The 57,019-nt window shown below is 70.6% G+C and carries 50 protein-coding genes, 2 tRNA genes and 2 pseudogenes (2 of these 54 running past the window's edge); 37 read left to right on the forward strand and 17 right to left on the reverse strand.

Annotated features, from left to right (window positions below):
- From ACIRP2_RS01775 to ACIRP2_RS01805, 7 genes are all read left to right on the forward strand, one after another.
- Positions 1–85, forward strand: partial view of a deoxyribose-phosphate aldolase gene (locus ACIRP2_RS01775; protein ID WP_404245500.1) — the 3' portion only. 851 nt of this gene lie to the left of the window's left edge; the window shows 85 of its 936 coding nt (coding positions 852–936); its start codon lies beyond the left edge, outside the window; its stop codon occupies positions 83–85.
- Positions 82–981 (forward strand): 5-deoxy-glucuronate isomerase, encoded by a 900-nt coding sequence (gene iolB / locus ACIRP2_RS01780; protein ID WP_404245502.1) that lies wholly within the window; start codon positions 82–84, stop codon positions 979–981. Before ACIRP2_RS01775 ends, iolB begins: the two co-directional genes overlap by 4 nt.
- A complete protein-coding gene (gene iolD, locus ACIRP2_RS01785; protein ID WP_404245504.1) occupies positions 978–2,867 on the forward strand; it encodes a 3D-(3,5/4)-trihydroxycyclohexane-1,2-dione acylhydrolase (decyclizing) in 1,890 nt (629 codons plus the stop codon). The genes iolB and iolD overlap by 4 nt, the downstream gene beginning before the upstream one ends.
- Positions 2,868–2,891: 24 nt before the next feature.
- The gene (locus ACIRP2_RS01790; protein WP_404245507.1) at positions 2,892–4,391 is read left to right on the forward strand and encodes a CoA-acylating methylmalonate-semialdehyde dehydrogenase; all 1,500 of its coding nucleotides are present in this window, start codon (positions 2,892–2,894) and stop codon (positions 4,389–4,391) included.
- Between the two features lie 232 nt (positions 4,392–4,623).
- Entirely contained in the window at positions 4,624–5,109 is a 486-nt protein-coding gene (locus tag ACIRP2_RS01795; protein WP_404245509.1) for an acyl carrier protein, read from the forward strand.
- 5 nt (positions 5,110–5,114) lie between these two features.
- Positions 5,115–8,303, forward strand: coding sequence for a type I polyketide synthase (locus tag ACIRP2_RS01800; protein WP_404245511.1), 3,189 nt, complete (start codon positions 5,115–5,117; stop codon positions 8,301–8,303).
- Between the two features lie 64 nt (positions 8,304–8,367).
- Positions 8,368–9,936 carry a long-chain-fatty-acid--CoA ligase gene (locus ACIRP2_RS01805; protein WP_404245513.1) on the forward strand — a complete coding sequence of 523 codons (1,569 nt, stop codon included), beginning with the start codon at positions 8,368–8,370 and terminating at the stop codon, positions 9,934–9,936.
- Positions 9,937–10,052: 116 nt separating this feature from the next.
- Here the strand turns inward: ACIRP2_RS01805 and ACIRP2_RS01810 are convergent, their stop codons facing one another.
- On the reverse strand, positions 10,053–10,835 hold the full coding sequence (locus tag ACIRP2_RS01810) for a thioesterase II family protein (protein ID WP_404245515.1): 783 nt from the start codon (positions 10,833–10,835) through the stop codon (positions 10,053–10,055).
- Positions 10,836–11,021: 186 nt separating this feature from the next.
- Between ACIRP2_RS01810 and ACIRP2_RS01815 the strand changes: the two genes are divergently transcribed.
- Positions 11,022–12,497, forward strand: a complete 1,476-nt coding sequence (locus ACIRP2_RS01815) for a DHA2 family efflux MFS transporter permease subunit (protein ID WP_404245517.1) — start codon at positions 11,022–11,024, stop codon at positions 12,495–12,497.
- A gap of 180 nt (positions 12,498–12,677) precedes the next feature.
- On the opposite strand, the gene ACIRP2_RS01820 is transcribed toward ACIRP2_RS01815, so the two are convergent.
- Complete coding sequence (locus ACIRP2_RS01820) at positions 12,678–13,565, reverse strand: helix-turn-helix domain-containing protein (RefSeq protein WP_404245519.1); 888 nt, start codon at positions 13,563–13,565, stop codon at positions 12,678–12,680.
- A 478-nt stretch (positions 13,566–14,043) separates the two neighbouring features.
- On the opposite strand from ACIRP2_RS01820, the gene ACIRP2_RS01825 reads away from it, so the two are divergent.
- The 13 genes from ACIRP2_RS01825 (at position 14,044) to ACIRP2_RS01885 (ending at position 26,634) form a co-directional block, all read left to right on the forward strand.
- Positions 14,044–15,645: an aldehyde dehydrogenase family protein gene (locus tag ACIRP2_RS01825; protein ID WP_404245521.1), complete on the forward strand. Its 1,602-nt coding sequence runs from the start codon at positions 14,044–14,046 to the stop codon at positions 15,643–15,645.
- Complete coding sequence (locus ACIRP2_RS01830; RefSeq protein WP_404245523.1) at positions 15,645–16,784, forward strand: acyl-CoA dehydrogenase; 1,140 nt, start codon at positions 15,645–15,647, stop codon at positions 16,782–16,784. The genes ACIRP2_RS01825 and ACIRP2_RS01830 overlap by 1 nt, the downstream gene beginning before the upstream one ends.
- A gap of 17 nt (positions 16,785–16,801) precedes the next feature.
- Positions 16,802–18,070 (forward strand): aspartate aminotransferase family protein, encoded by a 1,269-nt coding sequence (locus tag ACIRP2_RS01835; protein ID WP_404245525.1) that lies wholly within the window; start codon positions 16,802–16,804, stop codon positions 18,068–18,070.
- Positions 18,071–18,124: 54 nt separating this feature from the next.
- Positions 18,125–18,649 carry an SRPBCC family protein gene (locus ACIRP2_RS01840; RefSeq protein WP_404245527.1) on the forward strand — a complete coding sequence of 175 codons (525 nt, stop codon included), beginning with the start codon at positions 18,125–18,127 and terminating at the stop codon, positions 18,647–18,649.
- A complete protein-coding gene (locus ACIRP2_RS01845) occupies positions 18,649–19,152 on the forward strand; it encodes a hypothetical protein (protein WP_391740939.1) in 504 nt (167 codons plus the stop codon). The genes ACIRP2_RS01840 and ACIRP2_RS01845 overlap by 1 nt, the downstream gene beginning before the upstream one ends.
- Positions 19,149–19,685, forward strand: coding sequence for a flavin reductase family protein (locus ACIRP2_RS01850; protein ID WP_404245529.1), 537 nt, complete (start codon positions 19,149–19,151; stop codon positions 19,683–19,685). The genes ACIRP2_RS01845 and ACIRP2_RS01850 overlap by 4 nt, the downstream gene beginning before the upstream one ends.
- A complete protein-coding gene (locus ACIRP2_RS01855) occupies positions 19,682–20,638 on the forward strand; it encodes a VlmB-like protein (RefSeq protein WP_404245531.1) in 957 nt (318 codons plus the stop codon). Before ACIRP2_RS01850 ends, ACIRP2_RS01855 begins: the two co-directional genes overlap by 4 nt.
- Positions 20,635–21,666 (forward strand): beta-ketoacyl-ACP synthase III, encoded by a 1,032-nt coding sequence (locus tag ACIRP2_RS01860; protein ID WP_404245533.1) that lies wholly within the window; start codon positions 20,635–20,637, stop codon positions 21,664–21,666. Before ACIRP2_RS01855 ends, ACIRP2_RS01860 begins: the two co-directional genes overlap by 4 nt.
- Positions 21,667–21,735: 69 nt before the next feature.
- Positions 21,736–21,975 carry an acyl carrier protein gene (locus tag ACIRP2_RS01865; RefSeq protein ID WP_351080480.1) on the forward strand — a complete coding sequence of 80 codons (240 nt, stop codon included), beginning with the start codon at positions 21,736–21,738 and terminating at the stop codon, positions 21,973–21,975.
- Positions 21,972–23,216 (forward strand): beta-ketoacyl-[acyl-carrier-protein] synthase family protein, encoded by a 1,245-nt coding sequence (locus ACIRP2_RS01870; RefSeq protein WP_404245535.1) that lies wholly within the window; start codon positions 21,972–21,974, stop codon positions 23,214–23,216. The genes ACIRP2_RS01865 and ACIRP2_RS01870 overlap by 4 nt, the downstream gene beginning before the upstream one ends.
- 38 nt (positions 23,217–23,254) lie before the next feature.
- The gene (locus tag ACIRP2_RS01875) at positions 23,255–24,304 is read left to right on the forward strand and encodes a fatty acid desaturase family protein (RefSeq protein ID WP_376209627.1); all 1,050 of its coding nucleotides are present in this window, start codon (positions 23,255–23,257) and stop codon (positions 24,302–24,304) included.
- Between the two features lie 316 nt (positions 24,305–24,620).
- Positions 24,621–25,439, forward strand: coding sequence for a BTAD domain-containing putative transcriptional regulator (locus ACIRP2_RS01880; protein WP_404245537.1), 819 nt, complete (start codon positions 24,621–24,623; stop codon positions 25,437–25,439).
- A gap of 73 nt (positions 25,440–25,512) precedes the next feature.
- The gene (locus ACIRP2_RS01885) at positions 25,513–26,634 is read left to right on the forward strand and encodes an FkbM family methyltransferase (protein ID WP_404245539.1); all 1,122 of its coding nucleotides are present in this window, start codon (positions 25,513–25,515) and stop codon (positions 26,632–26,634) included.
- A 271-nt stretch (positions 26,635–26,905) separates the two neighbouring features.
- Here the strand turns inward: ACIRP2_RS01885 and ACIRP2_RS01890 are convergent, their stop codons facing one another.
- The 6 genes from ACIRP2_RS01890 to ACIRP2_RS01915 all read right to left on the reverse strand — a co-directional run bounded on the left by ACIRP2_RS01890 (position 26,906) and on the right by ACIRP2_RS01915 (position 30,344).
- Positions 26,906–27,073, reverse strand: a complete 168-nt coding sequence (locus ACIRP2_RS01890) for an ABC transporter ATP-binding protein (RefSeq protein WP_404245541.1) — start codon at positions 27,071–27,073, stop codon at positions 26,906–26,908.
- A gap of 47 nt (positions 27,074–27,120) precedes the next feature.
- Positions 27,121–28,122 carry a bifunctional lysylphosphatidylglycerol flippase/synthetase MprF gene (locus tag ACIRP2_RS01895; protein ID WP_404245543.1) on the reverse strand — a complete coding sequence of 334 codons (1,002 nt, stop codon included), beginning with the start codon at positions 28,120–28,122 and terminating at the stop codon, positions 27,121–27,123.
- Positions 28,123–28,239: 117 nt separating this feature from the next.
- Positions 28,240–28,330, reverse strand: a tRNA-OTHER gene (locus ACIRP2_RS01900).
- 119 nt (positions 28,331–28,449) lie between these two features.
- On the reverse strand, positions 28,450–28,872 hold the full coding sequence (locus ACIRP2_RS01905; protein ID WP_351080467.1) for a hypothetical protein: 423 nt from the start codon (positions 28,870–28,872) through the stop codon (positions 28,450–28,452).
- Positions 28,869–29,795: a helix-turn-helix domain-containing protein gene (locus ACIRP2_RS01910; RefSeq protein ID WP_404245545.1), complete on the reverse strand. Its 927-nt coding sequence runs from the start codon at positions 29,793–29,795 to the stop codon at positions 28,869–28,871. The genes ACIRP2_RS01905 and ACIRP2_RS01910 overlap by 4 nt, the downstream gene beginning before the upstream one ends.
- A 384-nt stretch (positions 29,796–30,179) precedes the next feature.
- Entirely contained in the window at positions 30,180–30,344 is a 165-nt protein-coding gene (locus ACIRP2_RS01915; protein WP_404245547.1) for a hypothetical protein, read from the reverse strand.
- Between the two features lie 545 nt (positions 30,345–30,889).
- Between ACIRP2_RS01915 and ACIRP2_RS01920 the strand changes: the two genes are divergently transcribed.
- The gene (locus tag ACIRP2_RS01920; RefSeq protein ID WP_404245549.1) at positions 30,890–32,644 is read left to right on the forward strand and encodes an ABC transporter permease; all 1,755 of its coding nucleotides are present in this window, start codon (positions 30,890–30,892) and stop codon (positions 32,642–32,644) included.
- Positions 32,645–32,683: 39 nt separating this feature from the next.
- A complete protein-coding gene (locus ACIRP2_RS01925; RefSeq protein WP_404245551.1) occupies positions 32,684–34,066 on the forward strand; it encodes a nitrate/sulfonate/bicarbonate ABC transporter ATP-binding protein in 1,383 nt (460 codons plus the stop codon).
- A gap of 48 nt (positions 34,067–34,114) precedes the next feature.
- Here the strand turns inward: ACIRP2_RS01925 and ACIRP2_RS01930 are convergent, their stop codons facing one another.
- Positions 34,115–34,531 (reverse strand): ArsR/SmtB family transcription factor, encoded by a 417-nt coding sequence (locus tag ACIRP2_RS01930; RefSeq protein WP_404245553.1) that lies wholly within the window; start codon positions 34,529–34,531, stop codon positions 34,115–34,117.
- A 188-nt stretch (positions 34,532–34,719) separates the two neighbouring features.
- Between ACIRP2_RS01930 and ACIRP2_RS01935 the strand changes: the two are divergent.
- The 4 genes and pseudogenes from ACIRP2_RS01935 to ACIRP2_RS01950 form a co-directional block, all read left to right on the forward strand.
- A pseudogene (locus ACIRP2_RS01935) lies at positions 34,720–34,875 on the forward strand (DUF4291 family protein); the annotation flags it as partial.
- Positions 34,876–35,090: 215 nt separating this feature from the next.
- Positions 35,091–36,308 (forward strand): PP2C family protein-serine/threonine phosphatase, encoded by a 1,218-nt coding sequence (locus ACIRP2_RS01940; protein ID WP_404247127.1) that lies wholly within the window; start codon positions 35,091–35,093, stop codon positions 36,306–36,308.
- A gap of 78 nt (positions 36,309–36,386) precedes the next feature.
- A pseudogene (locus ACIRP2_RS01945) lies at positions 36,387–36,842 on the forward strand (DUF4291 domain-containing protein); the annotation flags it as partial.
- Between the two features lie 68 nt (positions 36,843–36,910).
- Positions 36,911–37,633: a DUF981 domain-containing protein gene (locus ACIRP2_RS01950; protein WP_404245555.1), complete on the forward strand. Its 723-nt coding sequence runs from the start codon at positions 36,911–36,913 to the stop codon at positions 37,631–37,633.
- Between the two features lie 66 nt (positions 37,634–37,699).
- Here the strand turns inward: ACIRP2_RS01950 and ACIRP2_RS01955 are convergent, their stop codons facing one another.
- Positions 37,700–38,266, reverse strand: coding sequence for an AAA family ATPase (locus ACIRP2_RS01955; protein WP_404245557.1), 567 nt, complete (start codon positions 38,264–38,266; stop codon positions 37,700–37,702).
- A gap of 205 nt (positions 38,267–38,471) precedes the next feature.
- Between ACIRP2_RS01955 and ACIRP2_RS01960 the strand changes: the two genes are divergently transcribed.
- From ACIRP2_RS01960 to ACIRP2_RS01975, 4 genes are all read left to right on the forward strand, one after another.
- Positions 38,472–41,171, forward strand: a complete 2,700-nt coding sequence (locus ACIRP2_RS01960) for an alpha/beta fold hydrolase (RefSeq protein ID WP_404245559.1) — start codon at positions 38,472–38,474, stop codon at positions 41,169–41,171.
- Positions 41,168–42,043, forward strand: coding sequence for an ABC transporter permease (locus tag ACIRP2_RS01965; RefSeq protein WP_404245561.1), 876 nt, complete (start codon positions 41,168–41,170; stop codon positions 42,041–42,043). Before ACIRP2_RS01960 ends, ACIRP2_RS01965 begins: the two co-directional genes overlap by 4 nt.
- A gap of 133 nt (positions 42,044–42,176) precedes the next feature.
- Positions 42,177–43,763 carry a von Willebrand factor type A domain-containing protein gene (locus tag ACIRP2_RS01970; protein ID WP_404245563.1) on the forward strand — a complete coding sequence of 529 codons (1,587 nt, stop codon included), beginning with the start codon at positions 42,177–42,179 and terminating at the stop codon, positions 43,761–43,763.
- A 136-nt stretch (positions 43,764–43,899) separates the two neighbouring features.
- Entirely contained in the window at positions 43,900–44,349 is a 450-nt protein-coding gene (locus ACIRP2_RS01975) for a DUF1772 domain-containing protein (RefSeq protein WP_404245565.1), read from the forward strand.
- 64 nt (positions 44,350–44,413) lie between these two features.
- On the opposite strand, the gene ACIRP2_RS01980 is transcribed toward ACIRP2_RS01975, so the two are convergent.
- From ACIRP2_RS01980 to ACIRP2_RS02005, 6 genes are all read right to left on the reverse strand, one after another.
- Positions 44,414–44,728, reverse strand: coding sequence for an L-rhamnose mutarotase (locus tag ACIRP2_RS01980; protein ID WP_404245567.1), 315 nt, complete (start codon positions 44,726–44,728; stop codon positions 44,414–44,416).
- 21 nt (positions 44,729–44,749) lie between these two features.
- Positions 44,750–45,835, reverse strand: a complete 1,086-nt coding sequence (rhaS, locus tag ACIRP2_RS01985; RefSeq protein ID WP_404245569.1) for a rhamnose ABC transporter substrate-binding protein — start codon at positions 45,833–45,835, stop codon at positions 44,750–44,752.
- Between the two features lie 67 nt (positions 45,836–45,902).
- The gene (locus ACIRP2_RS01990) at positions 45,903–46,964 is read right to left on the reverse strand and encodes an ABC transporter permease (protein ID WP_404245571.1); all 1,062 of its coding nucleotides are present in this window, start codon (positions 46,962–46,964) and stop codon (positions 45,903–45,905) included.
- Entirely contained in the window at positions 46,948–48,003 is a 1,056-nt protein-coding gene (locus ACIRP2_RS01995; protein ID WP_404245573.1) for an ABC transporter permease, read from the reverse strand. The genes ACIRP2_RS01990 and ACIRP2_RS01995 overlap by 17 nt, the downstream gene beginning before the upstream one ends.
- Positions 48,000–49,544 carry a sugar ABC transporter ATP-binding protein gene (locus tag ACIRP2_RS02000; protein ID WP_404245575.1) on the reverse strand — a complete coding sequence of 515 codons (1,545 nt, stop codon included), beginning with the start codon at positions 49,542–49,544 and terminating at the stop codon, positions 48,000–48,002. The genes ACIRP2_RS01995 and ACIRP2_RS02000 overlap by 4 nt, the downstream gene beginning before the upstream one ends.
- A 219-nt stretch (positions 49,545–49,763) precedes the next feature.
- Complete coding sequence (locus ACIRP2_RS02005) at positions 49,764–50,522, reverse strand: nucleotidyltransferase (protein ID WP_404245577.1); 759 nt, start codon at positions 50,520–50,522, stop codon at positions 49,764–49,766.
- Positions 50,523–50,846: 324 nt separating this feature from the next.
- Here ACIRP2_RS02005 and ACIRP2_RS02010 point away from each other — a divergent pair, with 324 nt between their 5' ends.
- From ACIRP2_RS02010 to ACIRP2_RS02025, 4 genes are all read left to right on the forward strand, one after another.
- Positions 50,847–52,352, forward strand: a complete 1,506-nt coding sequence (locus tag ACIRP2_RS02010) for an FG-GAP and VCBS repeat-containing protein (protein WP_404245579.1) — start codon at positions 50,847–50,849, stop codon at positions 52,350–52,352.
- Positions 52,353–52,647: 295 nt separating this feature from the next.
- Positions 52,648–53,397 carry a hypothetical protein gene (locus tag ACIRP2_RS02015; RefSeq protein WP_404245581.1) on the forward strand — a complete coding sequence of 250 codons (750 nt, stop codon included), beginning with the start codon at positions 52,648–52,650 and terminating at the stop codon, positions 53,395–53,397.
- 256 nt (positions 53,398–53,653) lie between these two features.
- Positions 53,654–53,779 (forward strand): hypothetical protein, encoded by a 126-nt coding sequence (locus tag ACIRP2_RS02020; RefSeq protein WP_404245582.1) that lies wholly within the window; start codon positions 53,654–53,656, stop codon positions 53,777–53,779.
- 24 nt (positions 53,780–53,803) lie between these two features.
- The gene (locus ACIRP2_RS02025) at positions 53,804–54,262 is read left to right on the forward strand and encodes a hypothetical protein (RefSeq protein ID WP_404245583.1); all 459 of its coding nucleotides are present in this window, start codon (positions 53,804–53,806) and stop codon (positions 54,260–54,262) included.
- Between the two features lie 315 nt (positions 54,263–54,577).
- Here the strand turns inward: ACIRP2_RS02025 and ACIRP2_RS02030 are convergent.
- Positions 54,578–54,650 (reverse strand) — tRNA-Arg (locus tag ACIRP2_RS02030).
- A gap of 328 nt (positions 54,651–54,978) precedes the next feature.
- On the opposite strand from ACIRP2_RS02030, the gene ACIRP2_RS02035 reads away from it, so the two are divergent.
- Together ACIRP2_RS02035 and ACIRP2_RS02040 are read left to right on the forward strand one after the other, a co-directional pair.
- A complete protein-coding gene (locus ACIRP2_RS02035; protein WP_404247129.1) occupies positions 54,979–56,640 on the forward strand; it encodes a dynamin family protein in 1,662 nt (553 codons plus the stop codon).
- On the forward strand, positions 56,637–57,019 hold the beginning of the coding sequence (locus tag ACIRP2_RS02040; RefSeq protein ID WP_404245585.1) for a GTPase. Its footprint extends 1,546 nt past the window's final position; the window shows 383 of its 1,929 coding nt (coding positions 1–383); the start codon lies at positions 56,637–56,639; its stop codon lies beyond the right edge, outside the window. The genes ACIRP2_RS02035 and ACIRP2_RS02040 overlap by 4 nt, the downstream gene beginning before the upstream one ends.

Below are 57,019 nucleotides of genomic sequence, written 5' to 3' on the forward strand. Positions count from 1 at the left end.
GGCGGAAGCCGTCGACACGGCCGTGTCGCTGCTGGAGCCGAGAGGGACGGGCGAGAGCCCGGAACCGGGTAGGGAGTGGGTATGAGGACGGACGACGAACCGCGGTACCACCTTCGCGCCGGGAGCACGGAGAGCGGGCCCTATGCCCTCGACATCGATCCGGAGCGGGCCGGCTGGGACCGGTCGAGCCTGCGTGTGCTGGAGCTGGGGCCGGGCGGAATTCACACGCTTGTCACCGGGGAGAGCGAGTGGATCGTTCTGCCGTTGACCGGTGGCTGTACGGTGCACACCTCAGGTGAGATCTTTGAACTGCTGGGCCGGGAAAGCGTGTTCAGCGGGGTATCCGACTTCGCGTACGTCCCGCGTGACGCCCATGCACAGATCGCCTCCGGCGCAGGAGGCCGCTTCGCCCTGGCAGGAGCGAAGTGCGAGCGACGACTCCCCGCTCGCTACGGCCCCGCGCCGGAGGTACCCGTCGAGCTGCGCGGCACCGGGAACTGCTCCCGTCAGGTCAACAACTTCGCCGCGGCCGACACCTTCGAGTGCGACCGGCTGATCGCCGTCGAGGTCCTCACCCCCGGTGGCAACTGGTCGTCCTACCCGCCGCACAAGCACGACGAGGACCGCCCCGGAGTCGAGTCCGTGCTGGAGGAGATCTACTACTTCGAGGTGGCGGACTACGGGCTCGGCTACCACCGGGTGTCGCCGTCGAAGGACGGTGGCACGGACGTCCTCGCCGAGGTCCGCAGCGGTGACGCGGTGCTCGTCCCCGACGGCTGGCACGGCCCGTCCATCGCGGCCCCCGGCCGCACGCTGTACTACCTCAATGTGATGGCGGGTCCGGGCGAGCAGCGGGAATGGCTGATCAGCGACCACCCCGACCACGGCTGGATCCGTGAGACCTGGCCCTCGCAGCCGGTGGACCCCAGACTTCCGCTGTACGGGAAGGTCCCGCCGTACGGTTCGGAGGCGAGCTCATGAGCGCACCACGCACCCGCAGGCTGACCACCGCCCAGGCCCTGGTGTCCTTCCTCTCCCGCCAGTACACCGAACGCGACGGCCGACGCCGGCGCCTGATCGGCGCCACCTGGGGCATCTTCGGTCACGGCAACGTCGCCGGGATCGGTCAGGCCCTCACCGAGTCGGGCCGCGCGATGCCCTATCTCCAGGGCCGCAACGAGCAGGCCATGGTGCACGCCGCCGTCGGCTACGCCCGTCAGTCCGGCAGGCTCTCCGCGCACGCCGTCACCACCTCCATCGGCCCCGGCGCCACCAATCTTGTCACCGGCGCCGCCCTCGCCACCATCAACCACCTGCCCGTCCTTCTCCTGCCCGGGGACACCTTCGCGACCCGGCCCGCCGACCCCGTGCTCCAGCAGCTCGAAGTCCCGTCCGCCGGCGACCTCTCGGTCAACGACTGCCTGCGCCCCGTCTCCCGCTACTTCGACCGGATCACCCGCCCCGAGGCCCTGATCCCGGCCGCCCTCCAGGCCATGAGGACCTTGAGCGACCCGGCCGAGACCGGCGCGGTCACCCTCGCGCTGCCGCAGGACGTGCAGGCCGAGGCGTACGACTGGCCGGAGGAGTTCTTCGCCGAGCGCGTCTGGTACGTACGCCGTCCCGCTCCCGATCCGTACGAGCTCGACCAAGCGGTACGGGCCGTGCGCGGCGCCCGTCGGCCACTGATCGTGGCGGGCGGCGGCATCCGTCACAGCGCGGCGGAGGAGACCCTGGCCGCGTTCGCCGCCGCCACCCGCATCCCCGTGGCCTCGACCCAGGCCGGCAAGGGTTCGCTGCGCCACGACCACCCCGCGGACGTCGGAGGCATCGGCCACACCGGCACCGCGACCGCCGACGAGCTGGCCCGCACCGCCGACCTGGTCATCGGTATCGGCACCCGCTACTCCGACTTCACCACGGCCTCCGCCACGCTCTTCTCGAACCCGGCGGTCCGCTTCGTCAACCTCAACATCACCGGCTTCGACGCCCACAAACTCGGCGCGCTCCCGCTCGTCGCCGACGCCCGCGCCGCCCTCGAAGCCCTCACGGCCGCGCTCGCCGCACGCAACCACCGCGTCGACCCGTCCTACGAGACCGAGTACACCGCAGCCAAGGAGGCATGGGAGCGACGGGTCACCGCCGCGTTCACCGCCGACGACCCGGACGCCCGCCCCACCCAGACCCAGGTCCTGGGCCTCCTCGACACCCTGGTCACCGAGGACGACATCCTGATCAACGCGGCCGGTTCGCTCCCCGGCGACCTGCACAAGCTCTGGCGGGCCCGCTCCCCGCACCAGTACCACGTCGAGTACGGCTACTCCTGCATGGGCTACGAGATCCCGGCCGCGATCGGGGTCCAGCTGGCCGCCCCCGGCCGCCCCGTCTGGGCCCTCGTCGGCGACGGCACGTACCTGATGAATCCCACCGAGATCGTCACCGCGGTGCAGCAGGAGCTCCCGGTGAAGCTGGTCGTCCTCCAGAACCACGGCTACGCGTCCATCGGCTCCCTGTCCGAGGCGGTCGGCGGCGAGCGCTTCGGCACGGCCTACCGCCACCGGGCCGCGGACGGCACCTTCACCGGCCCCCCTCTCCCCGTCGACCTCGCGGCCAACGCCGGCTCGCTGGGGATGCGGGTGCTCCGTGCCAAGACCGTGCGTGACCTGCGCGAAGCCCTTGTCGAGGCACGCGCGGCGGACCGTCCCACTTGTGTCTACGTCGAGACCGAAACGGCAGACACAGTGTCGGGCCCCCCTCCGGCGCAGGCGTGGTGGGATGTTCCCGTAGCCGAAACGGCCACCCGGCCGTCGGCCGTGAAAGCCCGCGAAGAGTACGACCGACACGTCGCCGACCGACGCCGCCACCTCTGAAGACGCCACTGAAGGAGTTCTGTCATGAAGACCGTCAACCACTGGATCGGTGGCAAGACCGTCGAGGGCGCGTCCGGCAACCACGGCCCGGTCACCGACCCGGCCACCGGCGCCGTCACCACGCAGGTCGCGCTCGCCTCCCTCGAAGAGGTCGACGCCGCGGTCGCCGCCGCCAAGGACGCCTACGCCACCTGGGGCACGTCCTCGCTGGCCACCCGCACCGCGATCCTCTTCCGCTACCGCGCGCTGCTGGACGCCCACCGCGACGAGATCGCCGCGCTGATCACCGCCGAGCACGGCAAGGTGCACTCGGACGCGCTGGGCGAGGTCGCCCGCGGTCTGGAGATCGTCGAGCTGGCCTGCGGCATCACCACCCAGCTCAAGGGCGAGCTGTCCACCCAGGTCTCCAGCCGGGTCGACGTGTCCGCGATCCGCCAGTCGCTCGGTGTCGTCGCCGGTATCACCCCGTTCAACTTCCCGGCCATGGTGCCGATGTGGATGTTCCCGCTCGCCATCGCCTGCGGAAACACCTTTGTGCTCAAGCCCAGCGAGAAGGACCCGTCGGCCGCCAACCTGCTGGCCGAGCTGGCCTCCGAGGCCGGTCTGCCGGACGGTGTGCTGAACGTCCTGCACGGTGACAAGGTCGCCGTCGACGGGCTCCTCGCCCACCCCGACGTGGCCGCGGTCTCCTTCGTGGGCTCCACCCCGATCGCCCGCTACATCCACACGACCGCCACGGCCAACGGCAAGCGCGTCCAGGCGCTCGGCGGTGCGAAGAACCACATGCTGGTGCTGCCGGACGCGGACCTCGACGCCGCGGCCGACGCCGCCGTCTCCGCCGCGTACGGCTCCGCCGGTGAGCGCTGCATGGCGATCTCCGCGGTCGTCGCGGTGGGCTCCATCGCCGACGAGCTCGTCGCCAAGATCAAGGAGCGCGCCGAGAAGATCAAGATCGGCCCCGGCAACGACCCGACGTCCGAGATGGGCCCGCTGATCACCGCCGCCCACCGCGACAAGGTCGCCTCCTACGTCACGGGCGCGGCCGCCCAGGGCGCCGACGTCGTGCTCGACGGCACGGGCTTCACGGTCGAGGGCTTCGAGGACGGACACTGGATCGGCCTCTCCCTCCTCGACAACGTCTCCACCGACTCGGACGCGTACAAGGACGAGATCTTCGGCCCGGTCCTGTGCGTCCTGCGGACCGAGACCTACGAGGAGGGCGTCGCCCTCATGAACGCCTCGCCGTTCGGCAACGGCACCGCGATCTTCACCCGCGACGGCGGTGCCGCCCGCCGCTTCCAGATGGAGATCGAGGCCGGCATGGTCGGCGTCAACGTGCCGATCCCGGTGCCGGTCGGCTACCACTCCTTCGGTGGCTGGAAGGACTCCCTCTTCGGCGACCACCACATCTACGGCAACGACGGCGTGCACTTCTACACCCGCGGCAAGGTCGTCACCACCCGCTGGCCGGACCCGGCCGACGCCCCGGCGGGCGTGGACCTGGGCTTCCCCCGCAACCACTGACCCCGTAGGGCCCCTGGCCCCACCCGACGGCCCGTACGGACGCTGTGTCCGTACGGGCCGTCGCCATGTCCGCGGCGCCCCCGCGCTGACGTGTCGCTGACGGCGCGGGCACATGGCCGTACCGCCGTTCCGACGGCGCTGGACTGCCCTCGTGCTCGTCGACTGGAATGGATCCGGCACCCACGAAACGCGGTACGGGGGGCTCTTGCGGAGGCTCGACGTGGTGGAGGCGATGGCAGTGAGTGCGGTGGACGAACGCCCTACGGGGCCCGAGACGGTGGGCGCCACCACGGTCGTGGAGGACCTGCTCGATCTCGCCCGGTCCGAGCGGCGGCAGGCCTTGGAGGATCTCGTCGTCGCCGAGTTCAAGGTCGCGCTGCTCATGGAGGACGATGACGAACTTCCCATGGACGAGAGCTACTTCGACCTGGGGCTCACCTCGCTGACGATTACCGATCTGAAGCAGGGCCTGGAGTCGATGATCGGGCACGAGCTCAGCGCGAACCTGCTGTTCAACAGCCCCACCGTGGGTCAGCTGATGGACCACATCTGCGACGAGCTGCTCCCCGGCCTGTTCCGCCCCGCGCGCGCGTCCGCGCCCGGCGACGGAACCACGTCCGGCGCCGCCCCCGGCCCCCGCGCCGCCGCCCCCGCCGACTCCTCGGCGGACGATCTGGTCGACGAAGCCCTCAAGAACCTCTACCAGGGACAGGGGTAGCAGCCATGGCAGACCTGGACGACGCGACCACCGCCGACGCCCTGGTGCAGGCCAGGGAGGATCTGCGCAGGCAGCGTGAGCTCCTGAAGGAGCTGCTGCGGGAGAAGTACGAACCGATCGCGATCGTGGGCGTCGGCCTGCGCTTTCCCGGCGGGAACAACTCCCTGGAGGAGTTCACCGAGTTCCTGCGTGAGGGACGCAGCGCCATCGGCCCGCTCCCGAAGGACCGCTGGGACGTCGAGGCATACGCCTCCGGTGAGGGCCGCGGCGTCATCCGGACCACGGGCGGCGGCTTCCTCGACGGCCTCGAACGGTTCGACCCCAAGTTCTTCAGGACGGCCCCGGCCGAGGCGCACTGCCTGGATCCGCAGCAGCGGCTGGTGCTGGAGACGGCGTGGGAGTCCCTCGAACACGCGGGGATCGATCCGACCGCGCTGCGGCACGGAAACGGCGGCATCTACGTGGGCGCCAGCTCCCTCGACTACGTGATGGAGATGGACGAGCTTCCCGACGACGAGCTGGACGGCCGGATCGCGGCCGGGGTCTCGCACTCGGGCATCTGCGGCAGACTCTCCTACTTCCTCGGCTGGCGCGGTCCCTCCATCACCGTGGACACCGCCTGCTCCGCCTCCCTCGTCGCACTCCACCTCGCCGCCCAGGGACTGCGCCGCCGCGAGTGCGACATCGCCCTGGCCGGCGGGGTCAACGCCATCCACCACCCCCGGAGCACCGCGCTCTTCTCCGATCTGACCGCACTCTCGCCCGACGGCCTCTGCAAGACCTTCGACGACGCGGCCGACGGCTACGGCCGGGCCGAGGGCTGCGGCATGATCGTGCTGAAGCGGCTCTCGGACGCCCGGCGCGACGGCGACACCGTCCTGGCGCTCGTCCGTGGCAGCGCCGTCGGGCAGGACGGGGAGAGCGCCGGGCTCACCGTGCCCAACGGCGCGGCGCAGGAGACCCTGTTGCGGCGGGCGCTCAGCAGCGCCCGGCTGGAGCCCGGCGACATCCAGTACGTGGAGGCGCACGGCACCGGAACCCCTCTCGGGGACCCGATCGAGATCGGTGCGATCAGCGAGGTCTTCGCCGACTCGCACAGCAGGAACGATCCGGTGATCGTCGGCTCGTCCAAGACCAACCTCGGACACATGGAGCCGGCCGCGGGGATCGGCGGAGTCATCAAGGCCGTCGCCCAGCTGCGCAGCGGCGAGATCTTCCCGCACCTCAACTTCGAGAAGCCGTCGTCACGCATTCCCTGGGAGGTGTCCCCGGTCGAGATCCCGACGGAGACCCGCCCCTGGACGTCCGGCACCCGTCGCGCGATGGTCAATTCCTTCGGCTTCGCCGGAACTCTGGCCTCCGCGATCCTCGAAGAGGCGCCCGCCGAGACGGATGCCCCCGCCCGGGAGCAGGTGGACCCGACCGGGGACGCGAGCCGTGAGGCGGACGGGCGGTCCGGGGACGCGAGCCGTGAGGCGGACGGGCGTCCCGCCGACGCCGGCCGGGAGAGCGGTCATGTCTTCACACTGTCCGCGAAGTCGGCCCGCTCCCTCGCCCTGCAGATCGAGCGCTACCGGCGGCTGCTGGCCGACCGGCCCGACCTGCCCGTCGACGCCGTCTGCTACACCGGCAACACCGGTCGTGCCCACTTCGACCACCGGATCGCCGGAGTCGTCCGCGACCACGCCGGTCTCTCCGCGCTGCTCGCCGACCGGGCCGCCAGGCCCACGGCCGACAGGCCGGAGGCCGTACGCAAGGCGGTCTTCCTGTTCACCGGGCAGGGCGCGCAGCACCCGGGCATGGGCCTCGCCCTGTACGGCCGCCACCCGCTGTTCCGCCGGACCGTCGACGAGCTGGACGAGCTGTTCGCCCCTCATCTGGGCCGTTCCATCAGGGAGTTGATGTTCGGCCGCACCGAGGACGCCGAGGAGCTGCATCGCACCCGGTACACCCAGCCCGCCCTGTTCGTCCTGGAGTACGCGCTGGCGCGGCTGTGGCTCTCCTGGGGCGTGCGGCCCTCCGCAGTCATAGGACACAGCATCGGCGAGGTGGTCGCGGCGACCGTCGCCGGACTCTTCTCCGTGGCCGACGCGGTCCGGCTGGTGGCGGTCCGGGCCCGGCTGATGGACTCGGTCACCGCGCCCGGCGGCATGGCGGCCGTCGGGGCCCCCGCCGACACGGTGAACGCCCTGGTGGAGCCGTACGAGGACCTCGCCGTCGCCGCGTACAACGCACCCACGCAGTGCGTCGTCTCGGGAGGCGCCGCCTCGCTCGACGCGGCGACCGCCGAGCTGACCGTCAAGGGCGTCCGGGTCAAGCGGCTGCCCGTCTCGCACGCCTTCCACTCGCCGTTGATGGACGCGGTCACCGAGGAGTTCCGGGCGGCCTTCGACGACATCGTCTTCCACGAGCCCGAGCTCACCCTGATCTCCAACCTCACGGGCCAGGTGGCGCGGTGGCGGGACATCTCCAAGCCCGACTACTGGGTCCGGCACATCGCCGAACCGGTGGACTTCGCGGCCGGGATGCGCACCGTGGCCCGGCGCGGCAGGCACGCGTACATCGAGATCGGGCCGTCCGCCACGCTGTCCTCGCTGGCCCGGGAGAACCTCGACGCCCCGGGCGACACCTGGCTGCCCAGCCTGCGCCCGGCCCAGCAGGACGACCTGGCGCTGCTGTCGTCGGTCGCCAAGCTGTACGCCGCCGGATACCCGGTGTCCTGGACCGGCTTCCACTCGGAGCGGCGGATGCGGCGGGTGGTGCTGCCGGGCTACGCCTTCGACCGCCAGGAGTACTGGCTCCGGTCGGCGAACCCGCGCCGCTTCTCGCCGGGGGCCGGAGCGGACGCCCGGCCGAGCGCCGCACCGGACGCCCCGGCGACCGGGCCCGTCGCCACCGCCCCGGCGGAGCTGGACACCGGACGGCTGCTCTCCATGGGCCAGGACGAACGGCTCGCCGCCCTCACCGGCCACATCCGCGCGCTGATGGCCGCCGAGCTCCAGTTCGACGACCCCGCGGAGATCGAGCCCGGCGCGCACTTCCTCGACCTCGGCCTGGATTCGCTGGCCGCCGCCCGGCTCAGCGGGCAGCTGGGCACGGCCCTGGGCCGCAGGACCACGGTGTCCGAGGTCATGGACCACCCCAGCGCACGCTCCCTGGCCGAGTTCGCCGAGCAACGGCTGACCTCGGACTGAACCCCGCGCCGCACCCGGCCGGGCAGCAACCTTCCGATCAGCCGGACCTGTTGATGGAGAGACCATGGACGAGGCCACGCCAGAGACACTCGCCGCCATCCCCGGACACCACGCCGCCGTCCGGCCCGATCATGTCGCCATGATCCACCTCGGCACCGAGGTGACCTACGCCGAACTCGACCGTGAGAGCAACCGTGCCGCGCACGCCCTGCTCGCCGCGGGGCTCGCCCCCGGCGACCGGGTCGCGTTCCTCGGCATGGAGTCGCAGTACTACTACGAGATCGCCTTCGCCTGCGCCAAGAGCGGCACCGTCCTGGTACCGGTCAACTGGCGGCTCACCGAGAGCGAGGTCGAGCACCAGCTGCGCGACTCCTGCGCCCGGCTGCTCTTCGTGGAGGAGGAGTACCGCGCCACCGCCGAGCAGATCGAGGCCGAACTGCCGGAGCTGAAGGCGATCGTCGGCATGGATGTCCAGGGACGGCGCGGCGCCGGCTACGCGGACTGGAAGTCCGCCTTCCCGGACACCGGCACCGGCTATCGCCCCGATCCCGCCCAGCCCGTCGCCCAGATGTACACGAGCGGCACCACCGGGCCGCCGAAGGGCGTGGTCCTGCCCCACCGGAGCTTCTTCGCGCTGGGCCGTGCCATGGACGACAACGGCCTGGACTGGGTGGACTGGAAACCCGGCGACAGGAGCCTGATCGGGCTGCCGGGACTGCACATCGCCGGGCTGTCCTGGTCCATGCAGGGCTTCACCGCCGGCGTGACGAACGTGATCATGCGGATGTTCGTCGCGCAGGAAGCGGTCGCACTGATCAGGGACGTGGGCGTCACCACCACGTTCGTCGCCCCGGCCATGCTCCAGATGATGCTGGCCGAGCCCGCCGCGTCCAAGGAGACCTTCGCGACACTGCGCAAGGCGGTCTACGGCGGATCGCCGATCGCGGAGGAATTGCTGGTCCGCTCCCTCGACGTGCTGGGGGCCGATCTGGTGCAGGCCTACGCCGCCACCGAGACGGGCAACGCGGTGGCCCTGCTGCCGATGCCCGACCACGTGCCGGGAAGCCCCCGGCTGCGTGCCGCCGGGCGTGCGTGCCCGGGGGTGGAGATACGGATCGTCGCCGACGGCAGGACCTGTGCGACGGGGGAGACCGGCGAGGTGTGGGTGCGGTCGGCCGCGGTCATGCTGGGCTACTGGAACCTGCCGGAGGCCACCGCGCGTACCCTGACGGACGGATGGCTGCGGATGGGCGACGCCGGATACCTCGACGAGGACGGCTACCTCTATCTCTGCGACCGGATCAAGGACACGATCATCGTCGCCGGGGAGAACGTCTACCCCGGCGAGGTGGAGGAGGCGCTCGGCAAGCACCCCGCGGTGGCCGAGGTGGCGGTCATCGGTGCCCCGCACCCTCGTTGGGGCGAGGCGGTGCATGCCTGCGTGGTGCTGAACGAGGGCATGCGGGCGACCCCGAGGGAACTGATGCTCTCCCTGAAGGGGCGGATCGCCGACTTCAAGATCCCCGTCCGGTACGACTTCCTGGACGGCCTGCCCCGCAACTCGACCGGCAAGGTGCTCCGCCGCGAACTGCGTGACCGGTTCTGGGCCGGGCGGGCCAGCAAGATCCACTGATGGCTGAGGCCGACGGCGGTGCCGACGCCGAAACCGGCACCGGAGCGGCATCGGCTGCCGCACCGGCCTCGGCGCCGGCACCGAGACCGGTACCGGCGCCGAGACCGGTACCGATGTCAGCCCCGGCGCGGGCCCGCCGCGCCGCGCCGCAGCCGGCGCGCCAGATCCGCGGCCACCGCCATGGCCTGCTCGTAGATGTAGAAGTGGCCGCCCGGAAGCTCGTTGAGCCCCAGGAACGCGTCCGCCCGGTCCGCCCACGCGCCCATGGCGCCCCCGCCCAGGAGCGGGTCCGACGCCCCGCCGTAGGCGACCACGGGGCAGTCGACCCGTGCACGGTCGTCCGTGTATCCGTTGACCACGGTGAAATCGGCGCGCAGCGTGGGGAGTACGAGGTCGAGCAGTTCGCGGTTCCCGGTGACCTCCGGCGGCAGGCCACCGAACTCCTCGACGCGGGAGAGGAATTCCTCGTCGGAGAGCCGGTCGACGGGCACCGGGCTCGGCCGGTGGGCGCTCCCCTCCCATCCGGAGACCGCGAGCAGAGCGGGGGCGGGTGCACCGTCCTTCTGCAGCGCGAGGGTCAACCGGTAGGCGATCAGCGCGCCCATGCTGTGCCCGAAGAACGCGAAGCGACGTCCGTCGAGGTCGTCCTCCAGGGCCTCGTAGACGGCCTCGACGAGGTCGTCCAGATCGGTGAACGCGGGGGTGGCGCGACGGTTCTGCCGACCGGGCAACTGGACCGCCGCGACCTCCACGTCGTCCGGCAGCATCTGCGCCCAGCGGGCGTACGTCGCGGCCGACCCGCCCGCGTGGTGGAACACGTACAGCCGGCACGCCGCGTCGGGCCGTGCCCGGCCGGTGTGGAACCAAGCGGCGCCGAGCCCCGCGTTCTCCTGGACCATCTGCCCCTCCCGCGCTTGTGCCGCGACGGACGGGGACCTTGCCGCCACCGCCGCCTCGCGTCCGTACCACTCGACGCTAGGCAGCGGGCCGTGGCCGGAACAATTACCTGGCAGGTAATCGACACCCTCTCCGCCGCGCGCGGAAGGTGGGGGACTCGTACTGGTTCGAGCGTGGGGAAGAGCGCTGTGAACGACGCCAACACCGCACCACCGAAAGCGGACCGCGCCACCGCCGGCGGCGCCGGCTCCCTGGCACTGCCGGTGATCCTGGCCGGAACCTTCATGGTCGTGCTCGACTTCTTCATCGTGAATGTCGCGATCCCGGCGGTGCAGGGCGAGCTCGGCGCGAGTACGGCCCAGGTCCAGCTGATCGTGGCCGGATACGGGCTGGCGTACGCCTGCGGCCTGATCACGGCGGGACGGCTGGGTGACATCTTCGGCCGACGCCGTCTGTACGTCATCGGGCTGCTGCTGTTCACGGTGGCCTCGCTGGTGTGCGGGATCGCCCCCGACGCCCCGGTGCTGGTGCTCGCCAGGGTCGCCCAGGGCATCGGGGCCGCGGTGCTCTCGCCGCAGGTGCTGACCATTCTCGGGGTCACGTACACCGGAGCCTCCCGCGCTCGGGCGTTCACGGCGTACGGCCTGGTCCTGGCCTCGGCCTCGGTCGGCGGCCAGCTGATAGGCGGGGCGCTGATCGAGGCCGATGTCGCCGGGCTGGGCTGGCGCAGCTGCTTCCTGATCAACGTGCCGATCGGGGTCGCCGCCCTGCTGCTGACCCCGAAGCAGATCTCGGAGTCACGCGCGGAGGGGGCCAGCCGGCTCGACATCCCCGGGATGGTGCTGGTCACCCTGGGGCTTGCGGCCGTGGTGCTGCCGCTGGTCGAAGGCCGGGAGGCGGGCTGGCCGGCCTGGACCTGGGTGTGCCTGATCCTCGCCGTGCCGTTCCTCGGCGCCTTCCTGCTGCATCAGCGACGGCTGTCGGCGAGCGGTGGCTCGCCCCTGCTGGATCCGGGGCTCTTCCGGCAGCGTGCGTTCACCGTCGGACTGCTCGCGGTGATCGTCTTCTATTCGGGGATGGCCTCGTTCTTCCTCGTCCTCGCGCTGTATCTGCAGCAGGGCCGCGGCCTGAGCGCACTGGACTCCGGTCTCACCTTCACGGTCATGGGCGTCGGATTCTTCGTCACGTCCGTCTCCGGGCGGCGGCTCGGCGCATGGCTGGGGCGACAGGCCCTGGCCCTCGGCGGCGTGCTCATCGCGGTCGGCCAGCTGCTGCTCTTCCTCACGGTCTCCCGCATCGGCGTCGAGGGGAACATCTGGCTGCTCACCCCGGCCCTGCTGCTCGACGGAGCGGGGATGGGCATGGTGATGGCACCGCTCAACTCGACGGTCCTGGCCGGTATTCCGCCGCGCCTGGCCGGTGCGGCCTCCGGGGTTCTGACCACGATGATGCAGGTGGGCAACGCGCTGGGCGTCGCGCTGATCGGCATCATCTACTACGGCAGCGTCGACGCCGCCCCGGCGAGCGCCGCGGACGGGCTGGACGCCGGGCTGGTGTACCTGGCCGCCCTCGCGCTCGTCCTGGTCGTCGCCATCCAGCTGCTGCCGGGAAGGCCCGCGCCCGCGAAGCCTTCCGAGCGCACGGGGGTCGAGGAGACCGTCTGAGCGCACGGTGGCCGGGAAGACCTTCCCGAGGGCTGTCCCGAAACCCCTGGCGCGCCGATCCGCCAGGGATCACGGGACAGCCCTCGGGCTCGCCCCGTCCGCACGCGGACCCGGGCCCGCCGAGCGCACCCGCACACCCCGACTCGTACCCGTCGGGCGCGCCCCCGGCCGCGGGTGTGCTCAACGGCCGGTCGGCAGCAGGGGACACCCCTCCGGAACCGCCGCACGCAGATGTTCGCTCCAGTGGTGGGAGTGGAGCGTGGCGGCCGTGTGCCTGTCGGCGGGATAGAACGTCTCTATGGTCAGCTCGGCCAGTGTGGCGTCGGCGGGTGCCACGAAGGCGGTCACGGCACTGAAGAATCTCAACTCGGTCCCGAGCGCGCGGATGTGCAGCGGAATCGCGACGTGGTGGGCCTCCGCGGGATCGGGGGTGCTGGGCTCCGGCCCCAGCAGACCCGACGGGTAGCGGTAGGCGCGGACCTCCTCGTACAGGGAACCGAGCCGCTCGTCGTCGGTGAACGCGGCATCGCGCCGCAGCCGGGAGAGCAGATGCCGGCGCCACTCGGCGAAGTTGGTGATCCGCCGCGCCATACCCATCGGATGCAGCCCGAGCCGCACGACGTTGACGGGCGGCAGCAGCAGCTCCTCGGCGACACCGTCCAGCAGCGCCATCGCCGACCTGTTGGCTCGGCACAGATCCGAAACGGTGTCGAAGACCAGCGCGGGGTACGGCTCGTGGCCGGTGAGGAGCCGTTCGACGGCCTCATTGGCTCGATCCATGTGGGACTCGCCGAGCGGAGTCTCCTCGTAGGTGGGCGCATATCCGGCGGCCATGATCAAACGGTTGCGCTGACGCACGGGCACGTCCAACTGGTCGCAGAGCCGCAGGAGCAGTTCGCGACTCGGCCTGGCGCGGCCGGTCTCTATGAAGCTCAGATGACGGCTGGATGTCTCCGCCATCAGGGCGAGCGCCATTTGGCTCAGATTGCGGCGGTGGCGCCACTCCCGGAGCATGGGGCCGATTCGATTGGGCTTCGTGTGTCCGCTGGGCATCGTGTGTCCGCGCATTTGTCCATGGTAGGCAGCCCGACTTCCCCCTTCCCGGCCCGTCCGTGAGCTGTAATAAACTTTGGCCGGAATGATTCGCCCATGGCCGCAGGGCTTTTAATCGCCTGCCGCGATGTTGTTCTCCCCGTAAATAAACGGCGAATCGACGATAAGAATCCGGACTGTCCTGATCTCGGACGTGTGGCCTCGGGCCCGTCCAGTATCCGGATGGGTCAGTCGACCGTCAGGGCCGTATCAGTGCGCCCTGCCAGAATCGCCGACGTGCCGAGTCGCGCAGCTTTCGGCCACTTCCGTGTTTCCGCAGCCTTTGTCTCCGCAGCGTCGAGCATCCAGCACCTCGGAAGGAAGACGTCGAATCGTGGAATCTCCCACAGGGACCTTCGGACAAGTCGCCACGAGTGGTTCGCGACCGCCCCGGCCCGTGTTCCTCAGCTACGACTCGTATATCGCCGGACATGAGGTGCCAGCGGAAAGACACGTGTACACGGTGAAGACGTCGTCGATTCTTGACGACGTCTTCAGGAGCCTGACACTCAAACGGAAACTGGAGCGTGGTAAAGCCGATCCCGCGGACGCGGCGGACTTTGTCGTGGGACGCTGCGCGCTGGCCGACGACCGCACGGTCGAAGAGGCGTCCCGCGAAGCGGCCGAGGCGGCTCCGGTGTGGGCGCGGTTTCCGCTGGAACGGCGTCTCGCGCTGGGCCGGGGAATCCGCGAACGGCTGCTCCGCCACCACCTGGAGTTCGTCGATCTGCTCATCGCCGAAGGAAACCCCAGGGCGCTCGCCGAATGGCAGGTGGCCGGTCTGCTGGAGATCTTCAGCGAGGAGACCCTCGGCTGGTGCGCCCGGCAGATGGAGCAGAGCATCGAGCACGCCGGCAGGCGGATGACCGTACGGCGTGTGGCGGACGGCGTGGTCGCCGTCAACCCGCCGCAGAACGCTCCCGCCAGCAGTGCCCTGTTCGGGATCACCCCGCTGATCGCCGGCAACGCCGTGGTCGTGCGGGCCCCGCGCAGCGCGCCGCTCGGCGTCATGTACGCGATGCGTGAGCTGGTCGCCCCGGCGCTCGACGACATCGGCGCGCCCCCGGGCACGCTCAACGTCTTCTGCTCCCGCCCCGGACCGGCCATCAGGAGCTGGCTGGAGAGCCCGCACGTCAACGACATCTTCTACACCGGGGGCGTGACCACCGGCCTGGAGCTGGAGCGGGACTGCGTCGCGCACGGCAAGAAGCCCGTCCTCGAACTCGCGGGCAACGACGCCGTGCTGATCTGGCACGACGCCGATCTCGAAGCCGCCTGCGAGGCACTCGTCGAGTGCTTCTTCGGCTCGGGGCAGATCTGCATGGTGCCCAACCAGGTGATCGTGCACCCCGCCGTCGCCGAGCAACTGCTGGAACGCCTGCGGCTGACCGCGTCACTGATCCGCCCGGGACTGCCCGAGGACCCCGGCGCGCTGCTCTCCCCCGTACTGCGCAGCGAGCGCTTCTACGCCTACGTCCAGGACGCACTGGACAAGGGCGCCACCCTGATCCACGGCGCCCGCCGGATGGAGACCGACGGCACGCCCTCCGACACGGGCCTCTTCCTGGAACCGACCGTCCTGCGGGTGGACGGCCTCGAGAACTGCCGGGACATCGAGGCGGTCGCCGAGGAGACGTTCTTCCCGCTGCTGCCGGTCATCGTGCCCGAGCAGGCCCCCGACGGCGAGCTGCTCGACCGGATGCTCGCCTATGTCAACAGCAACCCCTACGGGCTCCGCAACTCGCTGTGGACCAAGGACGAGGCCGTCGCCGACCGCTTCGTGGACGAGGTCTCCAACGGCGGTCTGCTCAAGGTCAACGACTCGCACATCGGCTTCCTGCCCTATCTGCCGACGCACGGCGGCACCGGACGTACCGGCGGCGCCTTCGGCGAGGCCAACTACCCGATGCTGCGCACCACTCATCTGCAGGGCGTCTCCCGCGCCACCGGGGTAAGGCCGCGCGAGGCGGTGTTCGGAGCGTACGCCGAGCTCGCCGGGATGCGTCCGGGACCGGTGCCGACCGCCACCCCGGAAAACAACTCTGAGGAGCAGTAATGCAGTTCATGCAAGCCGACCGCGAAACCTGTGACGCGCTGCTGCCCGGCCTGCTGGACCGGCTGGCCGAAGTCCCCTTCGCCGAACTGGAGTCGGGCGACAGTCCCGCCGTCGGGATCTTCCGCGACCACGGCGGGTCCAATCTGCTGGTGCCCGCCGCGTTCGGCGGGGCGGACGCCACCGCGCTCCAGGCGGCCCGGGTGGTGCGCGCCCTGGGCGCCGCGGCTCCCTCCCTCTCCGTGGCGACGGCCATGCACCACTTCTCGATCGGCACGCTCTTCGGTGTCGCCGACACCTTCGCCGACGGCACGGACCTCGACGAACTGCTGCTGAAGCGGGTCTCCCAGGAACGCCTGCTGGTGGCCTCGGCCTTCGCCGAGGGCCGTACCGAACAGGGGATCCTCAGCCCCACCATGGAAGCCCGGCCGGTGGACGGCGGGTATCTGCTGACCGGCTCCAAGAAGCCGTGCAGCCTGTCGAAGTCCATGGATCTGATCACCGCGAGCGTCGGGATGCGCCGGCCGGACGGCTCGGTCGACATGGGCTTTCTGATCCTGCCCGCCGACACCCCCGGCATCAGCGTGCACCCCTTCTGGAAGACCAGCGCGCTGCAGGGCACCGAGAGCAACGAGGTGCGTCTGACCGATGTGTTCGTGACCGATCGGCAGATCCTCCAGCCGCCGGCCGAACTGGCCGAGGAGCTCAGCGAGCTCCAGGAGATCGGACTGATCTGGTTCCAGATGATCGTGTGTGCCGCCTACACCGGCATGGCCAGCTCCCTGGTCGACCGGGTGCTCAAGCGCGGACGCGGCTCCGCCGCCGACCGCGGGGCGCTCGCCGTCGGCATCGAGACCGCGGCCGCGCTCACCGAGGGACTGGCTCGGCGCGTCATGGACGGCGACACCGACAACGACGGGCTCGCGGCCGCGCTGGTCACCCGGTTCGGCGTGCAGAAGCTGATCGCCGAGATCACCTCACAGGCCGTGGAGATGCTCGGCGGCATGGCCTTCATCTCCTCCTCCGACATCGCCTACCTCGCCGCGGCGACCCACGCGATCGCCTTCCACCCGCCGTCGCGCACCAGCACCGTCGACGGCCTGCTCGACTACTACGCCGGCCAGCCGCTGGTCGTGGCATGACACCGGGAGCGTCCACGATGACCACCACGTACACCGACACCGCGCCGGCCCCCGCCAAGGACCCGTACGCCGACCTCGTCACCCGCTACCGCCGCTTCCTGAGCAAGGGCCGCGCCTCGCTCGGCGAGATGTTCGGCGGCGATGTGGAGGTCGCCGCCGAAGGCCCCTGGATCCACACCGCGTCCGGGAGCCGCATCCTCAACTGCGGGGGATACGGCGTCTTCCTGATGGGCGCCCGGCACCCCCGGGTCGTCGCCGAGGTGACCCGGCAGCTCAACGCCAACCCGGTCGCCACCCGGCTGCTCCTCGAACCCGCCGTCGTCGACGCGGCCGAGGCACTGATCGACGTCGTTCCCGCCGGGCTGCAGAAGGTGCACTTCGCGGGATCAGGCGCGGAGGCGGTGGAAGGCGCCATCAAGCTGGCGCGCGCCCAGGGCCGCAGCCATCTGATCTCCATGGACCTCGGCTACCACGGCAAGACCATGGGCGCCCTCAGCCTCACCGCGAAGGACGTCTTCCAGGAGCCGTTCCGGCCCTTGCTGCCGCAGGTCTCGCACGTGCCCTACGGCGACGCGACCGCCCTGGAGGCCGAGCTGGCACGCCACCCGGGAGAGGGCTGCGTCATCGTCGAGCCGGTGCAGGGCGAGGCCGGTGTGATCGTGCCGCCCGAGGGCTATCTGCGGGACGTCGCCCGGCTCTGCCGCGAGTACGGCGCACTCTTCGTGCTCGACGAGATCCAGACCGGACTCGGCCGCCTGGGCACCTGGTGGGGCGCCGACCGGGAGGGCGTCGTGCCGGACATCCTCCTGGTGGGCAAGGGACTGGCCGGCGGTGTGGTGCCGGTCTCGGCGGTGGTGGCCACCCCCGAGGCGTTCCGGCCCTTCGACAAGGACCCGTTCATCCACACCTCGACCTTCTCCGGCAACCCGCTCGCGATGGCCGCCGCCCGTGGAGCGCTCGCCGCCATCAAGGAGGACTCCCTGGTCGAGCGGTCCGACGAGCTGGGACGGCTGCTGCTGACCGAGCTGGAGCGGATCGCCCGCGAGGTGCTCGGCCACCGGCTGCTCGAAGTACGCGGAGCGGGCCTGCTCATCGGTCTGGAGTTCACCGTGCCCGGACTGGCCGGGGACCTGCTCCTGGAGCTGATCGGCGCCGGCGTCCTCGCCAACCACTCGCTCAACTCCTCCACCGTCATGCGGCTGACCCCACCGGCGGTGCTCAGCCAGGACGACGTGCAGTTCCTCCTCGACGCCTTCGAGAAGGCCGCCCGCGCCGTCATCGCCTGAGCCACCGGACCGTACGGCCGCCCTTCCCCCTCCGACAACTGGAGCAGAATCACCGTGAGAAGCATTCACCTCCTGGTGGCCCTGGACACCGAGAACCCCTCGGCGGCCTTCGAGACCATCGCGGACTTCACCCGCTTCGCGGACATCGCGGAGGACATCCACGTCGTCGAAACCCATCAGGCCACCGCCCCCGACGCACCCCGCGACAGCGACTGGGAGGTCAACTTCCGGCGCGGCATCATGCGCTGGAACGAGGCGGAGATCCTCGACCCCGAGAAGCTGAGGATCGAATTCGACCAGACCGACGGAGACTTCGAGGAGTTCCGGGGAAGCTGGCAGCTCACCCCGGCCGGCTCCGGCATCGAGGTCCGCTTCGAGGTCACCTACGACTTCGGCATCGAGAGCCTCGTGGGAATCATGGACCCCATCGCCGAACGCGTGATCAAGCGGGCCATCTGCTCCGTGCTCGAAGGGCTCTTCGGTTCCATCACGGTGCTGGAGGGCGGCGAGGCGCTCACCGATCTGCCCGGTCCCGCCCCGGAACCGGCCCACTCGCTCTCCGCCCGGGGAGGCGCCTGATGGATGCGCTGAACCGCTTCGACACCAGGACCACCTACCGGCTGATCCGGCTCGAATACCTCTTCGCCCTCGGTGTCAGCTTCTACTTCTTCTTCCGGCACCTGGGCGACATCCGCTGGTGGCCCTTCGCCCTGCTCTTCGTCTACATCGACCTGATCGGCTACATCCCCGGCGCCATCGCCTATCACCGCAGCAAGACCAAGCGGATACCGAAGGCGTACTACGTGCTGTACAACACCATGCACAGCATGGCGACCCAGGGCGCCGTCGCCCTGCTGTGGATCCTGCTGATCGGCAACGAGTGGGCGCTGCTCGCCCTCCCCATCCATCTGTGCGGCGACCGGGCCCTGTTCGGCAATTTCCTGAAGCCGTTCGGCGTCAGCTTCGAGCCCGTCGTCCATCCGCAGTTCGCCGCGCTGGAAGCTGCGGTGGAGCAGGGACCGGGACGGCCGCCGGCCTCCGCCCCCGCCCCGGCTCCCGCCCGTCAGTCCGCCACCTCATGAGCTCGCCGATCGGCACGGCGCACCGGCCGGTCGTCGAGACCACGGTGTGGAGTGCGGCCCGGAGGTTCCCCACCGGGGTGTCGGTGGTGACCGTGGGCAGCGGGGACGCGGTGCACGGCAGCACGGTCAGCGCGTTCTCCTTCGTCTCCCACGAACCTCCGCTGATCTCCGTCTGCCTGCAGAACGACAGTTCGCTGCTCCCGCGCATCACGCAGCACCGCGACTTCACCGTCAATGTGCTCGCCGCCCACCAGTCCGCGCTGGCCCGGCACTTCGCCAGCCGCTCCAAGAGTCCGGGACGCGCCCAGTTCCAAGGGGTGCAGTGGACGCCGGGCGAGGGCGGTGTGCCGAGGCTGCGGTCCGCCCTGAGCTGGCTGCACTGCCGGGTGCACGAATGCGTTCCGGCCGGGGACCACATGGTCGTGCTGGCCACCGTGACGGCCTGCGCGGCCGAGAGCGACGGGGCCCCACTGCTGTACTTCGCCGGGCATCTTCACCCCGGTCACATCCGGATCGAGGAGGAAACCACATGACCACGCAGATTCCCGCCGAGGCGGACTGGGACCAGGCCCCCGGGCTGCTCGAGGGCGCCATGGACCTGGAACTCACCGCTGCGGACTGCAACCTCCGCTACTGGCTGCAGGCCGTACCGCAGGGCACGCTGCGAGGCCGGCCGGACGGACACGACCCCGCGCTCACCGTCGCCCCGTACATGCTGGAGGGGCCGTTCTTCGAGGCCATCACCCAGGAGTACGCCTTCCGGGCACTGGCCGAGGAGAAGGCCACCCGGGTGCTGTCGTACCTGGTCCCGATCGCGCCGGACAACGACACCATGGAGTTCTACGCCACCCAGGTGCTGGACGAGTGCCGGCACGCCATGGTCTTCCGCAACCACCTGCTGGCACTGGGCATCGCCCCCGAGCGGCTGGTCGAGGCCGTCGACACCTTCGCCTCGCCGTACAAGGACAGCGTGCTCGGGCCGCTGGAGCAGCGCAGCCTGGAGATCATGCGTGACGACCGCGACTTCATCGGCGGCGTGGTGATGATGACCATCATCCTGGAGGGCGCCCTCGCCCCCGCCGCCGAACTGAGCGAGCGCAAATGGCGTCCCCTCGACCCGGCGGCGGCGGAGATCGACAAGGGCGCGGGCATCGACGAGATCCGTCATCTGACGGTCGGGGCGGACATCGCGCGCCGTCATCTGGTCGACCACCCGCAGGACAAGGACCGGGTCGTCGAACTCATCCGCCGCGGCATGGACATGTGGGAGGAGCTCCCCACCCACGACATGGTGCACTGGCGCGAGGAGAGGTTCCAGGAGGGGCTGAGCCGCCACGGTGACGTGGTGGGCGACTACGAGATCTGGCCGGGCCGGCGGCTGATCGACACCACCCCGCAGGAGCGGCAGGACACCGCCGACCAGTGGTCCGACGACATGAAGGCCAAGCGCCTGAAGTACATGGGGCTGGAAGAGGCCCTCGCATGACGGGCCCGGCCGCGGCCGGGCGGCCGACCGGACCCGCCGCGGTGCTGTGCGGGCTCGGTGCCTGGCTGCCGCCCCGAGTGGTGACCAACGAGGAGCTCGTCACCCGGCTGGACACCTCGGACGAGTGGATCCGGACCCGTACCGGCATCCGGCAGCGGCATGTGATCGAGCCCGGGATGTCGACCGGTTCGCTCGCCGTCGAGGCCGGGGCCAGGGCCCTGAAGTCGGCGCAGCAGGAATCCGTCGGCGCGGTGGTCCTGGCCACCACCACCCCGGACCGCCCGTGCCCGGCGACCGCCCCGGAGGTGGCCGCGCGGCTCGGTCTGGACGGCGTCCCGGCCTTCGACATCGGGGCCGTCTGCGCCGGATTCGTCTACGCACTGGCGACCGGGGCGGGCCTGATCGCCTCCGGTACCGCGGACGACGTCCTGGTGATCGGCGCGGACGCCTACTCGACACTGCTCGATCCCCAGGACCGCACCACCGGTCCGATCTTCGGGGACGGTGCCGGAGCCGTCGTGCTGCGCCGGGGCGAGGCGGACGAGCCGGGCGCGCTCGGCGCGTTCGACCTGGGCACCGACGGGCACCTCTCCGATCTGATCGAGGTGCCGGCCGGAGGTTCGCGCCAGCGCAGCAGCGGGGTACCGGCCGGTCCCCGTGACCACTACTTCGCCATGCAGGGCAAGCAGGTGTTCCGGCACGCGGTGCTGCGGATGACCGGTTCCGTGCGAAAGGTCGTCGACCGGGCCGGCTGGACCGTGCGGGACCTCGACCGGCTCGCCGCCCATCAGGCCAACTCCCGCATTCTCGACGCGCTCACCGAACAGCTCGGGCTGCCGGGCGAACGCGCCCTGTCCAACATCGACCGGGTCGGCAACACCGCGGCGGCGTCCGTCCCGCTGCTGCTCGCCGACTCGGTGGCCGACGGCACCCTGCGCGCCGGCCACTCGGTGGTGCTCACCTCCTTCGGAGGCGGCCTCGCCTGGGGCTCCACCACGCTGCGCTGGCCGCAGCTGGACGCCGTCTGACGGCAGGCACGACCGCACCGCCCCACCACCCGACCCGTCCCACCCCCCGTGCGTACTAAGGAGACAGAGATGCCCAGCGTTCTCGACCGGATCACCGAGGTTCTCGTCAGCCGGTTCGGAGTCGAGCCGGAGGAGGTCACCGAGGACACCACGATGCGCGATCTCGACCTGGACTCGCTGGCCCTGGTCGAATTCGCCCTGGTAGCCGGCGGTGAGTTCGGCATACAGATCGACGACGAGGAGGTCGGCGCCGAATCGTCGGTCAAGGACCTGATCGCCCTCATCGACAGCAAGAGCGCCGTGCTGTGATCTCCGACCGCGACAGCGCCCGGGCCCGTGACATCGCGGTCACCGGCCTCGGCCTGGCGACTCCCGCGGGTATCGGGGTGGCGGAGAACTGGGCGCGGGTCCTGGACGCCGAACCGACCGCGGTCCGCGATCCCGGTCTGGCGGGCCTGCCGGTCGACTTCAGCTGCCGCGCCGCCGACTTCGACCCGGTGGCCCACTTCGGCAAGCGGCGGGCCTGGCGGCTCGACCGCTATGTGCAACTGGCCCTGATCGCCGCGGCGGAGGCCGTCCACGAGAGCGGGCTGGACCCCGCCGACTGGGACGGAGCCCGGGTCGGTGTGGTCCTCGGCAACGCCCTCGGCGGCACCGCCACCTTCGAGCAGCAGGTCCGCACCCTCGACCGGCAGGGACCGGTCTCGGTCTCGCCGATGCTGGTGCCGATGTCCGCGGTCAACATGGTGTCCGGATACGCGGCCATGGAGTTCGGCGCCCTCGGCCCCAACCTGGTCACCGCCACGGCATGCGCCTCGGGCGCCACCGCCATCGGTACGGCGCGGGACCTGCTGCGGTCCGGCACCTGCGACGTGGTGATCACGGGAGGCACCGAGGCGAGCCTGACCCCGACGGTGCTGACCGGGTTCGCCCGGATGGGAGCACTCTCCAGGCGGAGCGACGATCCGGCCGCGGCCTCCCGCCCGTTCGACACCGACCGGGACGGATTCGTGGCGGCGGAGGGCGCGGGGGTGCTGGTGCTGGAGCGGGAGGCCGACGCCCGCGCCCGCGGCGCCCGGGTTCGGGCCCGGCTGAGCGGGTACGGGGCGTCGGCCGACGCGCATCACGCCACCGCCCCCGACCCCGAGGGGCGCGGCGCCGAACGCGCGATCCGCACGGCACTGCGCGACGCGGGGGTGGCCCCGGACGAGGTCGACCACGTGAACGCGCACGGCACCTCGACCCCGCTCAACGACCTCACCGAGGCCCGGGTGCTGAAACGCGTGCTCGGGGCGCGCCCCGCGGTGACCTCGTCCAAGGGCGTGACCGGGCACTCGCTCGGCGCCGCGGGAGCCATCGAGGCGGCGCTCACCGTCCTCGCCCTGGAACAGGGGACCGTGCCGCCCACCGCCAACCTCGACAGCGTCGACCCCGCCATCGAGGTCGACATCGTGGCGAAGGCGCCCCGGGCCCTGCCGATCGGAGTCGCGCTGAGCAACTCCTTCGGATTCGGGGGACAGAACGCCGTGCTCGTGTTCACCGCGGCCTGACCGCGGCGCCATTCGGCTCGACATGAAGGAGAACGCTCATGCCTGCCCGACAGGACTCGCTGACCATCTCGCCGACAGGCTCCTTCGAGGAGCTGTCCGAACAGGTCAAGCAGGCCGGGCTGATGGATCCCCGGAAGGACTACTTCACCTTCAAGATAATCTCCAACCTCGTTCTGTTCGGGGCCTGCTGGGCGGCCCTGTTCTGGTTCGGCGACACCTGGTGGCAGTTGGTGACGGCGGTCGTGCTGGGACTGGCCTTCGTCCAGACCGGCTTCATCGCGCACGACACGGGCCACAAGCAGATCAGCAAGGCCAAGGTGCCCTCCGAGGTGCTGGGTGCCATCCACATGAATCTGCTGATGGGCACCGCGTACGGCTGGTGGATCAACCACCACAACCGGCACCACAGCAACCCCAACAACCTCGACCGTGACCCGGACACGATGCGCCGTCAGGTCATCTTCGACGTGGACGAGATGCCGGCGAAGGCGACGAGCGGCTTCCGGCGGTTCGTCATCCGCTTCCAGTCGGTGATGTTCTTCGTGCTGCTGGGGCAGGAGGCCTGGCGGTTGCACGCGTCGGGCTTCAAGGCGGCGCGTGCGGGCGGGCTGCGCCGGCCCGTCCTGGAGCTCGGGCTGATCGGTGTGCACGCCGTGGTCTGCCTGGCCGCCGTGTTCACCGTGCTGTCACCACTGACCGGCGTGGTGTTCGTGCTCCTCAACCAGGCGGTGTTCGGTCTGTATCTGGGAGCCGTCTTCGCCCCGAACCACAAGGGCATGGTGGTCTACCGCAGCGATGTCCAGCTCGACTGGCTCCACCGTCAGGTGCTGACGTCGCGGAACATCCGGTCCAGCCGGCTGACCGACTTCATGTATGGCGGGCTGAACTACCAGATCGAGCATCACCTGTTCCCCGCCATGCCCCGTGTCAATCTTCGGCATGTGCGGCCGATGGTCATCGACTACTGTGCGGAGCACTCCATCCCGTACCGCGAGGTGTCGGTCTGGGCGTCCTACCGCGAGGTGGCCGCCTTCCTCGGGAAGGTGAGCGACGAGGCCCGCAACGGCGCGGAACCGCAGGCTGCGTGAGTGTCACGGCCGGGTCCGACGGTGCCGGACCGCGCGTCGCCGCGCGGCATCGGGTGCCGCCGGGCCCGTGTGCCGGATGGTACGCGGACGTCCCGCCGTACCGGCCGACACACAGGTATTCTTGGCTGTTTTTTTGCACACCGCGCTGAGAATGGGTTTTATCACGACCCCGGTGCGGCGTCAATTACTGAGTGGGTAATGGACTTTGCCAATTGGCCTCCTGCACAGTTGGTCGAGCGAGGGGCATGCTCGATTTACATTCGACGAGTGGCGGCCCTTCCCGACGGTCAACGGACGATTGGACGCGGGGGGATTCGTGACATTCAGGGTTCTTGGCTCAGTTGGAATAACAAGCGGAACCGGCCTGACCGCTTTACGGGGTGCCCGTCAGTGCACACTGCTCGCGCTGCTGCTCCTGAAGGCGGGTGAGCCGGTGACCAAGGAGCAGTTCTTCGAGGAGCTGTGGGAGGAAGGAATACCGAGTCAGCCCGGAAACGCATTACAGGCCCAGGTGGCCCGGCTGCGGAAGGTGCTCCGCGCGGAGCTCGGCGACGAGTTCGTCTGCCGGCGGCTCATCACCCGCCCGTCCAGCTACGTACTGGACGTCGATCCGCTGGAGGTGGATGTCCACCTCTTCGGCTCCCTGACGAAACAGGCACGCGGGCTGATGCGGAATGATCCGGTCGCCGCGAGGGAGCTGTTCGACCGGGCCCTGTCGCTCTGGCACGGTGCACCGCTGGAGGGCGTCACGGGCGGCCCGATCTGCCAGAGCGCCGCCGCCCAGTTCGAGGAGAACCGGCTCTCGGCCGTGGAGACACGGATTCAGCTCGACATCGCGATCGACGGATATGCGCAGGCCGTGAGCGAGTTGAAGATGCTCGCCTACCTCGCCCCCTGGCGGGAGCGGCTGTTCGAGCTGTTGATGGTGTGCCTCTACCGGCTCGGCCGTCAGGCCGAGGCCATACAGACCTACAACCAGTTGCGCAGCCGCCTGGTCGAGGAGTTCGGGATGGAGCCCTCGCCGAGCGTCAAGAGCTGCATGATGGCGATCCTCAACCAGGACCCGGCGCTGGGCGGCGCCGAACGGCTCGTGGTGGCACGTACCCCGCTGTGCGGTACCGCGGTCGCGTCCTGACCCGACGCCCCGGCACACCGCTCCCCGCTCCACGCACCCCGGAAAGCGATTGTCGATGACGGAGGAATTTCTCGTGACGAAGCCCGACCGGCCCACTTCGCCGGATGCGCCGACGACGGAACTCGACGATGTGCGCGATCTGATGCTGCGCTACCCCGGCGTCGCCCGTGTGCGACTGGAGCGGGCGGCCGCGGGCCGGCTGACCGCGCGCGTCCAGGGCTGGGACAACGCGAATGACCTCTCACCGGCCGGGCCGCTGAGCGAACTCGCCGAGATAAATCCGCACGAAACACGTTTTCTCTACGACGAGATATTCTCCGCCGAATCGTACTTGCAGGGTGGTATCACTCTCCGCGAGGACGCAGTGGTCTTCGACGTGGGCGCGAATATCGGAATGTTCAGCCTCTTCGTCGGTGCCCGTTGCCCCTCGGCCAGGGTTTTCGCCTACGAACCGGTGCCCGATGTCTTCGACGTGCTGCGCAACAACGTCGAGCGGCACGGTGTCTCCGCGCGACTGCTGCCCTTCGGGCTGTCCGACCGTGAGCAGGAGATCGTCTTCAACTTCTATCCGGGCATCTCGATCATGTCGTGCCGCAGTGACTACGCGGACCTGGACAACGAGGTCGACCTGATCAAGCAGTACGTCGCGAACACCCGGGAGACCGGCGCCTCGGGGCGGGACGACCATCTGGCCCAGGTGGAGGCCCTGGTCGCGAAGGACTTCGAACTCACCGAGCGGCGCTGCCGGCTGAGGGCGCTGTCCGATGTGATCGAGGAGACCGGAGTGGAGCGCATCGATCTGCTGAAGATCGATGTGCAGCGGGCGGAGCTGGACGTCCTGCGGGGCGTCGACGACCGCCACTGGTCCTTGATCCAGCAGATCAGCATGGAGGTCCACGACGAGAAGGGCACCCCGACCGAAGGCCGGGTGCAGCTCGTGACGGACCTGCTGACCGCGAACGGTTTCCGGGCCGCCGTGGCCGAGGAGGACCTGCTGCGCGGCACCGGTCGGTACGCCGTCCAGGCGGTTCGCCCCGAGTACGCGGACGATCCCCGGCCGGTGGTGGCCTCGGCCGATTCCGGCAAGCCGCGCCTCGACCCCCGGGCCATCCTCGACTGGCTGACCGAGCGCCGGCCCGCCGGACCGGTTCCGGACGAGATCGTGCTGGTCGACGGTCTGCCGCCGCTGGACTGAGCGACCCGACCCGGGCCGACGCCCGTACATCGTGCAGGGGCCCGCCGGACCGGATCCGGCGGGCCCCTGTTCGCCATGCCCGCGCTGTGCCGTGCCCGTCCACCGGGCCCGCGGTCCGTCGGGCCCGTCGCCCGTCGTGCGCGCCCTCCGTCGTTGCCCGCACGGCCGGGTGCCGGGCGGGACACCGTGCGCACGGCGCGGAAGACCCCCGGGACCGGTGGGTCCCGGGGGTCTTCCGGACGGCGAGGGGTGACCGTCCGGCGGTGGTTCCTCAGGCGGAGGCCCGTTCGGGCGCCGTGGCCAGCAGGGCGTCCAGCTCCGTCAGCGCCAGGTCCGCCGTCGTGGCGGCGGCGGCACTGTCCGGGTCGCCGGCCAGGCCGAAGAAGGCGTTCAGCAGCCGGCCCTCGGCGGCTTCCAACTGCTCCGGTGTCGGTCCCATGACAAGCTCCCACGTCTCGGATCGGATCGGACGGATGCGGCACCGCCTCAGACGGCGTTGGCCGCCTTGAAGATGTGGAGGAGTCCGCTCAGCCGGGCCTCGCCCTGGAAGGCCACGTACTCCGGCAGCACCAGCGGCGCCCACTTCTGCTTGTAGGCCAGCTGCGTCTGAGCCGGGTACACGGCCGCGCCATTGGCCAGCAGCCACCGCATGAACCAGGCGAACCCCTTGCTGGCGCCCGGCACTTCGTACTCCTCGTCCAGCCCGGTGAACGGGGTGAACCCGAAGTGCAGCCAGTCGGCCCCCTCGGAGACGAAGGTGTCGATGGCCGTCCTGTTGATGGCCTCCATGATGCCCGGCACCTTGTCCGGGAGCCGGCGGCTGAGGTCGTGCAGCCAGCCGCTGCGGCTGCCGTGGGCGGGGGAGTAGGAGATGTATCCGACGGGCTTGCCGTCGATCCGGCCGACGAAGAGACGGCGCAACGCCTGTGCCTCGCCGCCCAGTTCACCCACCAGGAACTCCAGCGGCTTGGCGTGCTCGCCCTTGCTGCCCAGCCAGGCGCGGTCGACCTCGGCCACCGCCTCCGCACAGTCCGCCAGAGGGCTCTCCGTCACGGTGAGCCCGGCCCGGAACGAACGGGCGATCTTGTTCCGCAGCTGCATGAAGCGCGTGCCGCGCAGGCTGAAGTCGGCCAGGTCGATGGCGTACGACGCGCCCACCTGGTTCACGGTGAAGCCGTGCTCGGTGTACAGGCCGGTCTCCGCCTGCTGGAGCTGGACCGACACGACCAGACGGTCCTGCGCGGCGGCGAACTCCAGAAAGCCCTTGAGCAGCCGGTCCGCGGCTTCCGGGGGAGAGAAGGGGCCGCCGAACTGCACCAGGTAGGGGCCGGAGGTCCGGTACACGATCACTCCGGGCACACCCGGCAGTGAGAAGCGGGAATTACCGCTGCTGAGGGCCAGGAACGCGCTGGGATTGTCGCTGAACTCCGCCACGGCGCGGAGCGTGTTGTCGAAGTCGATGCTGTCTGCTGTGACACTGGAAGTCATCCTGCACGCCCCACGAGAATAGACGGGTAATGCGGTCTGCCGCCGCGCAGCGGGAAGTCAGACAGATCCGGCCCTGCTCCTGGTGGAGTGCAGGGCCGGATCCATTGCTGCGTGCTGCGGAGAGGGCAGGATTCGAACCTGCGTGGACCTTTGCGGGCCCGACCTTGCTTGCGCGCGGTCCCCGATAAACCACTCCGGGCACCTCTCCGTGTTCCCGGTCCGGTTTCCCGTCCCGTTCACAGTGAAGAGTCTGCCAGAGGGGCCTGACATGGCCCTGACGTCCCGCTGATGGTGCGCCGGCCCGGTCCGCCCCGGCCCGGCGCACCCTCACATGCGCCGCAGGCCCGCGTACTGGAGCGCACCCATGGCCGCCACCACCAGGCCCTGGAACACGATCCATCCGTTGCCGATGCCCGTCGCGCTCAGCGAGTCCATGGCGACCGTCGCGACGCTGAGCACGGCCCAGGCCACGTTCATGGTGATGATGACCGAGACCGCGCCGCGGTTGATGTTCTCCTGGCGGGAGACGACCAGCACCCACAGGGCGTACACCGTGAGGAACACGCCCACCGGGTACTGCACCGCGAGGCGCACTCCCAGGAACGAGTCCAGGACCGTGGCGAGTGCGAGGTAGCCGATGCCGTTCGCGCCGGTGAGGACCACGTCCGCCACGAGGGCGAACCGCAGGAGGCTGTCGGAACGGGCGGCACCCGTCGCCGGGACCGTACCCGCGTTCTGGGACGACGTCATGAGGTCTTCCTTTCGTTGTCGTGCTGCTGATCCGGAGGTGTGTGCAGGGTGGAGCCGGCCGTGCCCCCGGCGTCGGGGAGCACCGGGGTGGGTGAACCGAGGAGGACCCGGGTCTCGGTGTTCGCCGGAAGGAACGATTCGAGTGCGATGCCGCTCAGCGGACCGCAGGGGAGGTCGGAGAACAGGGTGCCGGGGCGCTCCCCGAACGAGGTGACGATGTGGAAGAAGGTCAGGAGGCGCCCCTCCCGGTTCAGTTCGATGGGGAGAAGCAGCCGGTCCGCCTCGCCGGAATCGGTGAATTCCTCCTCCTCGGAGGCGGTCAATTTCGCGTCCCGCGCCTCCGGAAGACCTTCTATGGACGCTTCCAATTCGCGCAGGCGGGCGTCCCCGGTGATTTCGCTCCAGCGTCGGAGCATGCGTATGACGTGGTATCGAACCTGGGCGAGATTGGTCAGGTGCGGCGCCAGTCCATCCGGGTGAAGAATGATGCGGAGGAAATTGGCGGGTGCCAGGAGGTGGGCCGGGACATCGCTCATCAGCATTTCCATCGTGTGATTGAGAGCCACGATGTTCCAGCAACTGTCGGTGACCATGGCCGGATACGGTTCATGACCGGTCAGCACCTTCTCCAGAACCGGGCGGACGTCATCCGGCAGTGGGGGGACGCTGTCGTACCAGCGCAGCCTTCCCGCCGCGTTCGCACGGGCGACGAGTTGCTGTCGGTGCGCGGGCGGCAGCCCGAGCGCCTGGGCGATGTGGAGAACCGTCTCGGCGTCGGGGGTCTGCTCGCAGGCCTCGATCCGCCTCAGGTGGTTCAGGGAAAAACCGGCCCGCTCGGCAAGCATCTGCTTACTGAGCGATTTCTGGCGCCGCAGGTCACGCAGAAGCAGCCCCAGGACGCCGTCGTCTTCGGAGGAACGCATGCCCATACGGGGACGGTAATGACCGCCGCACGGCCATCTCAATTACCTCTCAGGTAATCGTCGCCCGCCGGGGCGCGGGAGTTCGGACCCGCCCGGCGCCGCCGGCTCCGGTTCCTTGCTCGCCCCGCCGGATCGCGCCGTCTCGTACCGCCGTGGCCAGGGCCGGAACGGGCGGGAGCCGCCCTGTTCGCGGTGGTGGGCTTGCGAGTCCGTGCCGGACCCGTCCGCCGCGGCCGGAAAGCGGCCGGAAAGCAGTCGGAATGCGGCTGGAAATCAGCCGGGGGACAGCAGAAAAAGGGAAGCCGCGAAAGCGGCTCCCCTTCTCGGTCCCACCGTGTCATCGGGCGACGTCCGCGGCCCTCCCGGCGCCGACCGCCTCCGCGATCACCGCTCCATGGGGACGGCGCCGACCCGCCCCGAGACCAGGAACGCGAACACCGGCGTCGCCACCATGACCACCGTGCCGAGCCACACCATCGTGTCCACCGGGACCGTGTACGCGCCCACGGTCCGCACGACGCACTCACCCAGCAGCGCCGCGCCCCACACCGGCGGGCGCCTTCGCGGCCCCGCTCCCGATACGTACAGACTGGCCGCCGGGCCCCGTCGCCCGGCAGGGCCGCGTGTACCGGGGTCCGTATGACGAATGTAAGCCGCCGCCGATGACACGACCGCCGGCCGACGCGGCTGACCCGACGGGGTGCGACCGGCCCCGGGGCATGCGCGCGACCGTCACCGCTGCCGCCCCGCCCGGCGGCGACTTCCTTATTTGCGTATCGACGCAATAAGCGGCACACTTCTCACGTCGGACCCCGGTGCGCCCTGCGCCGAGGCGGAACCGCATCACGAAGGGAGGCAGCCATGGGTGCAGACCCTCCCAGTCCGAGCTGCCCCCTGGGCAGCCACTGACGCTCTCCGTCCCCACACGCTCCCGGCACGCGCTTGCGTGATGCCGCGGCGACTGTTGCCCCGAGCGTGTTCCACCCTTCTGTTGCTCCACACCGGCGGGTCCGTCCTGCCTCGTTCCCGCGGCGTGCCGTTCGCGGGAAGGGGGTGCGGCGGCATGCGCACAGTGTGGGCGGAGGTCATTTGTGATGTCGTTCCGCACGGACCATGCCCCCTCACGCACGGCACTGCCGGCCCCTCTTCCCGGGCGCAGGCCGCGCCTGTCCTGGGTGGATCTGGTGGTCGCCGCCGCTGTACTGGTCCTGCTCTACGTGACGCTGCGCGTCGGGCAGGGAACCACGGTCTCCTTCCACCCCAACCAGTCGGTGGAGGTGGACACCGACCCCTCGCGGCTGCCCTACGACGCGGCGCGCAGCCTGCTGCGCATGTTCTTCGCGCTCGCCGCCGCCACCGTCTTCACCTTCGTCTACGCCTATGCGGCGGCCAAGAGCCGACGGCTCGAGCGGATCCTGATCCCGGCACTGGACATCCTGCAGTCGGTGCCGGTGCTGGGCTTTCTGACCGTTGCGGTGACCGGGTTCATCGCGCTGTTCCCCGGTTCGATGCTGGGCCTGGAGTGCGCGTCGATCTTCGCGATCTTCACCTCGCAGGCGTGGAACATGACGTTCGGCTTCTACCACTCGCTGATCTCGCTGCCTCGTGAACTCGACGAGCTCTCCCGCTCGTTCCGCTTCACCCGGTGGATGCGGTTCTGGAAGGTGGAACTGCCGTCCGGCGCGATCGGCCTGGTGTGGAACGGCATGATGAGTTTCGGCGGCGGCTGGTTCTTCCTCGTGGCGTCCGAGGCGATCAGCGTCAACAACAAGAACTACGCGCTGCCCGGCGTCGGGTCCTACGCCGGTGCCGCGATCGTCGACGGCGACCTGGGCAGGGTCGGCTGGGCGATCGCCACCATGGCCGTCGTGGTCATCGGCGTGAACTTCCTGTTCTGGCGCCCGCTGACCGCGTGGGCCGAGCGGTTCAAGAACGAGCAGTCCGAAGCCACCGAGGTGCAGCGCTCCGTCGTGCTGGACTTCCTGCGCCGCTCCAACTGGCCTCATCTGCTGGGCCGGGCACTGCGTCCGGCCGGGCAGGTCATCAACCGTGCGGGCCGGATCTTCGGGACCGATGACCAGCCACTGGTCATCGACACGGCACGGCGACGCACCGCCGACCTCGTCTTCGCGCTGCTGGCGGGCGGGCTGATCGCGTGGGGCCTGTTCGATCTCGGCCGCTATCTCCACGACCGCACGGGACTCGGGGTCTTCGGTGAACCGCTGCTGCTGGGCCTTGCCACCCTCGCCCGGGTCGTCGTCCTCGTGGTGGTCGCGACGGTGATCTGGGTGCCGATCGGGGTATGGATCGGCTTCTCGCCGAAGCTGACGCGCATCGCCCAGCCCCTTGTCCAGATCCTGGCCAGCTTCCCCGCCAACTTCCTCTTTCCGCTCGCGGTCTGGTTCTTCCTCAGGACGGGACTGTCCATCGACGTCGGCGGCATCCTGCTGATGGCGCTGGGCGCCCAGTGGTACATCCTCTTCAATGCCATCGCCGGTGCCATGTCGATCCCCAGCGACCTGCGCGAAGCCATGGACGACCTGGGAGTACGCGGCATGCAGCGCTGGAAGCGGCTGATCGTCCCCGGAATCTTCCCGGCGTACGTGACCGGCGGCATCACCGCCTCCGGCGGCGCGTGGAACGCCTCCATCGTCGCCGAGGTCGTCACCTTCGGCACCACCACGCTCACCGCCACCGGTCTGGGCGCGTACATCGCCCAGGCCACCGAGAGCGGCGACTTCCCGCATCTGCTGGCCGGGGTCGCGGTGATGAGCCTGTACGTCGTCGCGCTCAACCGCCTGGTGTGGCGCCGCCTGTACCGGCTGGCGGAGACCCGCTACGCCCTCTGAACTCTCCCGTACCCTCCACGAATTCCCTGGAGCCCCCTCATGGTTCTCAACACGCTGCGCAACCTGCGCGTCCACCGCTCCGCCGCCCCTCGCACCGCCGAGTCCTCGCGGCCCGCCGACGGCGAAATCCTGCTGGAGACCATCGGCCTCACCAAGTCCTACGCGGGTGCCGACGGCGAGCTCCCCGTCCTGGGCGGCATCGACCTGAAGGTCCGTGCCGGGGAGATCGTCGCCCTGCTCGGCAAGTCGGGCTCCGGCAAGTCCACCCTGCTGCGGTGCCTGGCCGGCCTCGTTCCGCCCAGCTCCGGCACGGCCACCTACCGCGGCGAGCCCCTGACCGGCGCCAATCCCGGTACCGCGATGGTCTTCCAGACATTCGCCCTGCTGCCCTGGCTCACCGTGCAGCAGAACGTCGAACTCGGCCTGGAAGCCCGGAACGTACCCGCCGACCGGCGTGCCGATGCCGCACTGCAGGCCATCGACCTGATCGGTCTGGACGGCTTCGAGTCCGCCTACCCGAAGGAGCTGTCCGGTGGCATGCGCCAGCGGGTCGGCTTCGCCCGCGCCCTGGTCGTCGAGCCCGACGTCCTGATGATGGACGAGCCGTTCTCCGCCCTGGACGTGCTGACCGCGGAGAATCTGCGCGGCGAGCTGATGGAGCTGTGGGAGTCGGGCCAGTTCCCCACCCGTGCCATCGTGCTGGTCACCCACAACATCGAGGAGGCGGTCCTGATGGCCGACCGGATCGTCGTACTCGGCTCCCGCCCCTACGGCACCATCCGGGAAACCTTCGAGGTCGGCCTGGACCGCCCGCGCGATCGCAACTCCGCCGCCTTCGACGAGCTCATCGACCGCGTCTACCGCACGATGACCGGACGCCCCAAGGAGACCCGGCTGCCCGGCCGCCCCGAAGGCGTCGGGCCGGACCGGCGTACGGCCGCCAACACCCCCCTGCCCACAGCCGGTGTCGACGGTCTGTCCGGTCTCGCCGAAATGGTGCTGCACCGGGGCGGCAGCTGCGATCTCGCCGACCTCGCCGACCGCCTCGGCCTGGAGATCGACGACATCCTGCCGCTGGTCGACGCCCTCGATCTGCTCGGCTTCGCGAAGATCAGCGGCGACGACCTGCTCCTCACCGACATCGGCACCGCCTACGCGGGAGCCGATGTCCAGCAGTCCAAGACCCTCTTCGCCGAGGCCGCCCTCGGTGCCCCCCTGGTGAGGCTGATCACCACCAGCCTGCGGCAGAACCCGGACGGCACCCTGCGCGCCGGATTCTTCCGCGACGTCCTGGCCCACCACTTCACCAGCGAGCAGGTCACCCGGCAGCTGGAGGTGGCCACCGACTGGGGCCGTTACGCCGAGCTGTACTCCTACGACGCCGAGCCGCAGGAGTACCACCTCGACGAGGACAGCCCTTGATGCCGTGAGCGCAAGGGTTCACCGGTGCGGGGCGCCCGGACGGTGCGTCTACTGCCCGGTCGCCGGCCGGAGCCGGGCCGGTACCGGACGGATCCGGGCCGGCTGCTCCTGCGCGGTCGCGTCCGGGGCCTCCTGCGGGCCCGCGGAACCGGCCGCACGCTCGGTCTCGTCCACCACCAGCGACGCCTCCTCCAGCAGTGCCCGCACGTGTGTCCCGGCCGCCCGGTAGAAGATGCGGGTGCCCTCGCGCCGGGACGTGACCAGACCGGCCGACCGCAGCCTCGCCAGATGCTGGGAGGTCGCCGCGACGTGCGCGCCCAGCAGGTTCGCGAGCGTGCTCACCGGCAGCTCTCGCTGGCTCAACGTCCACAGCAGCCGGTAGCGCGTCGGATCGGCCACCGCCTTCAGCACCGCCACCACTCGGTCGGCACCGGCCGCGTCCCACGGCGTAACTTGCGTTCCCATGCAAATAGCGTAACCGCTGGTTCCGCAGACTGCCGGATCACGGTGGCGGCCCACGGGCCCCGGTCGGGCCCGCGCGGGGCGCACCGGGCCGCGAGAGCTCGGAGGTCCCGGCGGTCGGGGGCCCGGCTGCCGCGCGCGGCGCGGTAACTCGCTCGCCGCACCCGGCCGGCCGATGCTGTGATGGGGTCATGACCGCCCCGACCAGGCCGCAGCACGAGATCCGCGCCCAGTACACGGATACGACCATCACCGTCTACCAGGCGTACGCCCCGCGCATCGGCCGTCCCGCCGCGCGCGACGGGCGCTTCCCGGACGTCTGGAAGCGCGACCGCAGGACATGGATCATCAAGCCGCGTTCCACAGACCGCATCAAGGTCGCTGGCAGTCGTCCGGACCCCATTGCGGATGATCTACTCCACTTCCATGCCGTAGTCCATGACGAGCATGAGGTGTGCCTGGTCGAGCTCAGCTGAGCGCTCTGGTCGCCGCTCTCGCCCTCGCCGCGGGCTTGCCTGACGTGAGAGAGGACGGGATCGGTGTGAGACTGGGCACGGAAGGGGTGATCCCCGTGTCGGACCCACCGCACGTGTCCTCCGGTCCCGACACCGCCGTTGACGAGAATCGGCTGGAAGAGCTGATCATCGAGGCGCAGACTGCCCTGCCGGTCGAACTGCCCGCCCTGGCGAACCGGTGCGCCTCGGCCCTCGGCCTGGACACCGCGTCGATCTACCTCGTCGACCTGCAGCAACGGCTGCTCATCCCACTCGACGAGGCCGTGGATCCGCTGCTGGTGGACCACTCGCCGGCCGGCTGGGCGTATCGCACGGTCTCCCCGCGGATGGCCGCGGCCGACGACGGCTCGATCGTCTGGATTCCGCTGGTCGACGGTTCGGAGCGGCTGGGCGTGCTGGCGGCGCGGGCGGCCTCGCTCGACGAGGTGCGGATGCGCCGCAGCCGGATGCTGGCCCACCTGTTCGCCATGCTGATCACCTCCAAGCGGGCCTACAGCGACTGGCTCGCCGCCCGCACCCGCGCCTCGGCCATGGGGTTGCCCGCCGAGATGCTGCGGGCCTTTCTGCCACCCCACACCGTCGGCAGCGGCAGGTGTGTATCGACCGCGGTCCTGGAACCGGCGTACGACATCGCCGGCGACGCCTTCGACCACTCGGTGGTCAAGAACGTGCTGCACACCATGATCCTCGACTCCATGGGTCACGATCTGACCGCCGGCCTGACCACGTCGGTTGCCATGGCGGCGGCGCGCAACGCCCGCCGGAGTGGTGGCGGCCTGGTCGACGTCGTCGATTCCGTCGACCAGGCGCTCGCCCAGTGGCTGCCCGACCAGTTCTGCACCGGCGTGCTGTGTCGGCTCGACGCCGAGACCGGGGTGCTGCGCTGGGTCAATTGCGGTCACCCCCCACCGCTGCTGATCCGTTCCGAGCGGGTGCTCGCCAGGGCGCTGGACAGACCCCCGCAGCCGCCGATCGGCCTGGTCGGCCCACTCGCCCCGACAGCCCGGCAGGTCCACGAGGCGACCCTGGAACCGGGCGACTGCGTCCTGCTCTACACCGACGGTGTGGTGGAGGCTCGCGACGCGGACGGTGCGGAGTTCGGCCTCGACCGGTTCACCGACTTCATCATTCGCGCCAACGCCGTCAGACAGCGCCCGGCTGAGGTGCTGCGGCTGCTCATCCACGCCATCCTCGACTACCAGGGCAACCAACTGCGGGACGACGTCACCATCCTGCTCTTCGAATGGCGCCCGCAGCACCAGTGACGCGGTGTTGCGTCCAAACGGTCGCCAACCCGGCGTCGCGCCGTATGTGCCAGTCACAGAAAGGGCTGTGAGCGCTGCTTGACCTGGATCAAGCCGAGCTTCCTGTGGATGATGTACCGCTGCGGCCGGGCCGTGAAGGAGGGCCAGGAGACCGTGCTGGCGGTCGAGATCACTCGCGAGGGCTTCGACTGGGCCCTGGCCGGCTCCGAACTGTCCCACTGCGTGAGGGGAGTCCACCCCGACCGGGCCGCCTGGCGGCGTGGCCTGCGCCGGAGCCCGGCTCGCGTCCAGTGGGACCCCGAGCGCGACCTCCGTCTGGACCGGCTCCCGTACCGCTCCCTCCAGCTCGGGCTCTCCTGCGAGGCGGCACGGCGTTACGCGGACGAGTGGACGGTGTCCATCACCGACGTCACCCCGCTCGCCCGGCGGATCCATGAGCGGGTGTCGGCCGGGCGGCTCGACGACGCGGCGGAACTCCTGCCGCCCGAGTCGCCGTATCCGTCGCCCGACGCCCCGCTTCCCGTGGGGCCGTGATCTGACCCGTGAATCCGACGGAAGGGTTAATGCCCGATAAATAACATATACGGCGATACGCTCCGCATATGATCCCCCATGTCATCTCCCTGGCGGCAACCGGTCTGAAGATCGACTGGACCAGGATGCCGACGTACAACACGATCATGTCGGTGGCCGCCGGTGCCGGGCTGTTGCTCGTGGTGGTGCTGGGGCGTCAGCTCCTCACGCCCGGACGCGCCATCACCCCCGACGGCTGGGTGCTGGCCTTCGGGGCCATCGGCTTCACCCTGGTGACCACCGGCCTCCACATGACCCTGACCTGGCCGCTGGCCGGACAGGGCTTCCCGTTCGACAACGTCATCTTCGGCGAGCCGGCACTCGCCTTCGGCGTCTTCCTTCTCGCCGCGAGCTTCTACCTCTGGAAACGCGGCGCCGAACTCAACAGTGCCGATCGCATCGTCCGCACGGCCCGCGTCGCCTCGCCCATCTCCGTCTTCGTGTTCGGCCTCGGGCTCGCCTGTTTCGGGATCGCCGCCGCGGGCTGGAAGTACACCCTCTTCGCCGCGCCGCCGGAGGAACCCATCTCCGGGGAGTTCGCGAAGTGGCCGATGCTGGAAGCGAGCTTCATGTCCGGGCTCTACGTCCTGGTGGGCATCGGCGCGCTCCTGTTCCCGTTCGTGCTGCGTCGGCCCAGAGGCTGGATGAGCCCGGTCGTCGGGGTTGTCTGGGGGCTGGCCGGACTGGCTTTCCTGTTCTTCGGAGGGTTGAACTACTTCACCCACATCGGACTCATCGTCAACACCATGTGAGGAGACCCCGATGCCGCTCGGACAGCGGGCGGCGGGGAGCGAGCAGGGGTCTGCGCGGCGGTGCCTTCACGGCGACAGCACCGTCCCGCCCGTGCCCGCCGGATTCGCCCACCCCGTCACGGCCACCACCTCGCGCGCGATGTCCGTGACCTTCCTGCCGTCCGTCGCCAGCCGGACCGTGTCCGCCGGTGAACGCTCGTCCAGGAGACGGGCCTTGCGGACGCTGTTCGCCACCTCGCGGTCGAGCTCCGAACCGATCTCGCGCCCCGCGAGCCGGCCGTACGTCGTGGTGTCGGAGGCGGTGAGCAGGACCCGGACGATCCGCACGTCCGCACCCATCGCACGCTCGAACATCGCCGCCGACTCCGGCAGCACGCTCACCGTGTTCGTGTAGATCAGGCGGCGGTAGCCGAGGTCCGCGAAGTTGGACCAGACCGCCGTCAGGTTGCGTTCGGTGATTTCCGCCCGGTGCGGATCGCCCTCCGGCGCGGGATGGACCTGGCCCATCAGATCGCCCTCCACCACCGCGTGCGCCGCCTCGACGGCCCGTAGTTGCGCCGAGACCTCCCAGGCCACCGTCGACTTGCCTACGCCCGCGCGCCCGCCGATGAGCAGTACCTCTGCGTGATTCATGTCGGCAGGGTGCCAGCCCACGCGGTCCACCGCGATCCGATGTGCGCGGGCGCGCCGGGCGGGGCCGCCCGAACGCGCCCGCCCGAGCCTCGCGGCATACCGCGTACGGAGTACGGCGGACGGATGCCGTACGCCGCAAGGAGGCGGGAGAGTTCCCCCTGGCGGCCGCCCGCACGAGGCGGCCGTCCGCTTAGGGTCGGGAACCATGGAGACCCCTGATGCGCGTACGTCCCGGTGGTGGCGACCGCCGCCCCGTAAACGCGGCCGATGGGCCGCGGCACTCGCGGCGCTCGCCGTGCTGGCCGGTGCGGGGATCTGGACCGCCGCGGCCGACGACGGCGGGCCCGCCGTGCACCGCCAGGACCGGATGATGCGGATGGACGGGGTGTCCATCGACACCTCGTACTTCACCACCGGGGGCACGGAACGCCGGCCGGCCGTGCTGATCGGGCACGGGTTCGGCGGCAGCAAGAACGATGTGCGGGCGCAGGCCGAGCAGTTGGCCGGTGCCGGCTACGCCGTGCTGACCTGGTCCGCCCGCGGGTTCGGGAAGTCGGGCGGAAAGATCTCGCTCAACGCCCCCGACCGCGAGGTCGAGGACGTGTCCCGGCTGATCGACTGGCTGGCGGACCGGCCCGAGGTGGAGCTCGACGCGGACGGCGACCCGCGGGTCGGGGTCACCGGGGCCTCCTACGGCGGAGCCGTCTCGCTCCTCGCCGCCGGGTACGACAAGCGCGTCGACGCCATCGCACCGCAGATCACCTACTGGAATCTGGCCGACGCGCTGTTCCCCGACGGGGTCTTCAAGAAGCTCTGGGCCGGAATCTTCATCAGCACCGGCGGCGGCTGCCAGAAGTTCGAGCAGCGGCTCTGCGCGATGTACGAACGGGTCGCCGCCGACGGAAAGCCGGACGCCGCCGCGCGTGCGCTGCTGACCGAGCGCTCCCCGAGCGCCGTCGCCGACCGCATCGAGGTGCCCGCGCTCATCGTCCAGGGCCAGAGCGACTCCCTCTTCCCGCTCGGCCAGGCCGACGCCATGGCCAGGGCGATCAGCGGCAACGGCGCGCCGGTCGCCGTCGACTGGATCGCCGGCGGGCACGACAGCGGCGAGATGGAGACCGACCGGGTGCACCAGCGGATCGCCGGTTGGTTCGACCGTTACCTGAAGGGCGACAAGGGTGCCGACACCGGCCCCGGATTCCGCGTCACCCGGACCGGCGGTATCGACTCCACCGACGGGACCGTACTCACCCGCGGGGCCACCAGCGATACGTACCCGGGGCTGACCGGCGGCGCGGAGACCTTCGACCTCGGGCATCGGACCCAGACGTTCCGTAACCCCGCCGGGGCCAACCCGCCCGCGGTCTCCGCCGTTCCCGGCATCGGCGGCGGGCTCTCCCGGCTGTCCTCCCTCGGCGTCGGCCTCTCGCTCGACTTCCCCGGACAGTTCGCCCGCTTCGACTCGGCCCCGCTGGACACGGCCCTGCGCGTCACCGGCTCCCCGACCGTGCGGGTCCGCGTCGATGCCGGGCACGGCGACGCCGTGCTGTTCGGCAAGGTGTACGACGTCTCACCGGACGGCAGACAGCAGGTGCTGCCCTCCCAGCTGGTCGCACCCTTCCGGATCACCGCGGACCGCCAGGGCGGACCCGTGACCCTGACCCTGCCCGCCATCGACCACTCGTTCGACGCGGGACACCGGCTCCGCCTGGTCTTCTCCGCCACCGACCTCGGCTACGCCTCACCGGCCGAGCCGACGACGTACGAGGTGACCGCGCTCGGCCCCCTGACCGTTCCCACCGACCCCGCCCTGAAGACCGCACCGTCCGCCCTGCCCCGGTGGACCTGGGGGCTCCCGGCCGGCGCCGTCGTGATCGCCGCCCTGCTGCTGCTCACCGCCCGCCGCCGTACCGCCACCCCCGCACCCGACCCGGCGCTCGCGGAGGTGCCTCTCCAGATCACCGGTCTGTCGAAGAAGTACGCCAGGTCCGCCGGCCTTCCCCGAGCTCTCGGCTTCGTTCGAGCAGGGGAGGCCTCATTCGCCGTGAAGGAACTGTCCTTCCGGGTCGAGAAGGGGCAGGTGCTCGGGCTCCTCGGACCCAACGGAGCGGGCAAGACCACGACCCTGCGCATGCTGATGGGCCTCATCACGCCCGACGACGGCGAGATCCGCGTCTTCGGGCAGGCCATCCGGCCGGGCGCGCCCGTGCTGTCGCGCGTCGGCTCGTTCGTCGAGGGCGCGGGCTTCCTGCCGCACCTGTCCGGACGCGCCAACCTGGAGCTGTACTGGCAGGCCACGGGGCGCCCCGCCGAGGACGCGCACATCGAGGAGGCCCTGGCGATCGCCGGTCTCGGCGACGCCCTGGCCCGTGCCGTCCGTACGTACTCGCAGGGCATGCGACAACGGCTCGCCATCGCCCAGGCCATGCTCGGCCTGCCGGACCTGCTCATCCTCGACGAACCGACCAACGGACTCGACCCGCCCCAGATCCGCGAGATGCGCGACGTGATGATCCGGTACGCGGCCGGAGGCCGGACCGTCATCGTCTCCAGCCACCTCCTCTCCGAGGTCGAACAGTCCTGCACCCACCTCGTGGTCATGGACCGCGGCCGGCTCGTCCAGGCGGGCCCCGTCGCCGAGATCACCGGCTCCGGCGACATGCTGCTCGTCACCAGCGCGCAGGACGTGGCCGAACCGCTCGTGGAGAAGGTGGCGGCGCTGCCGGGGATCGGCTCGGCCGTCCGTACGGACGACGGCCGCGGGCTGCTCGTCCGGCTCGACGGCGCCACCTCGTCCGAGCTGATCGCCGAACTGGTCCGGCTGGACGTGCCATTGACCGCTGTCGGCCCCCACCGCCGCCTGGAGGACGCGTTCCTCACCCTGATCTCCGGAGGCTCCGCATGAGTGCCGCAGCCGATCTCACCGAGGCCGCCGAGGCCCCCGGCTACCGCGCCCGGCGCACCCTGCCGCTGCGCGTCGAGGCGGTACGCCAGATGCGCAGGCGCCGCACCCTGGTCATGGGCGGGGTCCTGGCCGCGCTGCCGTTCGTCCTGATCGCCGCGTTCGCGATCGGCGGCACGCCGTCCTCACGCGGCGGCGGCGACCGGATCACGCTGATGGACACCGCGACCGCGTCCGCCGCGAACTTCGCCGCGACCTGTCTGTTCGTGTCCGCCGGGTTCCTGCTCGTCGTACCGGTGGCCCTGTTCTGCGGGGACACCGTCGCCTCCGAGGCCAGTTGGTCGTCGCTGCGCTATCTGCTGGCGGCGCCCGTGCCACGGGCCAGACTGCTGTGGAGCAAGCTCGTCGTGGCGCTCGGCTTCAGCCTGGCCGCGATGGTGCTGCTGCCGCTGGTCGCACTGGCCGCGGGAGCCGCCGCGTACGGATGGGGCCCGCTCGAACTCCCCACCGGCGGCGCGCTCGCGACCTCGGCCACCGTGCCGCGCCTCGCCCTCGTCGTCGCGTTCGTCTTCGTCTCCCAACTCGTCACCGCCGGGCTGGCGTTCTGGCTGTCGACGAAGACCGACGCCCCGCTGGGCGCGGTCGGCGGCGCGGTCGGACTGACCATCGTCGGCAATGTGCTGGACGCCGTCACCGCGCTCGGCTCCTGGCGCGAATTCCTGCCCGCGCACTGGCAGTTCGCCTGGGCGGACGCGCTCCAGCCCGATCTGGAATGGGGCGGCATGGCGAAGGGGGCGGCGATCTCGGTGACGTATGCCCTGATCCTGTTCGCCTTCGCCTTCCGGGGGTTCAGCCGCAAGGACATCGTGTCCTGAGCTCGACATTCCGCCGATTCCCCCGGCTTCCGTTGCCGCATCGAGATTCATCCGCAACGTCTTCGTCTGCTCCTCGGCACCGTCTCGCACGTCACATTCACAAGTGCCGACACGACGACGTTGGGGGCTGGGAATGGAACGCCGGACCGGGAAGTACGCGGCGAAGCACGTACGGGCATGGCAACGGGCACTCGGTGGGGTGCTGGTGGGCGGGGTGCTGCTCACCGGGTGCTCGGGCACGTCGACGAGACAGCATGCCGCCGCCGACCGCCGGGGCGCACCCGCCCCGGCACCCGCCGCGTCGGGCGGCGCCGCCGACCGTGACGGCGCGAAGAAGCGGGACGGGCTGCGGGAGTCCGCTCCCCCCGACTACCTGTCCACCTTCGCCCTGGACGTCGACACGGCCTCGTACGGCTACGCGCGACGCACCCTCGCCGACGGCAACCTGCCGGAGCCGGGCACCGTGCGGCCCGAGGAGTTCGTCAACAGCTTCCGCCAGGGCTACCGGCGCCCGGCCGGCAACGGCTTCACCGTGAATCTCGACGGGGCCCGCACCGGCGCCGACGGCTGGTCGCTGGTACGGGTCGGCCTGGCCACCCGGGCCGCCCCCGCCCGTGCCGAACGCCCGCCCGCCGCGCTCACCTTCGTCGTCGACATCTCCGGCTCGATGGCCGAACCGGGCCGGCTCGACCTGGTGAAGAAGTCCCTGGGGATCCTCACCGACGAACTCCGTGACGACGACTCGGTCTCCCTGGTCACCTTCAGCGACAAGGCGAGGACACTGCTGCCGATGACCCGGCTGCGGGACCACCGCGGCACGATCCGCGACCGGGTCGGCTCCATGGAACCCACCGACTCCACCAACCTGGAAGCGGGCGTGCGCCGTGGGTACGACGAGGCGGTCCACGGGCGCGTCAAGGGTGCCAACAACCGGGTCGTCCTCCTCTCCGACGCCCTCGCCAACACCGGTGCGACCGATGCCGAGGCCATCCTCGAACGCATCGGCACCGCCCGCCGCGAGTACGGCATCACCCTCTTCGGCGTCGGTGTGGGCAGCGACTACGGCGACGCGCTGATGGAACAGCTGACCGACAAGGGCGACGGCCACACCACGTACATCGCCGACGAGACCCAGGCCCGGAAGGTCTTCGTCGACCAGCTGCCCGCACATCTCCGGCTGACGGCGCGCGACGCCAAGGCCCAGGTCGCCTTCGACCCCGGGACCGTCCAGCGGTTCAAGCTGATCGGCTACGAGAACCGGAAGGTCGCCGACGAGGACTTCCGCAACGACCGCGTCGACGGCGGAGAGGTCGGCCCCGGCCACACGGTGACGGCGCTCTACGCCGTGCGTCTCAGGGACGGCGCCGACGGGCATGTGGCCACCGCGACCGTGCGCTGGCTGGACCCCGAAACCCGGGCACCGCACGAGCGGACGGGTTCGGTCACGACGGACGCGATCGACGGGCCGCTGTGGGACGGCGGCGGCAAGCGGCTCCAAGTGACCGCGGTCGCCGCCTACTTCTCCGACGCCCTGCGTGGCGGCGGGCTGCCGGGCGCGCCCGGCCTCGGAGAGCTCGCCACGCGGGCGGACGAGCTGGCATCCGCGACCGAGGACGATTCGGTACGGAAGCTGGCGACCGCGATCGGACAGGCGGACCGGCTGAAGCGCGGCCGGGACGGTGACGGGTCCGATGGCGCGCGGGAGGGCGAGATGGACTGACCGGGGGAGCCGGCGGCAGGTGCCGGCCCGCTGGACGGCCTCGCGGGCCGGGGAACGGTCCACCGGAACGGCACTGGTCGCACAAACCTGCGAAAGTCGGCCGTGCGGCCCGCCCGCCGACGCCATGATGTGCACCATGTCCTCCCTGTTTCTGGCGCTCGCCGTGATCACGACCGGCCTCTACGCGGGATTCCTGCTGACGTTCCTGATCGCGATCATGCCCGGCATCGCGGTACTGCCCGACGAGCGGTTCACGGCCGCGATGCGCCGCTTCAACGAGAAGGTGCCCGGACCGGCCTTCCTGGTCCTCTTCCTCGGCGTGATCGCCTTCCCGGCCGCCGCGGTCGTCGGTGGGGACGGCGGCACCGGCCGACTGCTCGCCATGGCGGCGCTGGCCTGCGCGGTCGGCAGCCACCTGATCACGATCGCCGGGAACATCCCGCTGAACCAACGGCTCGCGGAGTCCGAGGGCGGTGACGACGGCGCGGCCCGCGCGGCGTTCGAGTCCCGCTGGAACAGCCTCCACCGGATCCGGACGGCCCTGTCCCTCGCCGCGTTCGCGCTGCTGGCCGTGGCCGCCGCGTAGGACGGGGGCCTCGCAGAGGACGGCGGGCCGGTTCCTTCCCGTGAAGGGACCGGCCCGCCGTGCGTCAGGCGAGGTGGAAGACCTCGGTCAGCGGGACCATCGCCTCGTCCGCCGCCTCCGGCTGCTCGAAGAACTCCGCCATGTCCCGCTGCCACCGCTCGTTGACGTCCGTCGCGGCCATCGCCTCGCGTGCCGCGTCGAAGTCCGCCGTCTCCAGATAGCCGACGAGCAGCCCGTCCTCCCGCAGGAACAGTGAGTAGTTGTGCCATCCGGCCGAGGAGAGCGCGGTGAGCATCTCCGGCCAGACCGCGGCGTGGCGCTCGCGGTACTCGTCGACGCGGTCCTTGCGTACGTGGAGCAGAAAGCAGACGCGCTGCATCGTGCGGGCCCCTCCGTCCGCTCAGAAGTCGAACGTGTCGATGTTCTTCCGGTCGAAGACGGTCGGCTCGCCGAGGATGACCTCGCCGTCCTTGCCGATCGTGTACTCACCGAGCCTTCCGGCCTTGAACTTCTCGCCCTCCGCGCCGCTGATCTGCCCCGACGCCAGCGCGGCGGCGGCGTACGAACCGAGATAGCCCAGCTCCTGCGGGTTCCACAGCGAGAACTGCTCGACGGTGCCGTCCTTGACGTACTTGCGCATCTGGTTCGGCGTGCCCAGCCCGTTCAGCACGACCTCGCCCTTGTACGAGGAATCGCTCAGGTAGCGGGCGGCGGCCGCGATGCCGACGGTGGTCGGCGAGATGATGCCCTTGAGGTCCGGGTACGCCTGCATCAGGCCCTGCGTCTGCTGGAACGACTTCTGGTCCGCGTCGTCCCCGTACGCCACCTTCACCAGCCGCATGTCCTTGTACCTGGGCAGCTTCAGCTCGTCCTTCATGAACTCGATCCAGGTGTTCTGGTTCGTGGCGTTCTGCGTGGCCGAGAGGATCGCGACCTTTCCCCTGTAGCCGATCTGTGCACCGAGGTGCCGGACCAGACTGCGGCCGATCTCCTCCGAACTCGCCTGGTTGATGAAGAGCTGGCGGCAGTCCTTCGCCGTGTCGGAGTCGTACGCGACGACCTTGATGCCCTTCCGCATGGCCTGCTTCAGCGGGCCGCACACCGCGTTCGGGTCGTTGGCCGCGACCAGGATCGCGTCCTGGCGCTGCTGGATCAGTGTGTTGATGTAACTGACCTGCGAGGAGGCACTGGCGTCGGACGGGCCGACCTCCTTGCCCGTCCCGCCGTACTCCCCGGCAGCCGCGATGCCCGCGTCGTCGACGATCTTCTCGTACGGGTTGTTGATCTGCTTGGGCAGGAAGGCGAGCTTCAGGCCCTTCTTCAGCGGCGCGTCCGGGTCCGCCTTTGCCGTGGTCCCGGCCCGTGCGGAGTCCTTGCCCGCGCTGTCCTTCGTCGTTCCGGAACAGGCGCAGAGGGCGAGAGCGAGCGAGACGGCGGTGGCGGCGGTCGCGACGGCGCGGCGCCCGGCGGCATTGCGGAGCATCATGGCGGCGATATGCCTTTCGACGAGGTACGGGGGCTTTCGGAGCGGTGCGGGGAGAGGAACGAGGGTGTCAGGACCGCGCGTTCGCGGCGCGCCGGTGCCGCCGTTCGACGACGGAGGAGATCACCCGGGGCGTGAGGACGGACGCCACGAGCAGCAGACCGGTCACGATCACCTGCACCTCGTTGGCCACGTCATTGAGTGTCAGCAGGTTCTTCAGGATCCCGATCAGCAGCACCCCGGCGACCGCGCCGAAGAGCGTTCCCCTTCCGCCGTCGAAGTCGATGCCTCCGAGCAGCACGGAAGCGATGACGAGCATTTCGAATCCGAGGCCGTTGTCGGCGCGGGCACTGCCGTACCGAAGGGTGAAGACGACACCGGCGAACGAGGCGAACAGCCCGGCCACGACGAACAGCAGCAGCTTGATCCGCTTGACCCTGATGCCCGCGAAGTATGCCGCCTCCTCCTGGGCGCCGATCGCGAACAGCGAACGGCCCAGCGCCGTGGCGTGCAGCACGATCGCCGTGATGACCGAGAGGACGATGAACAGCACGACGGGGTACGTCAGGAAGGTGCCCGGCACCGTGGTGGTGTCGACGGCCCAGTCCGCGTACTTCTGCGGGAAGTCCGTCACCGCGTCGCTGCCGAGCGCCACCGACGCCAGACCGCGGTAGAGGGCCAGGGTGCCGATGGTGACGGCCAGCGAAGGCAGCCCGACCCGGGTGACCAGCCAGCCGTTGAGCAGCCCTCCCGCCACGCCCGCCAGCAGCACGACCGGCACGATCGCCTCGAACGCCCAGCCCGCGTTCCACAGCGCGCCGGTGAGCGCGCTGCCCAGGCCCAGCATCGAGGCGACGGACAGATCGACCTGACCGGCGACGACGAGCAGTGTCATCGGCAGGGCGATGACGGCGACTTCGACGATGTCGTTGAAGGCGAAGGCCAGATTCCCGGCTGAGTCGAAGCCGTCCGTGGAGCCGAGTCCGATGACGAAGACCACCACCAGGAGCACCCCGACCGCGGTGTCCCAGCGCAGGGCGGCACTCCGCAACGGTCCGCCCCCGGTCCTCGGCGTCCCCGCGGCCCCCGGCCCGGCGGGCACCGCCTCTCGCGTCTCAGGCGCCGTTCCCATGGCGGGCGCTCCTCTTCCTCAGGGCGGCGGTCATCCGCAGGTTGACGATCCGGTCGACGCTGATGGCCAGCAGGAGCAGTGCACCGGTGATGGCGCCCTGCCAGAAGGCGTCGACCTTCAGGACGATCAGGACGCTGCCGATGGTGGTGAGCAGCAGGGCGCCCAGCGCCGCGCCCCAGACGGTTCCCGTGCCGCCGGTGATGGCGACGCCGCCGACGACGACGGCACTGACGACGGTCAGTTCCCAGCCGTGCGCGTTGTCCGCGACGACCGTGCCGAAACGGGCCAGCCACAGGGCCCCGGCGAAGCCCGCGACGGACCCGGAGAAGGCGTACGCGGCCAGGATCCGACGGCGGATCGGCACCCCGGCGAGCAGGGCGGCCTCCGGGTTCGAACCGATCGCGTACAGCTCCCGGCCCGAGCGGTAGCCGCGCAGGAAGTACGCGGTCGCGGCGAGCAGCACCAGGGCGATCAGCGGCAGATACGGCACGCCGAGGACGCTGCCGCTGCCGAGCCGCAGGATCCGGTCCGGCACGTCGCCCGCGCCGATCTGGTCGCCCTGCGCCCACCAGTAGTCGACGCCCTGGACGATGTAGAGCATGCCCAGCGTCACGACGAGCGCAGGGACCCTGCCGAAGCTGACCAGAGCGCCGGAGACGAGTCCGCAGACCACGCCGACGGCGACGCCGAGCAGCATCACGGTGAGCACGCCGCGGTCCGTCCCGGCGACGAACTTCCCGCAGGTGAAGGCGGAGAGGCCGACGACGGAGCCGACCGACAGATCGATGTTGCGGGTGATGACGACGGCCGACTGACCGACCGCGAGCAGTACCAGGATCGAGGCGTTGAGCAACAGATCCTTGATGCCCTGGTCGGACAGGAAGCGCGGGTTGGCGAAGTACGTGCCCAGGACCAGCAGGACCAGCGCCCCGGCGAGGGAGAACTCGCGGGCCCGGAAGACCGCGTCCACGAGCGAGGCGGCGCTGCGGGCCGGGGCCTCGGCGCGGGTGTCCGGCGGGGATCCGACGGTGGTGGTCATGCCGCCGTCCTCTCGCCCAGACCGGTCGCCGCTGCCATGACCGTCTCCTCGGTGGCGCCCCCGCGCGGGAGTTCGGCCACGAGCCGGCCCTCGCGCATGACGAGTACCCGGTCGGCCATCCCGATCACCTCGGGCAGATCGGAGGAGATCATCAGCACCGCGAGCCCGTCGGCGGCCAACGAGGAGAGCAGCCGGTGCACTTCGGCCTTGGTGCCGACGTCGATGCCACGGGTCGGCTCGTCGACGATGAGGACGGACGGTTCGGTCGCGAGCCACTTGGCGAGCACGACCTTCTGCTGGTTGCCGCCGGACAGCACGCCGACCGCGTCGGCCAGCCGGTCGTACTTCAACCGGAGTCGTACGGCCCAGTCGGCGGCCCTCTCGTGTTCCAGGGCACGACGGACGAGGCCGCCCCTGCGGACCTCGCCGAGGCCGGTGAGCCCGATGTTGCGTTCGATGGAGAGGTCCATGACCAGCCCGCGCTGACGACGGTCCTCGGGCACGAGCGCCAGCCCGGCGGCCATCGCGGCGGTCGGTGACCCCGGCCGCAGCACGGTGCCGGCCACGCGCACCTCCCCGGCGTCCGCCCGGTCGACGCCGAAGACCGCCTGGGCGACCTCGGTCCTTCCGGCGCCGACGAGCCCGGCGAGCGCGACGATCTCGCCGCGCCGGACCTCGAACGACACATCGCGGAAGACACCTTCGCGGGTCAGCCGGCCGACGGACAGGGCGACGTCGCCGACCGCCGCGTCCTGCTTCGGATAGAGGTCCTCCAGATCGCGTCCGACCATCCGTCGCACCAGATCGTCCTCGGTGAGTCCGGCCAGCGGTTCGGAGGAGATCGGACGGCCGTCGCGCAGCGTCGTGACCCGCTCGCACAGCTCGAAGATCTCGTCGAGCCGGTGCGAGACGAAGAGCACGGCCGCGCCCTCGTCGCGCAGTGTCCGCACGACGGAGAAGAGCCGGGCCGTCTCGGCGCCGGTGAGCGCGGCCGTCGGCTCGTCCATGATCAGGACCCGGGCGTCGAAGGAGAGCGCCTTGGCGATCTCGACGATCTGCTGGTCGGCGATGGAGAGCCCGCGGGCCGGCCGGTCGGGCGACAGATCGACACCGAGCCGGCGCATCAGCCCCTCGGTGGCCTCGCGCACGGCGCGGCGGTCGATCCGGCCGAGTCCGCGCCGGGGCTGGCGGCCCATGAAGATGTTCTCCGCGATCGACAGGTCGGGAAAGAGCGTCGGCTCCTGGTGGATGACGGCGATCCCGGCGGCGCGGGCGTCGGCGGGCCCGTGGAGGACGACGGGCCGGCCGTCGAGCAACACCTGCCCGCCGTCCGGGCGATGCACCCCGGCGAGCGTCTTGATCAGGGTGGACTTGCCCGCGCCGTTCTCTCCGGCGAGCGCGTGGACCTCGCCGGGGCACAGGGACAGGGACACGTCCTGAAGGGCACGTACGGCACCGAAGGACTTGCTCACGTCGCTCAGAGCCAGGACCGGGGCGGCCCGGTCCGTGGCCGGGGACGGTCCCGTGGCGGGCTGGTTCATGGGTGCTCCTCAGCGGCGGGATGCGTCGGCGGGACGCGGTGGTCCCCACGCCATGAAAGGTTTCAATAAGACAGCTCGGAAGCTAGAGGGGGGCGGCGCATGCAGTCAATGGGTCGGTGACGAGAACTTCTCGCGGTCGAGGGTGGGGAGTGGCGTGAATGCGGGTGAAATATGAATCGATTCATGCCTTCCGTCGGATGCCGATCGTCAGGGCCCCGGTCACCCCGACAGCGTCCGCTCGATGCCCGCCCGGACGAAGGAACGCGCGAGGTGCCCCCGTCGGACGCGCCACTTCGGGGAGGCGGGGCGCGGGTCGGCTCCGTAGCGGCGGCGGTGGATGTCGGCGACGACCTCTGCGGGCGCACCCGACTCGGCCAGCACTTCCAGCGCCTCCCCCTTGGTGATGAGCCGCCCGTCCCGCAGGGTCACCGACGCCCGCGCGAGGGTCAGCAGTCCGAGGTCCACCCAGACGTCGCGGAGCCAGAGGGACGGCTTGGCGCTCGCCGGATACCAGTAGTCCTCGAGATCACTCCGGACGAACTGCGCCAGTTCCTGGTCGGAGACCTCCGGGACGAGCCCGGCGGGCCCCGGTCCGAACAGCGACAGCCCGCCCGTGCTCAGCTCCCGTCGGCCGATCGCGGTGACCGGCCGTTCGAACAACCGCTCCTGCGCCCAGGTCACATGGTCGCGTCCCACTTCCGGGAGCGTCGAGCGCACCATGTAGGAGCAGTGCAGCAGCGAGGCCCCCGGCACATCCGCGATCAAGGTGCGGTGCAGGACCTCGAGTTGCCGCCTCTGGGAGTCGCCGACCGCCGACGCCACGAGGGCCACGAGGTCGAGGTCGCTGCGTCCGTGCTGATAGTCCCCCAGTGCCAGGGATCCGTGCGCCCAGACCGCCTCCAGGGGCACGACGCGACCGGCATCGGCGATGAAGCGGTCCAGAAGAGGCCCGGCGGGCCGTTCCTCGTCGGCATCCATGGAACCGACTATGGCACGGGGGCACCCGGCGGCGCGGGGGTTGCGGACGATCGGATCAGTACGCACCCACCGGAACCGTCGCGGCAGGAGATCACGCGCGGTGCCGGCCGTGGCGCGCCTCCTTCCTCGCACGACCGCGGGCTTCGACCGGACTCCTCGGCGGTCCGGTACCGGGGCGCGCGTCAACTCCCTGGAGGTGGAGGAGCTGTGACGGTCCGTGCCGTGAACGCAACCCTCGGCCGTGCGCGCCGGTCTGAGTCTGCACAGTGCCCGGTGCCCCGTGCGCCGCACACCCCCCAACTCCGAACGAACGAAGGAGTCCACGTGGCACACCGTGCTCTCGGTACCACCGTGGCCCTCGCCATCACCGTGGCGACCGCCGTGATCACCCTTCCCGCCGCCCAGGCATCGACGCCCGCCCCTGTCACGGCCTCGGCGGCCCCCGCGGGGGCCGTGCCCACCCCGGCCCCGCGACGTGACGACTTCAACGGCGACGGCTACCCGGACGTGGCGTTCACCGCGCCCGGCGCCACCGTCGGCGGAAAGGCCGGAGCCGGGTACGTGGGTGTGGTGTACGGCTCCAAGGCCGGTCTGCAGACCTCCACCAAGCAGGTCTTCACCCAGGACTCGCCCGGAATCCCGGACACCGCCGAGGCCGGTGACGCGTTCGGCAGCTCGATGGTCTCCGCGGACCTGGACCGGGACGGGTACAGCGACCTCGTGGTCGGCGCCGGGTCCGAGAAGGTCGGCACGGCGGACGCCGCCGGTTCGCTCACCGTGATCTGGGGCGGCCCGCACGGGCTGTCCGGCGGCGCGACCCTGCTGACCGGCGACGAGCGGTACGCGGGGATCGGCACCAAGACCGCGGTCGGCGACTTCGACGGCGACGGAGCCATGGATGTCGTCACCCTCGGCATGGGCGACCTCCACGTCCTGTCCGGCCCGTTCAAGCGCGACGGCAGCGCCGCGGCCCCCGCCCGGGTGATCCGGGACATGGACGATCTGCGTCATCTCGACCTCGCCGCCGGCGACTTCAACGGCGACGGCCGCGACGACCTGGCCGCCGTCGTCCACGACGGCGACGAGTTCGACGCCCGGCGCATCCTCATCCGCAACGGCGGAGCCAAGGGCCTCGCCGAGAAGTACACCGTGGTCAACCGGCCGAACGGTTTCCGCCTCCAGGGCGGCGAGACCATAGCGGCCGGACAGATCAACGGTGACAAGTACGCGGACCTCGTCGTGGGCCGCACGATCGAGGGCTACGACAGCGACCTGGACTATCCGCTCGCCCTGGGCGGCATGATCACCTACGTACCGGGCAGCGCCACCGGCCCGCGGGGCGACCGGGCCAAGGTCTTCAACCAGGACACCGCCGGAGTCCCCGGTGCCGCCGAAGTCCACGACGGGTTCGGCGCGTCACTGTCGATCGGCGACGTGAACGGCGACGGCTACGGCGACATCGCCGTCGGCGTCCCCTACGAGGACCTGGGCAGGACGAAGAACGCCGGCTCCGTCCTGGTCCTGCCCGGCACCGCGTCCGGTCCCACCGGGAAGGGCACCGTGGGCTTCAACCAGGACACGCCGGGCGTCCCCGGCGTGGCGGAGGCGAACGACCAGTTCGGCGGAGCCGTCAAACTGGTCGACACCAACCGCGACGGCCGCGCCGAGCTGGTCGTCGGCGCCCCCGGCGAGAACGCGGACGCGGGCTCCCTGTGGGTCTTCCCGGCCACCGCCTCCGGTGTGACGACCAAGGGCTCGTTCACCTTCGGTCACGGTGCGCTGGGCACGGTGGCGAAGGCCGCGAAGCTGGGCTCCTCCTTCAACCGCTGACCGGCCCGGGGCCCCGTCGTCGGACCGCCGCGCACCGCGAGGCGTCCGGGGAAGGGGCCGGCCCGGCGAGCCGGTCGGGCCCGTGCATGCCGACGCCGGAGAGAGCGTCGCCGGACCGGCCGCGGTGCCCGCCCCCTGCCGGGCCCCCGGGGCCGGCCTGCCCCTCCCCGGGCGCAGTGCCGTGCCCCGTGGGCACACCGTGTGCGGGCTCCGCCCTGTCCCGTTCCGTGGTTGCGGCGGCTTCGGCCCTGCGATCATGGCGCCGGAGGCAAAGGACACGGCCGAGGGGGACACGGTGATTTCTGAGCCGGAGATGGCGGGGGAGTTCGATCCGGTCGAAACCCGCGAGGTGATGGGCGGATTCGACCGGGAACAGGCCGGGGGGCGCCGGAGGCGAAGACCGTGGCTGTGGGCGCTGGGCGGCGCGGTGACGGCGTCGGCCCTCTGGGGGGCGGCGCTCTTCCTGCACGGCCCGAACGATCGAGGGCCCGACACGCACGGATACCGGATGGACCGGAACCCCTGCCCGTCCCTGCGGCTGAAGTCGATCGGCGCGGCGATCGCACCGAGGGAGCGCACCACCGTCGCCGACTCGGCGATGTTGCACCATGCCGTGCTCGACCAGACCCAGTGCTTCATTCCTCTCCGTTCCCGGGCCCCGGGGGAGCGGGCCGGGAAGGGCTGGTCCCTCCACCACACCGTGGGAATCAGGGTGGAACTGCACAAGAGGACCGACCCCGCCCCGGAATTCGAGGCGCGGCGGCAGGTGACCGATCTCGGATTCGATCCCGAAGCGAAGCTGGAGACGGTTCCGGACCTCGGTGACAAGGCGTATCTGCTGACCGGGAGCGACGGAAACGCGGAGCTGCGGGTGCTGGAGGGCGGAGCTGTCTTCTCACTGAGCCTCTCCTCCTTCACGCAGTACCTGGGCGACAGCGAAGGCGAGGCAACGGTCGGCGACGGGCCGGAGAACACGGACCTCTCCCCGTACCAGTCGGCCATGATCAGTGACATGCGCGACCTGATGTCGAGCCTCAAGCACTGACTCCGAGGAGTCATGCGCCCGCCCCTCCGACACCGGACGAATGGCCGCGGTGCGGCTCCGTGTCCCGCCCGGCGATGCCCCGTGTGGTGGAAAGGGCACCCTCCGAGCCGTCGACCTACGACCACCGTGACTGCGCCGAGCAGCCGCGCCTGCTGGCGAACGCCTGCGCGGGAGAGGGCTGGGAGGTGCCCGGCCTGCTTGAAGGCATGGCGAGCGCCCCGGACTTCTACTTCGACTCACCCGCTACGAGCGGCAGTTGCGGCCCTTCGCCGAGCGGAACCAGAAGCTGGGGCCGGCCAACGTCAAGCGGATGGTCATGCGTACCAGCGGCCAGGTCCGGTTCTCGATGGTGATGCTCTCGCCGGCGTGGTGGTGCGCGTGAGCTTCGGGGATCTAGGCTTGGGACATGGACTGGGGGACCTTGCTCGGCACGGCACTTGGCGCGCTCGTGGGCGTCGGCTCGACCTTGATCGTCGATCGTCTCCGTTGGCAGCGTGACCAGACGGCACGGCAGCGGGACATAAAACGTCAGCTCTACGGCGAATACTTGGCCGCACTGATGCGGACAAGGAATCAGTTGAAGGACATCGCGTCATCATCCCTCGCCGCACAGGATCGTGCCCTGCAGGCCGGAGAAGCATTCCGCGAGGGCGGGGCCTATGAGCTGCGCTACCAGATGTCCATCACCGCCTCCGCGGTCGTCGCCGAGCACTCGGACGCCTCCCTCAGGCGACTGCGGGATGTACGGAACCAGATCCGAGAGGGCGCCACTGGCGATGACCTCAAAGAGACCTACCACGTACTGATCACCGTTATCAAGGCGCTCCGGGACGCGATGCGTTCGGACCTCGAAGCAAGCGGATGACGTCCGTCGACGGAAGTACTCCCGTCTGCAGACCCGGCCCACGTCGACCCACCACTCACCCCGGCTCCTACGACGCTCGCCACGATTCGTCCGGCACTCCCGGAACGGCGCCCTGTCCATCCCGGAGCCCGAGTGCCCCTGCCGGAGGCATGTCCTTGGCGCGAGGACCGGTTCTCGACTCAGGGCCATAATCCTCCGCAGTCCCGGACCGCGCGGGTCGGCGCTTATGCGTTCGCTACGCCGTCCTCGCTACGGTGCGGTCACCTGTAGAAAAAGACCCTCCCGGGGGGAGGGCCTGATGGCGTACGGGCTGTGCGCCCCCGGCAGGACTCGAACCTGCGGCCAAGCGCTTAGAAGGCGCCTGCTCTATCCACTGAGCTACGGGGGCCGGATGGTGGCCTCGGCGGCCTGGAGCCCTGAGGCCTGGCCGGTCGGTGACCTGCCGGGACAAGGATAGGGCTCCGATCGCCTCGACCCGGTTGCTTCACCTGCGTGGCACGATGTGGAGGTTCGGTGAAGCGAACCGATAATCGCAGGTAGGTGGGATTCGCGCATCGCTTTTGACGCCTCGCGCCCCGGGTGTTGTGCACTCGTTATGCCTGCGCCCCACTCGTCCCCTCTGTCCGGACTCCGTCCCAGGGGGAGAACCGGCGCGCAGAGGCGGCTATACGCTTCAAAATGGCTTCAAAATTGGGCATTCTTCGCATGTGGTGACCTTGGACGTACGGCCTCAGCTCATCGACGCACTTTCCGCCCTGCGCGACCGTGTCGCTGCCGTGCGTCTTCCACTTCCGCTGCCGGGAGCGCCACGCGCCCGCCTGACCCGCAGCGAGCTGCTCGCCCAGCTCGACGACTATCTGCTTCCCCGGCTCAGGGATCCTGAAGCGCCCCTGCTCGCGGTCATCGGCGGCTCCACCGGGGCCGGGAAGTCGACGCTCCTCAATTCGCTGGTGGGACGGCCGGTCAGCGAGGCCGGGGTGCTGCGGCCGACCACGCGGACACCCGTGCTCGTCTGCCATCCGGACGATCACCACTGGTTCGCCGGGGGTCGCGTGCTGCCGCAGCTCACCAGGGTCTGGCTGCCGCCGGAGGAGCCGGGGGACCGGGGCCGGTGCGACGAGCTGGACGCCCTCGACGGATTCGACGGGAGCGAGGACGAGGACGGAACCGTGCTGCGCGTCGAGACGGCCGGCGGGTTGCCGCGCGGGCTCGCGCTGCTCGACGCGCCCGACATCGACTCGCTCGTGGTGCGCAACCGGATGCTGGCCGCCGAGCTGATCTCCGCCGCCGACGTGTGGGTCATGGTGACCACGGCCTCCCGGTACGCGGACGCGGTGCCGTGGCATCTGCTGCGTACCGCCAAGGAGTACGACGCCTCGCTCGTCACCGTCCTCGACCGGGTGCCGCACCAGGTGATCGGCGAGGTCTCGCGGCAGTACGGCGCACTGCTCACCAAGGCGGGCCTCGGTGAGGTGCCACGCTTCACCATTCCCGAACTGCCCGAATCGGCCGGCGGCGGGAGCGGGCTGCTTCCCACCACCGCGGTCGCCCCGTTGCGGGCCTGGCTCACCCACCGCGCCCAGGACCCGGCGGCGCGCCAGCAGGCGGTCGGACGCACGGCGGCCGGTGTCATCGCCTCGCTGGATGTGCGGATGCCCGCGCTGGCCGGGGCCGTCGCGGCGCAGCACGCGGCCGCCGTGCGGCTGACCGGTGTGGTCGAGGACGCGTACCGCACGGAGGGCGCCCGGGTCCGGCGGCGCCTGGCGAGCGGCGGTGTGCTCGCCGGGGACGCCCGCACCCGATGGCGTGGATACCCGCTGTACAGCACCTCCGAGGAACTCCTCGAAGCGCTGGTGGAGAGTCTCGCCGCGCTTCTGCAGTGCGCCGTGGCAGCCGCCGACGAACAGATCCGCACGATCTGGCGGCGCGAGCCCGCGGCCGGGGTCTTCGGCTTCGAGGACGTCGGCCGGGAGGCCGGGGGGTGGGGGCCCGCCGAGGACATCCGGGGCCGGATCGCCATGGCCGTACGACGCTGGTGGCGGGTGCTGGAGGAACTCGCCGAGGAAGAGGTGCGCCGACTCGAACGCAATGTCGCGCCGGACATCGAGACCGTGACGGCGCTGCTGGCCGCCGCGCTGCTCGGCGGCCGGCGCACCCGCGGCGCCGGCGAACAGCTTGCCGAGCGGATCGGTGCCCAGGGAGCGCTGCGGCTGCGCGACAAGGGCGGCTCCCTGCTCACCGACTGCCTCGACCGGGTGTTGGACGGCGAGCGCGACCGGCGGCTCGCGCCGCTGGACGCACTCGACGTGGCGCCGGAGCCGCAGGCCGAACTGATCGCCGCCCTGTCCGTACTGCAGAAGGAGAGGTGGCAGCGATGACTGCCGTCATTGACGAGGGGCCCGGCCGGGGCGAGAGTCCCGCTTCTCACGAGGACCGCGACCAGGACCGCCCCGCCCGGGGCCGGGCGCCTCAGGCGCGCGGCGACTGGAACGACGGGCTCATCGCCCGGCGCGCGGCCGTCAGGGCTGCCGACTCCGAGCCCGGCGCCGCCCCGGACGACGACGTGCGTCCGCCGCAGGTCGAGGCGTACGTACCCTCCGGCGGTCCGCTCGGGCCGCGGCTCGACGCGCTGCGTGAACTCGTCGGACTGTCCAGGGCCAGGCTCGACCGGGCCACCCTCGCCGAAGCGGGGCGCGTGCTCGACGAAGCGGCGGCCCGTCGGCGGCTCTCCTCCCGGCACACCGTCGTCGCCATCGC

It is taken from the genome of Streptomyces sp. NPDC101194, from assembly GCF_044767885.1.
In the GTDB taxonomy this organism is placed as follows: Bacteria; Actinomycetota; Actinomycetes; order Streptomycetales; family Streptomycetaceae; genus Streptomyces.

Coding starts and splice junctions, on each gene's coding strand:
- iolB (WP_404245502.1), top strand. CDS start 82: ATGAGGACGGACGACGAACCGCGGTACCACCTTCGCGCCGGGAGCACG.
- iolD (WP_404245504.1), top strand. CDS start 978: ATGAGCGCACCACGCACCCGCAGGCTGACCACCGCCCAGGCCCTGGTG.
- ACIRP2_RS01790 (WP_404245507.1), top strand. CDS start 2,892: ATGAAGACCGTCAACCACTGGATCGGTGGCAAGACCGTCGAGGGCGCG.
- ACIRP2_RS01795 (WP_404245509.1), top strand. CDS start 4,624: ATGGCAGTGAGTGCGGTGGACGAACGCCCTACGGGGCCCGAGACGGTG.
- ACIRP2_RS01800 (WP_404245511.1), top strand. CDS start 5,115: ATGGCAGACCTGGACGACGCGACCACCGCCGACGCCCTGGTGCAGGCC.
- ACIRP2_RS01805 (WP_404245513.1), top strand. CDS start 8,368: ATGGACGAGGCCACGCCAGAGACACTCGCCGCCATCCCCGGACACCAC.
- ACIRP2_RS01810 (WP_404245515.1), bottom strand. CDS start 10,835: ATGGTCCAGGAGAACGCGGGGCTCGGCGCCGCTTGGTTCCACACCGGC.
- ACIRP2_RS01820 (WP_404245519.1), bottom strand. CDS start 13,565: ATGCGCGGACACACGATGCCCAGCGGACACACGAAGCCCAATCGAATC.
- ACIRP2_RS01830 (WP_404245523.1), top strand. CDS start 15,645: ATGCAGTTCATGCAAGCCGACCGCGAAACCTGTGACGCGCTGCTGCCC.
- ACIRP2_RS01835 (WP_404245525.1), top strand. CDS start 16,802: ATGACCACCACGTACACCGACACCGCGCCGGCCCCCGCCAAGGACCCG.
- ACIRP2_RS01845 (WP_391740939.1), top strand. CDS start 18,649: ATGGATGCGCTGAACCGCTTCGACACCAGGACCACCTACCGGCTGATC.
- ACIRP2_RS01850 (WP_404245529.1), top strand. CDS start 19,149: ATGAGCTCGCCGATCGGCACGGCGCACCGGCCGGTCGTCGAGACCACG.
- ACIRP2_RS01855 (WP_404245531.1), top strand. CDS start 19,682: ATGACCACGCAGATTCCCGCCGAGGCGGACTGGGACCAGGCCCCCGGG.
- ACIRP2_RS01860 (WP_404245533.1), top strand. CDS start 20,635: ATGACGGGCCCGGCCGCGGCCGGGCGGCCGACCGGACCCGCCGCGGTG.
- ACIRP2_RS01865 (WP_351080480.1), top strand. CDS start 21,736: ATGCCCAGCGTTCTCGACCGGATCACCGAGGTTCTCGTCAGCCGGTTC.
- ACIRP2_RS01875 (WP_376209627.1), top strand. CDS start 23,255: ATGCCTGCCCGACAGGACTCGCTGACCATCTCGCCGACAGGCTCCTTC.
- ACIRP2_RS01890 (WP_404245541.1), bottom strand. CDS start 27,073: ATGGGACCGACACCGGAGCAGTTGGAAGCCGCCGAGGGCCGGCTGCTG.
- ACIRP2_RS01895 (WP_404245543.1), bottom strand. CDS start 28,122: ATGACTTCCAGTGTCACAGCAGACAGCATCGACTTCGACAACACGCTC.
- ACIRP2_RS01905 (WP_351080467.1), bottom strand. CDS start 28,872: ATGACGTCGTCCCAGAACGCGGGTACGGTCCCGGCGACGGGTGCCGCC.
- ACIRP2_RS01910 (WP_404245545.1), bottom strand. CDS start 29,795: ATGCGTTCCTCCGAAGACGACGGCGTCCTGGGGCTGCTTCTGCGTGAC.
- ACIRP2_RS01920 (WP_404245549.1), top strand. CDS start 30,890: ATGTCGTTCCGCACGGACCATGCCCCCTCACGCACGGCACTGCCGGCC.
- ACIRP2_RS01925 (WP_404245551.1), top strand. CDS start 32,684: ATGGTTCTCAACACGCTGCGCAACCTGCGCGTCCACCGCTCCGCCGCC.
- ACIRP2_RS01930 (WP_404245553.1), bottom strand. CDS start 34,531: ATGGGAACGCAAGTTACGCCGTGGGACGCGGCCGGTGCCGACCGAGTG.
- ACIRP2_RS01950 (WP_404245555.1), top strand. CDS start 36,911: ATGATCCCCCATGTCATCTCCCTGGCGGCAACCGGTCTGAAGATCGAC.
- ACIRP2_RS01955 (WP_404245557.1), bottom strand. CDS start 38,266: ATGAATCACGCAGAGGTACTGCTCATCGGCGGGCGCGCGGGCGTAGGC.
- ACIRP2_RS01960 (WP_404245559.1), top strand. CDS start 38,472: ATGGAGACCCCTGATGCGCGTACGTCCCGGTGGTGGCGACCGCCGCCC.
- ACIRP2_RS01965 (WP_404245561.1), top strand. CDS start 41,168: ATGAGTGCCGCAGCCGATCTCACCGAGGCCGCCGAGGCCCCCGGCTAC.
- ACIRP2_RS01970 (WP_404245563.1), top strand. CDS start 42,177: ATGGAACGCCGGACCGGGAAGTACGCGGCGAAGCACGTACGGGCATGG.
- ACIRP2_RS01975 (WP_404245565.1), top strand. CDS start 43,900: ATGTCCTCCCTGTTTCTGGCGCTCGCCGTGATCACGACCGGCCTCTAC.
- ACIRP2_RS01980 (WP_404245567.1), bottom strand. CDS start 44,728: ATGCAGCGCGTCTGCTTTCTGCTCCACGTACGCAAGGACCGCGTCGAC.
- rhaS (WP_404245569.1), bottom strand. CDS start 45,835: ATGATGCTCCGCAATGCCGCCGGGCGCCGCGCCGTCGCGACCGCCGCC.
- ACIRP2_RS01990 (WP_404245571.1), bottom strand. CDS start 46,964: ATGGGAACGGCGCCTGAGACGCGAGAGGCGGTGCCCGCCGGGCCGGGG.
- ACIRP2_RS01995 (WP_404245573.1), bottom strand. CDS start 48,003: ATGACCACCACCGTCGGATCCCCGCCGGACACCCGCGCCGAGGCCCCG.
- ACIRP2_RS02000 (WP_404245575.1), bottom strand. CDS start 49,544: ATGAACCAGCCCGCCACGGGACCGTCCCCGGCCACGGACCGGGCCGCC.
- ACIRP2_RS02005 (WP_404245577.1), bottom strand. CDS start 50,522: ATGGATGCCGACGAGGAACGGCCCGCCGGGCCTCTTCTGGACCGCTTC.
- ACIRP2_RS02025 (WP_404245583.1), top strand. CDS start 53,804: ATGGACTGGGGGACCTTGCTCGGCACGGCACTTGGCGCGCTCGTGGGC.